Source organism: Nocardia bhagyanarayanae (assembly GCF_006716565.1).
GTDB classification, from domain to species: domain Bacteria; phylum Actinomycetota; class Actinomycetes; order Mycobacteriales; family Mycobacteriaceae; genus Nocardia; species Nocardia bhagyanarayanae.
Genome location: NZ_VFPG01000001.1, coordinates 3,619,355 through 3,675,792, shown reverse-complemented (window position 1 = coordinate 3,675,792; position 56,438 = coordinate 3,619,355). Strand labels below are relative to the sequence as shown.

At 69.8% G+C, this 56,438-nt stretch carries 57 protein-coding genes (2 of these 57 running past the window's edge); 27 read left to right on the top strand and 30 right to left on the bottom strand.

Translation table 11 applies throughout. The annotated features are described in order from the left end of the window. Positions 1-1,029, bottom strand: partial view of a DoxX family protein gene (locus FB390_RS15595; RefSeq protein ID WP_141809595.1) — the 5' portion only. 327 nt of this gene lie to the left of the window's left edge; only the first 1,029 of its 1,356 coding nucleotides appear in the window; its start codon is at positions 1,027-1,029; its stop codon lies off the left edge, out of view. A gap of 331 nt (positions 1,030-1,360) precedes the next feature. Here FB390_RS15595 and FB390_RS15590 point away from each other — a divergent pair, with 331 nt between their 5' ends. Together FB390_RS15590 and FB390_RS15585 are read left to right on the top strand one after the other, a co-directional pair. After that, positions 1,361-2,491 (top strand): phosphotransferase family protein, encoded by a 1,131-nt coding sequence (locus tag FB390_RS15590; protein ID WP_141811800.1) that lies wholly within the window; start codon positions 1,361-1,363, stop codon positions 2,489-2,491. Further along, complete coding sequence (locus tag FB390_RS15585; RefSeq protein ID WP_246124039.1) at positions 2,488-3,603, top strand: Rv3169 family protein; 1,116 nt, start codon at positions 2,488-2,490, stop codon at positions 3,601-3,603. The genes FB390_RS15590 and FB390_RS15585 overlap by 4 nt, the downstream gene beginning before the upstream one ends. 237 nt (positions 3,604-3,840) lie before the next feature. On the opposite strand, the gene FB390_RS15580 is transcribed toward FB390_RS15585, so the two are convergent. The 6 genes from FB390_RS15580 to mqo form a co-directional block, all read right to left on the bottom strand. Then, positions 3,841-4,221: a cobalamin biosynthesis protein gene (locus FB390_RS15580; RefSeq protein WP_141809594.1), complete on the bottom strand. Its 381-nt coding sequence runs from the start codon at positions 4,219-4,221 to the stop codon at positions 3,841-3,843. A gap of 334 nt (positions 4,222-4,555) precedes the next feature. Next, on the bottom strand, positions 4,556-6,328 hold the full coding sequence (locus FB390_RS15575; RefSeq protein ID WP_141809593.1) for a cobyrinic acid a,c-diamide synthase CobB: 1,773 nt from the start codon (positions 6,326-6,328) through the stop codon (positions 4,556-4,558). Positions 6,329-6,365: 37 nt separating this feature from the next. Beyond that, on the bottom strand, positions 6,366-6,980 hold the full coding sequence (gene cobO / locus FB390_RS15570) for a cob(I)yrinic acid a,c-diamide adenosyltransferase (protein WP_141809592.1): 615 nt from the start codon (positions 6,978-6,980) through the stop codon (positions 6,366-6,368). A 48-nt stretch (positions 6,981-7,028) separates the two neighbouring features. Then, entirely contained in the window at positions 7,029-8,990 is a 1,962-nt protein-coding gene (locus FB390_RS15565) for a magnesium chelatase subunit D family protein (RefSeq protein WP_141811798.1), read from the bottom strand. Positions 8,991-9,182: 192 nt separating this feature from the next. Continuing rightward, a complete protein-coding gene (locus tag FB390_RS15560) occupies positions 9,183-9,632 on the bottom strand; it encodes a GNAT family N-acetyltransferase (RefSeq protein WP_141809591.1) in 450 nt (149 codons plus the stop codon). Between the two features lie 18 nt (positions 9,633-9,650). Beyond that, entirely contained in the window at positions 9,651-11,159 is a 1,509-nt protein-coding gene (gene mqo / locus FB390_RS15555; protein WP_141809590.1) for a malate dehydrogenase (quinone), read from the bottom strand. Between the two features lie 297 nt (positions 11,160-11,456). Between mqo and FB390_RS15550 the strand changes: the two genes are divergently transcribed. Continuing rightward, positions 11,457-12,521 (top strand): alpha/beta hydrolase, encoded by a 1,065-nt coding sequence (locus FB390_RS15550; protein WP_141809589.1) that lies wholly within the window; start codon positions 11,457-11,459, stop codon positions 12,519-12,521. On the opposite strand, the gene FB390_RS15545 is transcribed toward FB390_RS15550, so the two are convergent. From FB390_RS15545 to FB390_RS15535, 3 genes are all read right to left on the bottom strand, one after another. After that, entirely contained in the window at positions 12,501-13,064 is a 564-nt protein-coding gene (locus FB390_RS15545; RefSeq protein ID WP_141809588.1) for an alpha/beta hydrolase, read from the bottom strand. The two genes, FB390_RS15550 and FB390_RS15545, sit on opposite strands and share 21 nt — an antisense overlap. Positions 13,065-13,120: 56 nt before the next feature. Continuing rightward, positions 13,121-13,396 (bottom strand): PIN domain-containing protein, encoded by a 276-nt coding sequence (locus FB390_RS15540; RefSeq protein WP_141809587.1) that lies wholly within the window; start codon positions 13,394-13,396, stop codon positions 13,121-13,123. A gap of 95 nt (positions 13,397-13,491) precedes the next feature. Further along, positions 13,492-14,724 (bottom strand): serine hydrolase, encoded by a 1,233-nt coding sequence (locus tag FB390_RS15535; RefSeq protein WP_141809586.1) that lies wholly within the window; start codon positions 14,722-14,724, stop codon positions 13,492-13,494. A gap of 109 nt (positions 14,725-14,833) precedes the next feature. Here FB390_RS15535 and FB390_RS15530 point away from each other — a divergent pair, with 109 nt between their 5' ends. Then, positions 14,834-15,532 (top strand): LppP/LprE family lipoprotein, encoded by a 699-nt coding sequence (locus FB390_RS15530; RefSeq protein ID WP_185757044.1) that lies wholly within the window; start codon positions 14,834-14,836, stop codon positions 15,530-15,532. A gap of 30 nt (positions 15,533-15,562) precedes the next feature. Here FB390_RS15530 and FB390_RS15525 read toward each other — a convergent pair whose 3' ends face one another. Further along, positions 15,563-17,128: a cobyric acid synthase gene (locus tag FB390_RS15525; protein ID WP_141809584.1), complete on the bottom strand. Its 1,566-nt coding sequence runs from the start codon at positions 17,126-17,128 to the stop codon at positions 15,563-15,565. A 43-nt stretch (positions 17,129-17,171) separates the two neighbouring features. Then, positions 17,172-18,035 (bottom strand): type I methionyl aminopeptidase, encoded by an 864-nt coding sequence (gene map / locus FB390_RS15520; protein ID WP_141809583.1) that lies wholly within the window; start codon positions 18,033-18,035, stop codon positions 17,172-17,174. Positions 18,036-18,149: 114 nt separating this feature from the next. Here map and FB390_RS15515 point away from each other — a divergent pair, with 114 nt between their 5' ends. Next, positions 18,150-19,160, top strand: coding sequence for an LLM class flavin-dependent oxidoreductase (locus FB390_RS15515; protein WP_141809582.1), 1,011 nt, complete (start codon positions 18,150-18,152; stop codon positions 19,158-19,160). Between the two features lie 4 nt (positions 19,161-19,164). On the opposite strand, the gene FB390_RS15510 is transcribed toward FB390_RS15515, so the two are convergent. Beyond that, a complete protein-coding gene (locus FB390_RS15510; RefSeq protein ID WP_141809581.1) occupies positions 19,165-19,932 on the bottom strand; it encodes a GntR family transcriptional regulator in 768 nt (255 codons plus the stop codon). A gap of 98 nt (positions 19,933-20,030) precedes the next feature. Between FB390_RS15510 and FB390_RS15505 the strand changes: the two genes are divergently transcribed. The 7 genes from FB390_RS15505 to FB390_RS15475 all read left to right on the top strand — a co-directional run bounded on the left by FB390_RS15505 (position 20,031) and on the right by FB390_RS15475 (position 26,635). Further along, positions 20,031-21,158: a TIGR03364 family FAD-dependent oxidoreductase gene (locus tag FB390_RS15505; RefSeq protein ID WP_141811797.1), complete on the top strand. Its 1,128-nt coding sequence runs from the start codon at positions 20,031-20,033 to the stop codon at positions 21,156-21,158. A gap of 10 nt (positions 21,159-21,168) precedes the next feature. Then, on the top strand, positions 21,169-21,858 hold the full coding sequence (locus FB390_RS15500; RefSeq protein WP_141809580.1) for a phosphonatase-like hydrolase: 690 nt from the start codon (positions 21,169-21,171) through the stop codon (positions 21,856-21,858). A 49-nt stretch (positions 21,859-21,907) separates the two neighbouring features. Beyond that, the gene (locus FB390_RS15495) at positions 21,908-22,975 is read left to right on the top strand and encodes a 2-aminoethylphosphonate ABC transporter substrate-binding protein (RefSeq protein ID WP_185757043.1); all 1,068 of its coding nucleotides are present in this window, start codon (positions 21,908-21,910) and stop codon (positions 22,973-22,975) included. Position 22,976: 1 nt separating this feature from the next. Further along, on the top strand, positions 22,977-24,197 hold the full coding sequence (locus tag FB390_RS15490) for an ABC transporter ATP-binding protein (RefSeq protein WP_141809579.1): 1,221 nt from the start codon (positions 22,977-22,979) through the stop codon (positions 24,195-24,197). Beyond that, positions 24,194-25,090: a 2-aminoethylphosphonate ABC transporter permease subunit gene (locus tag FB390_RS15485; RefSeq protein ID WP_141809578.1), complete on the top strand. Its 897-nt coding sequence runs from the start codon at positions 24,194-24,196 to the stop codon at positions 25,088-25,090. The genes FB390_RS15490 and FB390_RS15485 overlap by 4 nt, the downstream gene beginning before the upstream one ends. A gap of 2 nt (positions 25,091-25,092) precedes the next feature. Beyond that, positions 25,093-25,890: an ABC transporter permease gene (locus tag FB390_RS15480; RefSeq protein ID WP_141809577.1), complete on the top strand. Its 798-nt coding sequence runs from the start codon at positions 25,093-25,095 to the stop codon at positions 25,888-25,890. 136 nt (positions 25,891-26,026) lie between these two features. Further along, positions 26,027-26,635 (top strand): DUF4126 domain-containing protein, encoded by a 609-nt coding sequence (locus FB390_RS15475; RefSeq protein WP_141809576.1) that lies wholly within the window; start codon positions 26,027-26,029, stop codon positions 26,633-26,635. 239 nt (positions 26,636-26,874) lie between these two features. Here FB390_RS15475 and FB390_RS15470 read toward each other — a convergent pair whose 3' ends face one another. Beyond that, positions 26,875-27,234, bottom strand: coding sequence for a DUF4254 domain-containing protein (locus FB390_RS15470; RefSeq protein ID WP_141811795.1), 360 nt, complete (start codon positions 27,232-27,234; stop codon positions 26,875-26,877). 801 nt (positions 27,235-28,035) lie between these two features. Between FB390_RS15470 and FB390_RS15465 the strand changes: the two genes are divergently transcribed. Beyond that, positions 28,036-29,784 carry an N-acyl-D-amino-acid deacylase family protein gene (locus FB390_RS15465; RefSeq protein WP_141809575.1) on the top strand — a complete coding sequence of 583 codons (1,749 nt, stop codon included), beginning with the start codon at positions 28,036-28,038 and terminating at the stop codon, positions 29,782-29,784. A 62-nt stretch (positions 29,785-29,846) separates the two neighbouring features. On the opposite strand, the gene FB390_RS15460 is transcribed toward FB390_RS15465, so the two are convergent. The 4 genes from FB390_RS15460 to FB390_RS15450 all read right to left on the bottom strand — a co-directional run bounded on the left by FB390_RS15460 (position 29,847) and on the right by FB390_RS15450 (position 32,556). Next, a complete protein-coding gene (locus tag FB390_RS15460) occupies positions 29,847-30,152 on the bottom strand; it encodes a hypothetical protein (protein WP_141809574.1) in 306 nt (101 codons plus the stop codon). Positions 30,153-30,274: 122 nt separating this feature from the next. Next, positions 30,275-31,375, bottom strand: a complete 1,101-nt coding sequence (locus tag FB390_RS15455) for a mechanosensitive ion channel family protein (protein WP_141809573.1) — start codon at positions 31,373-31,375, stop codon at positions 30,275-30,277. A gap of 116 nt (positions 31,376-31,491) precedes the next feature. Continuing rightward, entirely contained in the window at positions 31,492-31,638 is a 147-nt protein-coding gene (locus FB390_RS33535; protein WP_185757042.1) for a hypothetical protein, read from the bottom strand. Between the two features lie 165 nt (positions 31,639-31,803). Then, positions 31,804-32,556, bottom strand: a complete 753-nt coding sequence (locus tag FB390_RS15450) for an SDR family NAD(P)-dependent oxidoreductase (RefSeq protein WP_141809572.1) — start codon at positions 32,554-32,556, stop codon at positions 31,804-31,806. Positions 32,557-32,745: 189 nt separating this feature from the next. Here FB390_RS15450 and FB390_RS15445 point away from each other — a divergent pair, with 189 nt between their 5' ends. Next, on the top strand, positions 32,746-33,342 hold the full coding sequence (locus FB390_RS15445; protein ID WP_141809571.1) for a TetR/AcrR family transcriptional regulator: 597 nt from the start codon (positions 32,746-32,748) through the stop codon (positions 33,340-33,342). A gap of 30 nt (positions 33,343-33,372) precedes the next feature. On the opposite strand, the gene FB390_RS15440 is transcribed toward FB390_RS15445, so the two are convergent. Together FB390_RS15440 and FB390_RS15435 are read right to left on the bottom strand one after the other, a co-directional pair. Then, positions 33,373-33,954 carry a TerD family protein gene (locus FB390_RS15440; RefSeq protein ID WP_141809570.1) on the bottom strand — a complete coding sequence of 194 codons (582 nt, stop codon included), beginning with the start codon at positions 33,952-33,954 and terminating at the stop codon, positions 33,373-33,375. A 152-nt stretch (positions 33,955-34,106) separates the two neighbouring features. Further along, positions 34,107-34,802: a type 1 glutamine amidotransferase domain-containing protein gene (locus FB390_RS15435; protein WP_141809569.1), complete on the bottom strand. Its 696-nt coding sequence runs from the start codon at positions 34,800-34,802 to the stop codon at positions 34,107-34,109. Positions 34,803-34,956: 154 nt separating this feature from the next. On the opposite strand from FB390_RS15435, the gene FB390_RS15430 reads away from it, so the two are divergent. Genes FB390_RS15430 through FB390_RS15405 form a run of 6 tightly spaced genes read left to right on the top strand, consistent with a single transcriptional unit; the run spans position 34,957 to position 41,628 of the window. Continuing rightward, positions 34,957-35,832 carry a metal-dependent hydrolase gene (locus FB390_RS15430; protein WP_141809568.1) on the top strand — a complete coding sequence of 292 codons (876 nt, stop codon included), beginning with the start codon at positions 34,957-34,959 and terminating at the stop codon, positions 35,830-35,832. Between the two features lie 47 nt (positions 35,833-35,879). After that, a complete protein-coding gene (locus FB390_RS15425; RefSeq protein WP_141811794.1) occupies positions 35,880-36,899 on the top strand; it encodes a PDR/VanB family oxidoreductase in 1,020 nt (339 codons plus the stop codon). A gap of 40 nt (positions 36,900-36,939) precedes the next feature. Next, positions 36,940-38,418, top strand: coding sequence for a flavin-containing monooxygenase (locus tag FB390_RS15420; protein WP_141809567.1), 1,479 nt, complete (start codon positions 36,940-36,942; stop codon positions 38,416-38,418). Beyond that, positions 38,415-39,344 (top strand): short-chain dehydrogenase/reductase, encoded by a 930-nt coding sequence (locus FB390_RS15415; RefSeq protein ID WP_141809566.1) that lies wholly within the window; start codon positions 38,415-38,417, stop codon positions 39,342-39,344. The genes FB390_RS15420 and FB390_RS15415 overlap by 4 nt, the downstream gene beginning before the upstream one ends. 50 nt (positions 39,345-39,394) lie before the next feature. Then, complete coding sequence (locus tag FB390_RS15410; RefSeq protein ID WP_141809565.1) at positions 39,395-41,014, top strand: FAD-binding oxidoreductase; 1,620 nt, start codon at positions 39,395-39,397, stop codon at positions 41,012-41,014. Next, a complete protein-coding gene (locus FB390_RS15405) occupies positions 41,011-41,628 on the top strand; it encodes a TetR/AcrR family transcriptional regulator (RefSeq protein ID WP_185757041.1) in 618 nt (205 codons plus the stop codon). The genes FB390_RS15410 and FB390_RS15405 overlap by 4 nt, the downstream gene beginning before the upstream one ends. A gap of 23 nt (positions 41,629-41,651) precedes the next feature. Here the strand turns inward: FB390_RS15405 and FB390_RS15400 are convergent, their stop codons facing one another. From FB390_RS15400 to FB390_RS15385, 4 genes are all read right to left on the bottom strand, one after another. Further along, positions 41,652-41,912 carry a DUF4235 domain-containing protein gene (locus tag FB390_RS15400; protein ID WP_141809564.1) on the bottom strand — a complete coding sequence of 87 codons (261 nt, stop codon included), beginning with the start codon at positions 41,910-41,912 and terminating at the stop codon, positions 41,652-41,654. Next, on the bottom strand, positions 41,909-42,349 hold the full coding sequence (locus FB390_RS15395) for a DUF3618 domain-containing protein (protein WP_141809563.1): 441 nt from the start codon (positions 42,347-42,349) through the stop codon (positions 41,909-41,911). Before FB390_RS15395 ends, FB390_RS15400 begins: the two co-directional genes overlap by 4 nt. Next, positions 42,346-42,783, bottom strand: a complete 438-nt coding sequence (locus FB390_RS15390) for a phage holin family protein (RefSeq protein WP_141809562.1) — start codon at positions 42,781-42,783, stop codon at positions 42,346-42,348. Before FB390_RS15390 ends, FB390_RS15395 begins: the two co-directional genes overlap by 4 nt. A 69-nt stretch (positions 42,784-42,852) precedes the next feature. Continuing rightward, the gene (locus tag FB390_RS15385; RefSeq protein ID WP_141809561.1) at positions 42,853-43,278 is read right to left on the bottom strand and encodes a DUF6010 family protein; all 426 of its coding nucleotides are present in this window, start codon (positions 43,276-43,278) and stop codon (positions 42,853-42,855) included. A 184-nt stretch (positions 43,279-43,462) separates the two neighbouring features. Between FB390_RS15385 and FB390_RS15380 the strand changes: the two genes are divergently transcribed. After that, on the top strand, positions 43,463-44,401 hold the full coding sequence (locus FB390_RS15380) for a GlxA family transcriptional regulator (RefSeq protein ID WP_141809560.1): 939 nt from the start codon (positions 43,463-43,465) through the stop codon (positions 44,399-44,401). Between the two features lie 51 nt (positions 44,402-44,452). On the opposite strand, the gene FB390_RS15375 is transcribed toward FB390_RS15380, so the two are convergent. After that, positions 44,453-44,995, bottom strand: coding sequence for an LppU/SCO3897 family protein (locus tag FB390_RS15375; RefSeq protein ID WP_141809559.1), 543 nt, complete (start codon positions 44,993-44,995; stop codon positions 44,453-44,455). A gap of 245 nt (positions 44,996-45,240) precedes the next feature. Between FB390_RS15375 and FB390_RS15370 the strand changes: the two genes are divergently transcribed. Beyond that, positions 45,241-47,943 carry an AAA family ATPase gene (locus FB390_RS15370; RefSeq protein WP_141809558.1) on the top strand — a complete coding sequence of 901 codons (2,703 nt, stop codon included), beginning with the start codon at positions 45,241-45,243 and terminating at the stop codon, positions 47,941-47,943. A gap of 32 nt (positions 47,944-47,975) precedes the next feature. Here FB390_RS15370 and FB390_RS15365 read toward each other — a convergent pair whose 3' ends face one another. Both FB390_RS15365 and FB390_RS15360 read right to left on the bottom strand, forming a co-directional pair. Further along, positions 47,976-49,151, bottom strand: coding sequence for an FAD-dependent oxidoreductase (locus tag FB390_RS15365; protein ID WP_141809557.1), 1,176 nt, complete (start codon positions 49,149-49,151; stop codon positions 47,976-47,978). After that, a complete protein-coding gene (locus FB390_RS15360) occupies positions 49,148-49,798 on the bottom strand; it encodes a TetR/AcrR family transcriptional regulator (protein ID WP_141811792.1) in 651 nt (216 codons plus the stop codon). Before FB390_RS15360 ends, FB390_RS15365 begins: the two co-directional genes overlap by 4 nt. Before the next feature lie 156 nt (positions 49,799-49,954). Here FB390_RS15360 and FB390_RS15355 point away from each other — a divergent pair, with 156 nt between their 5' ends. The 3 genes from FB390_RS15355 (at position 49,955) to FB390_RS15345 (ending at position 52,925) form a co-directional block, all read left to right on the top strand. Further along, the gene (locus FB390_RS15355; protein ID WP_141809556.1) at positions 49,955-50,815 is read left to right on the top strand and encodes a helix-turn-helix domain-containing protein; all 861 of its coding nucleotides are present in this window, start codon (positions 49,955-49,957) and stop codon (positions 50,813-50,815) included. Positions 50,816-50,898: 83 nt separating this feature from the next. After that, positions 50,899-52,290: an APC family permease gene (locus FB390_RS15350; protein WP_141809555.1), complete on the top strand. Its 1,392-nt coding sequence runs from the start codon at positions 50,899-50,901 to the stop codon at positions 52,288-52,290. A gap of 143 nt (positions 52,291-52,433) precedes the next feature. Then, positions 52,434-52,925 (top strand): ImmA/IrrE family metallo-endopeptidase, encoded by a 492-nt coding sequence (locus tag FB390_RS15345; protein WP_141809554.1) that lies wholly within the window; start codon positions 52,434-52,436, stop codon positions 52,923-52,925. 79 nt (positions 52,926-53,004) lie between these two features. Here FB390_RS15345 and FB390_RS15340 read toward each other — a convergent pair whose 3' ends face one another. Together FB390_RS15340 and FB390_RS15335 are read right to left on the bottom strand one after the other, a co-directional pair. Continuing rightward, positions 53,005-53,439, bottom strand: coding sequence for a DUF4254 domain-containing protein (locus tag FB390_RS15340; RefSeq protein ID WP_246124037.1), 435 nt, complete (start codon positions 53,437-53,439; stop codon positions 53,005-53,007). Between the two features lie 134 nt (positions 53,440-53,573). Beyond that, on the bottom strand, positions 53,574-54,170 hold the full coding sequence (locus FB390_RS15335) for a P-loop nucleotide/nucleoside kinase family protein (protein WP_246124036.1): 597 nt from the start codon (positions 54,168-54,170) through the stop codon (positions 53,574-53,576). Positions 54,171-54,311: 141 nt separating this feature from the next. Here FB390_RS15335 and FB390_RS15330 point away from each other — a divergent pair, with 141 nt between their 5' ends. Continuing rightward, positions 54,312-54,818, top strand: coding sequence for a peroxynitrite isomerase (locus FB390_RS15330; RefSeq protein WP_425465907.1), 507 nt, complete (start codon positions 54,312-54,314; stop codon positions 54,816-54,818). A gap of 3 nt (positions 54,819-54,821) precedes the next feature. Here FB390_RS15330 and FB390_RS15325 read toward each other — a convergent pair whose 3' ends face one another. Beyond that, positions 54,822-56,144: a serine/threonine-protein kinase gene (locus FB390_RS15325; RefSeq protein WP_141809552.1), complete on the bottom strand. Its 1,323-nt coding sequence runs from the start codon at positions 56,142-56,144 to the stop codon at positions 54,822-54,824. Positions 56,145-56,375: 231 nt separating this feature from the next. Here FB390_RS15325 and FB390_RS15320 point away from each other — a divergent pair, with 231 nt between their 5' ends. Next, positions 56,376-56,438 carry the 5' portion of a BTAD domain-containing putative transcriptional regulator gene (locus FB390_RS15320; protein ID WP_221639271.1) on the top strand. It continues 1,074 nt past the right edge of the window, so the window shows 63 of its 1,137 coding nt (coding positions 1-63); its start codon is at positions 56,376-56,378; its stop codon lies beyond the right edge, outside the window.

The window sequence follows — 56,438 nt, the reverse complement described above, 5'->3', positions numbered from 1 at the left end:
CGTCAACGGCGGAAGCGGGTGACCGTCGACGGTGAACTCGGTGACGTTCCAGATCCCGTAGAGTGCGGGTTTCGGTGCGCCGTAACCATATTCGTGCCACCCGTCCCAGGCCGTGTAGGCCGCGCCGGAGCACGTCCACAGGCCGAGTGCCACCTGCAACGCCGCGGCGATCCGGTTGGCGCGCACCGAGCGGAACAGCGACGGCTGCGTGGTCGGCTCCGAAGGACGTTCCAGCACAAGAACATTCGCCAAACGCCGAGCCTGCGGCGCCAGCACCACCAGCGAGATCAGCATCAGGTGGAAGGACAGGATCTTGACCGGCACGTCGTAGGTCATGTTCAGCACGAAGACCTGCGCCATGCTCACCAGGCTCAGCATCGCGCCGACGGTCGCGGTGCGCGGCCAGAACAGCAGCAGACCGCCGAGCACCTCCGCGATGCCGAGCAGCACCTGGTAGGTCGGCGAGGCGCCGACCTGGTTCCACAGGACGTCGGTCATGCTGAGGTTGCCGTAGGGCTGGAGCAGCGTGGTGAGCGAGGGATACGGCATCTGGTTCGGCACCGCTTTGGCGAAGCCGTACCACAGCATCTGCCCGCCGAGGCAGAGCCGAAGGAACACGACGAACCAGCGGCCGAGGACCACGTAGTCGGCGCGGCGGCGGTCGAGCACCGACCACACCGCGGCGACGACGGCCGCGGCGACCAGCATGCAGAAGATCAGCACCCAGATGATGGTCTGATCGCCGCTGCCGCTCTCGTGAATCACCGCGTCGACGCCGAAGACGTGCTCGCCCGTCCACCTGGCCACGGGCTCGACCATGTTCATCTGCCACGTGATCGCCGAGTCCGGCAGCCAGCGCATGGCGACGCCGGTGAAGACGAACAGGATTTGCGCGAACGTCAGGCAGAACAGCAGCAGATAGACGAAGCCGAACCGGAAGCCGATCCGCGCCGGTAGCGACCACCGGGGCGACGGGTCGACCGCGTCCACGCCGTCTCGTTCGAGCACCTGCGTGCCGATGGCGCTCACAGCGACACCCCGCCGAGGCTCAGCCCCACCGCGCAAGCGGACACCGAGTTCACGGATCCCTCCTCACTCCCCTGAACGACTTTCCGTGAGGACGGTATCCACGCGGACCGCCCGGCCGCTTCCGGCGGGATCCCGATTTCCGGCTCCGTCGCGCGGGGTAGCCGCCATACTCCGAAAGGATGACGCGAACCCGTGTCAACCCTGGAGTTCGGTCAGCGAACCAATCCCGCGATTCCCCGTGACACCCAATTAGAACGCGTTACAGTTCGCGTACCCCGGGAGGAAGTGCCGGGTGGTGGGCGGCCCGCCGCCCGACTACAGGAGGACGATGATGGCCGACGAGCCCGATCCCACCGAGCGGCGCCAGCTCACGATCAGCGAACGCGATCTCCAGGGCCTCGCCGACGACCTGTCGCGCTGGCTGGCGAGCAAGGTCGCGGCCGACGAGCGGCCGCGTGTGCACGAGCTGACGCTGCCGCAGGGTTCCGGGATGTCGAGCGCCTCCGTGCTCTTCGACGCGGAGTGGAGCGTGCGCGGTCAGGTCGAAGGCGGCTCGTTCGTCGCCCGGCTGGCCCCGAGCGACGCCGACTTCCCGGTCTTCGAAACCTACGATCTGGCAAAGCAATACCACGTGATGGAGGGTGTCGCGGCCGCGACGGACGTGCCGGTGCCGCCGCTGTGCTGGCTGGAGACCGACGAGAGTGCGCTCGGCACACCATTTTTCGTGATGCGCCGGATCGACGGTCGGGTTCCGGCCGACAACCCGCCCTACGTGTTCTACGGCTGGCTGTTCGACGCCGATCCCGCCGAACGCGCGCTGCTGACCGACAACACCCTCGCCGTGCTGGCCGAGATCCACGCCATCCCCGACCCCGCCGCCAGGTTCCCCATGCTCGACGGGCCGGGCCAGGCGTTGCGCAGGCACGTGGACTGGCATCGCGCCTGGTACCGCTGGGCGCTGGCCGACGACGGATATCCGATCCCGTTGATCGAGCGCGCCTTCGACTGGCTGGACGCGCACTGGCCCGCCGACCCCGGCCCGGACGTGTTGTCCTGGGGCGACTCCCGCCCCGGCAACATCATCTACGACGGGTTCGAGCCGGTCGCCGTATTGGATTGGGAGATGGCCGGTTTGGGTCCGCGCGAGCTGGACATCGCCTGGATCATCTTCATCCACCGGTTCTTCCAGGATCTCGCCACCCGCTTCGGGCAACCGGGTCTGCCGGACTTCCTGCGCCGCTCCGAAGTGGTGGCGAAATACGAAGAGCTGACCGGTTATACGGTGCGGGACCTGGATTTCTACCTCGTCTACGCCGCGCTGCGGCACGGGATCGTGATGGCCAGGGTCAAGCGCAGGATGATCCACTTCGGCGAGGACACCGACACTCCCGACCGGGACGACTACGTGATGCACCGGGCAAGCCTGGAGGCGTTGCTCGACGGAACCTACGACTGGACATGAGGAACACCATGGCCGCACCCGCGCCCCTCGACGAATACCCCATCCATCAGACGCCGCTCTCGCTGGCCAGGGTCGGCACCAGCGACCGAAACTTCTACGACCGCAGCTACTTCAACGCCCACGACCGCGACGGTGGCACGATGCTGATCACCGGCCTCGGCGTCTACCCGAACCTGGGCGTGACCGACGCCTACCTCGCGGTCCGCCGCAACGACGAGGTGCGCTCGGTACGGTTCTCCGACGCGCTGGGCGACCGCAGCCTGGACATGCGGGTCGGCGGCTATCGCATCGAGGTGCTCGAACCGCTGCAGCGGCTGCGCGTCGTCTGCGAGCACGACGAACTGAGCTGCGACATGACCTGGACCGGCGCCTTCCCCACCGTCCAGGAACAGCCGCACCTGATCCTCACCGGCAACCGGCCCATCATCGAGGCGTCGCGCTTCGCGCAGGTCGGTTCCTGGGCGGGAACGCTGAGCGTGGACGGCACCGACATCGCCGTCGACCCCGCGGTGTGGACCGGCACCCGCGACCGCTCCTGGGGCATCCGGCCGGTCGGTGAAACCGAGCCGGCGGGGCGCGCCGCCGCCGAGCCCTCGGGCGGTTTCTGGTGGTTGTACGTGCCGCTGCGTTTCGACGATTTCGCGATCGTGGTGATCGTGCAGGAGGAGCCGGACGGCAGGCGCACCCTCAACGACGCGGTGCGCGTCTGGCCGGACGGCCGGACCGAACAGCTCGGCTGGCCCCGCGTCAACATCCGCTACCGTTCGGGCACAAGGATTCCCGTCGCCGCCCGGCTCGATCTCACTACCCCGGACGGCAAGTCGCTGGAGGTCGAGATCACCCCCGGCACCGGCGTCCCACTGCACATCGGCTGCGGCTACGGCGGCGACCCGGACTGGCTGCACGGCCAGTGGAAGGGCCGCGACTGGTCCGAATTCCGCCGCTACGACCTCACCGACCCGGCCATCGCCCCCCGCATCCCGTACGGCGTCATCGACCACGTCGCCCACGCGCGCTGCGGTTCGGCCGAAGGTTGGGGCCTGTTCGAACACGCCTCCCTCGGCCGCCACGATCCCACGGGGTTCGCCGACTGGGCTGCGGTCGCGCCGTAGTCGGCCGATCCGCGATCTCCCGCATGCCAGCTCGAGCGGGTCCATCGAGCCGGTGGACGCCGGCGTGACACGACGCCCAATTCTCGGTCCAACCTGCCGACGACGAGAACGACTGCCGCCTCGACAACACCGGGCGCTCCGAGTGCGGCCACAGGAGTGGGTCCCTGTGACCGACGAGGGCCCCAGCACTGGGCGCGTACGGAACACCAAGCTCCGCGCTGGCGCCACGGTGCTCGATCAGTCGCTGAGACGCGCCACCGCGACCGTGACGTCGCCGTGCACCTCTTTGGTACGCACCAGTGGCCCCCCGGCCGCAGCGAGGACGGCGGCGGCCTCCGCGACACCGGCCGCGCCGACCGCCGCCTTGGTGCGGGCGGCCGGGTTGGGCACTGCGACCGCGTCCAACTCCGCAGCGGTGTAGGTGCGCACCGGAACACCGAGTTCCGCCGCCGCCGCGCGCAGGCCTGGCTCGTCGCCGCGCCGGTCGATGGTGGCGAGGCAGGCCGGGAACTCGTCGCCGACCGCGTGCCGCACCGCCCCGAGGATGGCGGCGGCCGCGGTCCCTGGCCGCATACCGACGCCGACCGCGACCGGGCGATGGAGCTCAGCGGGAGGCATCAGCGCAGGCCTGGTGGGCGGCGATGAAAGTGCACGGCCGGGTACGCGTTTCAGCCGACGTGCTCGGCCGCTCTCGGCGCAAGTGGCTGGGAGCAAGGCAGACGAACGGCTCGCCACCGACCGCGTGCCGCACCGCCCCGAGGATCGCGGCGGCCGCGGTCCCCGGCCGCATACCGACGCCGACCGCGACCGGGCGGTGGAGCTCAGCGGGAGACATCAGCGCAGGCCTGGTGGACGGCGGTGAGAATGCGCAACCGAATACCCTGATGCAGCCGCTGCGGGGCGGGCCTTGATCCTCTCCGCGCAAATCGCTGGTGGCGCTGACCGGTGGAGCTCAGCGAGCGACATCGGTGCGAGCGTAGTCGTCGGCGGCGGCGACGAACCGGGCTGTCGCCGCGGGATTCCCGGCAGGGTGGGTGTGCAGGTAGGAGGCGTGCACGCGCCCGACCAGCGCGCCCTCCCGGACGCGAGCCCCCGAGCCGTCGCGCCAGCCCCAGGCGGGAGCGTCCGGCCCTGCGGTGACCAGTCGGGTGCGGTGGAATTCGTGCCCGCGCACCCGCTCCCCCGCGCGCCAGAGCGCGGAATCGGCCAGCGCGACGGCGTCGCGGTAACCCAGGGTCAGACGCGGGCCGAATTCGGCGTCGGCGTCGACGACGCCCGCCATGGCGTGGCCGTCGAGGGATCGGGTGAGGTACAGCAGGCCAGCGCATTCGGCGTGGATCGGCAGCCCCGCGCGAGCGTGTGCGCGGACCGCGGCGAGCAGAGGTGTGTTCGCAGCGAGGTCGGCGGCATGTTCTTCGGGGAATCCACCGGGCAGCACGAGACCCGCTGTCCCCGAGGGAAGTTCGTCACGCAACGGATCGAAGACAACCACCCGCGCCCCGGCCGCGACCAGCAGTTCGCGATGCTCGGCGTAGCCGAAGGTGAACGCGGGCCCACCCGCCATGGCGATCACGGGACCGTCGCCACATCGTCCGGTTTCACCCACGCTGTCACGGCCGATGGTGTCCGAGACCGGCCCAGCCGATGTCGGCGTGGCAGGGGGTTCCTTCGCGACCGCGCCATCGACGTGCTCGCCGTAACCCACCGGCTCAGCGGAGACCCACCCCGAGGTAGCGGCCGGACCGACACCGACCGCGCGTGCGGTGCCGGCACCATGGTCGTTGGCGGCCCCCTCACCGTGCGCCGCGCTCGGCCACCGCGAAGTCGGATCGCCGCCGCCCGCGCGGCCAGGACCGGTCGTGGCACCGCCTTCGATCGGCCTGCCTGGTCCACCGAGCGCCGAGGATCCGGCAGCTCGCCGTGGCGCGCCGGTCGTGTACACACCGGCGCCTGGCACCGAATCGCTCTCGCTCGCCTCGCGAACGGCCGACACCGGATCCCACGCGGACCCGCCCGAAGTCGGCCGCGCCAGCGCCGCCACCGCCGCCAAATCCACATGGGCGGCAACGAGATCGGTCATCGCCTCCACCGCCGCCGACGCCGCCGCACCGTGCTCGACGGCCGGAATCAACCCGAGATGCCGGGACGGCACCTCGAGCGCGTCCATGCGCGGCAGCGACCCGAGCACCGGCAACCCGACCCGCGCGCAGGCGGCGCGCAGCACCTGGTCGTGGCGTTCACTGCCGACGCGGTTCAGAATCACGCCCCCGAGCCGCACACCGCTGTCGAAGGTGGCGAATCCGTGCAACAGGGCGGCCAGGCTCTGGCTGTGCCCGCGCGCGTCCACCACCAGCACCACGGGCGCGCCGAGCAGACCGGCGACCTGGGCGGTCGATCCCTCTGCGACAGGTCCGGTTTCGTGCTCGTCGATGCGTCCGTCGAACAGACCCATCACGCCCTCGATCACCGCGAGATCGCAGCCCGCGGCGCCGTGGTGGTACAGCGGCGCCACCCGGTCGGCGCCGACGAGCACCGGGTCGAGATTGCGTCCGGGGCGTCCCGCCGCGAGCCCGTGGTACCCGGGATCGATGTAGTCCGGTCCGACCTTGAACGGCGCGACCCGGTGCCCCGCTCGCCGCAGCGCGCCGATCAAACCCGTTGCGAGAGTGGTCTTTCCGCTTCCGGAAGCGGGAGCGGCGACGACAACCGCGGGCACCGTGCCCATCACGCCACCGACCGGCGCGGAATCGCCCTGCGCCGGTTCACCATTCGATCCCCCGCTGCCCCTTGCGTCCCGCGTCCATCGGGTGCTTGATCTTGGTCATCTCGGTCACGAGATCGGCCGCGTCCATCAACGCCTGCGGCGCGTCGCGGCCCGTGATGACGACGTGCTGGTTCCCCGGCCTGTCGACCAGCGTCCGGACCACCTCGTCCACGTCGACCCAGCCCCATTTGAGGGGGTAGGTGAACTCGTCGAGCACGTAGAAACGGTGCTGCTCGGCGGCCAGCCTGCGTGCGATCTCCCGCCAGCCCGCCAGCGCGGCGGACGCGTGGTCCTCCTCGGTGCCGTGCTTGCGGGTCCACGACCAGCCCTCACCCATCTTGTGCCACTCGACGGCGCCACCCGCGCCGGTCTCCTCGTGCAGCCGCCCGAGGGTGCGGAACGCCGCCTCCTCGCCGACCTTCCACTTCGCGCTCTTCACGAACTGGAAGACGGCGACGTCGAATCCCTGGTTCCAGGCCCGCAGCGCCATCCCGAACGCCGCGGTCGACTTCCCCTTGCCGGGACCCGTGTGCACCGCGAGCACCGGCTGGTTGCGCCGCTGCCGCGTGGTCAGTCCATCGTCCGGAACCGTCTCCGGCACACCCTTGGGCATCGAATCTCCTTGTGCCTCATGAACTCGATCGGAGCGGAGCCACGATCATCAGGCGGCGCGCGCCGAGCCGCCGCCGGATCCGGCGCGGACGATGTCCGCGACAGCCGAGCCGGTCAACTCGGCGAGCCGCACATAACCGCCGCGCAACGCGCCCGCCAACTCGGTCGCCAGGCCGAGCCGCACCATGCCGCGCTCGCAGTCCACCACCATCGCGGTGACCGCGTCCTTGGCGAGCAGCCCGGCGGCGGCGCGGGCCCGCGGCACCGGATCGACTCCGCCGGTGGCGCGTCCGTCGGTGAGCAGCACCAGCATCGGGCGGCGGCGCGGGTCGCGCACGCGCTCGCGCTGGATCACCTCGCGCGCCTTCAGCAGGCCCGCGGCGAGCGGGGTCTTGCCGCCGGTGCGCAGGCCGGCGAGGCGGCGGACCGCGATGTCGACCGAGGACGTCGGCGGCAGCACGAGTTCGGCGTCCTGCCCGCGCACGGTGATCACGGCGACCTTGTCACGGCGCTGGTACGCGTCGCGCAGCAGGCTGACCACCGCGCCGGTGACGGCGGAGAGCCGGTCCCTTGCCGCCATGGAGCCGGACGCGTCGACCACGAAGACGACCAGATTGCCTTCGCGCCCTTCGCGATACGCGCCGCGCAGGTCCTCGGCGGCGAGTGCGAGCGGACCGTCCACCCGGCCACGGTCGCGCTGGTGCGGCGCGGCGGCGAAGACGGTGCCGAGTAGATGCAGACCCGAACTGGTCTCGGTGGTGGAGCGGACGACCCGGCCGTGCCTCGTCTGCGCGCGGGACCGGCGGCCCGGCGCACCCTCGCCGACGCCGGGAACCTCCCAGCGCGGCGGCTTGGCCGCGCCGGGACTCGGTGTGCCGGTGCGTCCTTCGCGCGGCGCGGGTCCGCCGCCGGGGCCTTCGGGGGGCGCGTCGGGTCCGTCGTCCGGATCCTCGGGGCCGCGATCACCCTCGGAATCGTCCGAATCGAATTCCTTTGGCGGCGTGGGCTCCTCGGCACGGTCGGCCTCGGCGGCCGCTTCCTTCATGGCTTCGTCGAGTTGCTCTTCGCTGATGCCCGGCTCGTCGAACGGATCGCGCCGACGCCGGTGCGGCAGTGCGAGTTCCGCGGCGATCCGCACGTCCTCCTCGGTGACGGCGTCGCCGCCGCGCCAGGCCGCGTGCGCGGTCGCGGTGCGCGCCACCACGAGGTCGGCCCGCATGCCGTCGACGTCGAAGGACGCGCACAGGGCCGCGATCCGCCGCAGCTCCACGTCGTCGAGCGCGACCTCGGGGAGCCGGTCGCGCGCGGCGAGGATGCGCTCGGCGATCTCCCGGTCGGCGGCGGCGTAGCGGGCCGCGAATCCCGCCGGATCGGCCTCGTAGTCGAGCCTGCGGCGCACCACCGCCATCCGCACGTCGACATCGCGGGAGGCGGCCACGTCCACGGTGAGCCCGAACCGGTCCAGCAGCTGCGGGCGCAGCTCGCCCTCTTCCGGGTTCATGGTGCCGACCAGCACGAAGCGCGCGGGGTGCGAATGCGAGACGCCGTCGCGTTCGATGTGCACGCGACCCATGGCCGCGGCGTCGAGCAGCACGTCGACCAGGTGGTCGTGCAGCAGGTTCACCTCGTCGACGTAGAGCACGCCGTGGTGCGCGGCCGCCAGCAGACCGGGCCGGAACGCCTGCTCGCCGTCGCGCAGCACGCGCTCCAGATCCAGCGATCCGACCACGCGGTCCTCGGTGGCGCCGACCGGCAGCTCGACCAGCCGCGCGGGCCGCGCCCCCGTCTCGTCCACCACCGGCGGCAACAGGTGCGCCAGCGCGCGCACGACGGTCGACTTCGCGGTTCCCTTCTCACCGCGCACCAGCACGCCCCCGATGCCGGGATGCACCGCGCACAAGATCAACGCCAGCTGCAGGCGCTCCTGCCCGACCACCGCGGAGAACGGAAACCCTGCCTCGGCGTCTACCCGAGAGGAATGGGACGAGTGTGCAGTTTCTACACGGGACAAGGACACGCCAACAGACTAGGCGCGCCCGTCCGTTCGAGGACTACCGCCCCGCCCCGACCGGCACACGCGCCCAACCGTCCGACGGCTGTCCACCCGCCCCGGTCCGGACGCGTACGCGCGCGGACATCACTCCCATTCGCGCCTTCGAGCCACTCTCGGGCGCGATCTACGCGCCGCCGGCTTCTCCGCGATCTACCCGCGCCGCATCGGCATGTGCATGATGCCGTCGTCCTCGAACTCCTCGCCGTCCGGCTGGAAGCCGTGCTTGGCGTACATGTCGACGAGGTAGGTCTGCGCGTTCAGCCGCACGGTGGCCGAGCCGACCTCGGCGAGCGCGGCCTGCAACAGGCGGGTGGTGTAGCCGTGGCCACGGGCCGGGACGGCGGTACAGAGGCGGCCGATACGGAACGACTTGACGCCGTTCTCGTGCTCCTCCAGCAGACGCAGGGTGCAGATGACCTCACCTTCGTCGTCGAGCCAGAAGTGCCGCGTTTCCGGAAGCAGATCGAGTCCGTCCAACTCCGGATAGGCGCACTTCTGCTCGACCACGAAGACTTCGACGCGAAGTTTCAACAGCTGATACAGGGTCGCCGTGTCGAGATCCTGCGCCCATGACCGTTTGAGAGCAACCGTTGACATCATCGCGCCTTGCTATCACACCTACGGCGTCAGCGCGACCCCTGCATGCTTCGGCGTGTTCGCGTTGGTGAGGTTCAGCGCCTTGTTGGTCCAGTCCCACACCTCGTGGAACAGGGCCTTGTCCTCCGAGAGCTTCACGCCGAGCGACGGGATCATCTGGCGCAAGCGCGGGGTCCAGTCGGCGTACTCGCGCGGGAAGCAGCGCTGCAGGACGTCGAGCATGGCGGTGACGCAGGTGGACGCGCCCGGCGAGGCGCCGAGCAGGCCCGCGATGGAGCCGTCCTGGGCGGCGATGACGGCGGTGCCGAGCTCGAGCACGCCGCCGATGCCCTTGCGGCGGATGATCTGCACGCGCTGACCCGCGGTGATGAGTTCCCAGTCGCGGCCGTCGGCGCGCGGGATGAACTCCTCCATGGTGTAGACCTTGCCGGACTGCGACTTGAGCAGCTCCGAGACCAGGTACTTGACCAGCGACATCTCGGTCAGGCCGACGCCGAGCATGGGCGCGAGGTTACCGGGGCGGATGGACTTGAACAGGTCGGTGTTGCTGCCGTCCTTGAGGAACTTCGGGGTCCAGCCCGCGTACGGACCGAACAGCAGGCCCGGCTTGCCGTTGATGACGCGAGTGTCCAAGTGCGGCACGGACATCGGCGGGGCGCCGACCGCGGCCTTGCCGTACACCTTGGCCTCGTGCTTGTCGATCAGGGCCGGGTTGGTGCAGCGCAGGAACTGTCCGCTGACCGGGAAGCCCGCGAAGCCCTTGATCTCCTTGATGCCGGACTTCTGCAGCAGCGGCAGCGCGCCGCCGCCCGCGCCGACGAAGACGAACTTGGCCTCGACAGTGCGGGTCCGGCGGGTGCGCAGGTTGCGGACCCGGACCTTCCAGCTGCCGTCGGACTGCTTGCTCAGGTCGAGCACCTCGTGGCCGAAGGCCAGGTTCGCGCCGGTCGCGCCGAGGTAGGCGAGCAGCTCCTTGGTGAGCGAACCGAAGTCGATGTCGGTGCCGCCGTCGGTCCAGTTCAGCGCGATCGGATCGGAGAAGTCGCGGCCCTTGGCCATCAGCGGGAGCCTCCGCGAGAACTCGTCGGGGCTGTCGATGTACTCCATGCCCTCGAACAGCGGGTGCGGAGCCAGCGCCTCGTAGCGCTTGCGCAGGTACTGCACGTCGGCGGCGCCGTGCACGAAACTGACGTGCGGGATCGGGTTGATGAAGCGGGACGGGTCGCCGAGCACCCCGTTCTCCACCGCGTAGGCCCAGAACTGGCGCGAGACCTGGAAGCGCTCGTTGATGTCGATGGCCTTGGTCACGTCGACCGAGCCGTCGGCGTTCTGCGGGCTGTAGTTCAGCTCGCACAGCGCCGAGTGTCCGGTGCCCGCGTTGTTCCACGGATCGCTGCTCTCCGCCGCCGCGGCGTCCAACCGCTCGAACAACGAAATCGACCACTCCGGCTGCAGCTGACGAAGCAGCGCGCCGAGAGTGGCACTCATGATCCCGGCACCGATGAGAACTACATCGGTCTTTTCAGTCATGGCAGCGTTCGGCACGGGTAGATCGACTTCCTTGTCACTTCTGGCGCGGCCACCGGCACGGTGGTTTGCCTGGGCACGGGCGCTATGTGGTTGTTGCGACGGGGCGCATTGCAATTGTTGCGAGCCTGGCGTGACTCGGCGGTCGATAAGGTTACCCGCCGTTCACCTATCGCCAATTGTGCACCTCGAGGGATCGCATTCCGGCAACGAACCCGGCGAATGTGACGTAGATTCCTCCCTCCTTCCAGGTCGTGAGCGATCTTCATTCCGGGCCGGACCTCGCCTACATTGGGTCTCGTGACGAACGAAACCTCGCTAGACGTGTCCGAGATCACGGAGCAGACGGGGAGCAAGTGGCGGCCGGATGTCTTGGGAGCGGGGTACGAGCAGCGGTCGATCCCGCTGGGCCCGGACCCGGACGGTGAGGGCGACATCTCGGCAACCCTCGTGCGCTATCTCCCGGATTCCGGCGCGGCCGCCACCGAGTGCGCCGTGATCTACGTGCACGGCTTCACCGACTACTTCTTCCAGCAGCACCTCGCCGAGCATTTCGCCGCGCGCGGTCACCGCTTCTACGCGCTCGACCTGCGCAAGTGCGGCCGTTCGCTGCGCGACGGGCAGAGCCCGCACTACGTCACCGATCTCGCCTTCTACGACGAGGAGCTGAACGAGGCGCTGCGCATCGTCAAGGAGGAGGCCGGCGAGCAGGTGCTGCTGGTCGCGCACTCCACCGGTGGCCTGATCGTGCCGCTGTGGCTGGACCGGCTCAACCGGACCGCGGGCGTCGCCGCCTCGGGCATCGTCGGGCTGGTGCTGAACAGCCCCTGGTTCGACCTACAGGGCCCGTCGTACTACCGGACCATCGGCACGCCGATCATCGGCGCCCTCGGCCGGTTCCGCGCGATGCTGGAGATGCCGGGCGGCTCGATCAGCACCTACGGCGACAGCCTGCACAAGAGCGCCTCTGGCGAGTGGGACTACAACCTGGACTGGAAGCCGCTGGCCGGTGCGCCGGTGCGCTTCGGCTGGCTGCGCGCGATCCGCCGCGGCCACTTCCGGCTGCACCAGGGCCTGAACATCGGGGTCCCGGCACTCATCCTGCGCTCCCGGTTGACCAAGTTCATGCGCAAGTACGGCCCGGCCGCCGACGTGGCCGACACCGTGCTCGACGTGAAGCAGATTCAGCGCTGGTCCGGCTGCCTCGGCGATCGCACCAACATCGTGCCGATCGAGAACGCCCGCCACGACGTGTTCCTCTCCTCGGCCGAGCCGCGCGCCAAGGCGTTCGAGGAGATGGACAGCTGGCTGGACTGGCTGGCGGTGTACCGGCGCAAGGCCGAGTCACCAGAGGCTGGTGCGTAGCACGATCTCGGTGGCCAGTTCGTGGTCGGCCTCGGTGGCCACGTTGTCTACGTCGACCTGCACCACGCGGAACTCGCCGTAGACGAAGCGCCCCGAGGCATCGGCGACCGTGCGCGGCAACCGCTTGGTGACGAGCACGGTCACCGGAAGCTCCAGCGGGCGGCAGCCGGGGTCGACGACGACACCGTCGGCTCCGGCGGCCGCGGGATGGCCGCGATCGGCCACCACCAGGCTGATGAAACGTCCGAACGGGCCCGAACAGGTCTGCCAGGCCACCGTCGCGCCCGCGCCGCGCCCGGCGACATGCGCGTAGGGGACGTTCAGCTGGTCGAGAATGGCGTGCACCGCCGCGGGATCGAGCCCTTCGACGGACTCGACGACGAGGGTGCGCAGGTCGGAAGTGTGCAGCCGCGCGGCGACCTGGTCGTACACGTCCAACGGATCGCCCGCATCGGGCAAGAGCAATACCGTGTGCCGTGTTTCCGGGCCGTCGACCCGCACGGTCCAGGCCCGGTCACCGACCGTGATCCGCCGAGACTCCATGTCCGAGTACGCTACACCGCCGCTACCCGCTCCGACGGCGTGTCCGGACGACCGGGTCACACCAACAAGCGCATCCCGGTGGTGGTCGCGGCCGTCGGGTTCAGGGTCACGGTGAGATCGCAGCCCGCCTCCCGCCCCAACTGCTCCACGAGCGCGTCCTCGAAGTCGGCTCCCTCGGCGCAGCGCCGCAGGGCCTGCCGCACGGTGTCGGCCCGCTCGACCACGATCTCGGAGGTGAGCAGGCCCAGCATGATCTCGGTGACGGTCTCGGCGTCCAGCCCGTACCGGCGGCGCAGCACCCGGTGGATCTCGGTGAGCACGAGCATCGTCACGTAGCCGGGGCGGTTCTTGCTCAGCCCCTCGATGACCTGACCGGCCCGCTCGGACTGGTCGGGATCGTCCTGGGCGAGGTAGCGGGCGGACCGGATCAGGGCTCGTGGCGAGGGACCGCCGCCGAGATCTGGGCGACCAGTTGCCAGGGGCGGTTGGTGTCGCCGGTCGCCTTGCCGCTGGTGAGGATGGCGCCGGAGAGGCCGCGGGCGGGGTCGGCCCAGCCGTACTGCGTGGTGAGTCCGCTGCGGCCGAAATGGGTTTCGGTGTGGCGGCCGAACTTCGAACGGCTGCCGCCGAGCTCGTAGCCCGCTACGCTGACCCGGCCCGCCGCCCCCGGTATCCGGCTCGCCGGGCGCACCGCCGCACGCAGGGTCTCCGGTCGCATGATCCGGACACCGTCCAGTTCTCCTCCGCGCGCGAGGATTTCGTAGAAGCGGGACAGTTCGTAGGCGGTGGTGACCAGATTGCCGGACGGCAGTTCCGCGGTGAGGAAAGCGCGGGTCGCCTCGTCGTTCACGGCACCGCCCATGCCGCCGCCGAGCGCCTTGCGCGCCAAGAACTTCCACACCCGCGACGGACCGGGACCGACCGGCACGCTCGGCACCACCTGGTCGACCTCCTCGGGCCGCACGCCGAAGTTGGTCCAGCGGAAGCCGAGCGGTGCGAGCACCTGCTCGTGCAAGTGTTCCCGCATCCGCTTTCCCGTTGCCCGCTGGACCAGAAGCCGCTGGATCAAACCGCTGGTAAGCGCGTGGTAGACGCGGAAACGACCAGGCGGCCAGCTGGGCCGGAGATCGGCGAGCGCCCGCACCGCCAGCTCCTCGTCGACCACCAGTTGGTAGCCCCGGTACGGCGCGGTCACGAACGGCACGCCCGCCGAATGCGACAGCACGTCGCCGATCGTGATGCGCTCCTTGCCGTTGGCGGCGAATTCCGGAATGTATTCGCACACCGGGTCGTTCAGCGCGAACGCGCCCTGCTCGGCCAGCATCGCCATCAGCGCCGCCGAGACGCCCTTGGCGGTGGAGAAACCGCAGAACGGCAGATCCGGCGTCGCGAGCACCCGCGGCACGTCCGGCCCATCCCCCGGACCGTTGCCCCACCCGTGCCCGATCGCCCGGTTCAGCAGGATCTTCCCGTCGCGCCGCAGGCACACCTGAATCGCCGGTGTGGTCCCCAACCGGTACCACGCGCGCACCGACTCCCACACGGCATCGATCGCGGCGCGGCTCACCCCGGCATCGGCCGGATCGTCTTCCGGGCCGGTCGTCGTCACCGACTCCAGATCCGCGGCGACCGTCACCAACAAGCCAGCAGGCACATTCACTCTGTCAGCCTAACGATGCCCCGATTTCCTCTGCCTAACGTGCCGATAGGGCCCAGCGATGGAACAGGAGAGCGTGCGATGGCACGGTCTCGACAGAATCGAGGGGACGATGAACCACATGGTTCGCATGGCCGCGCTGATAGCCGCCGCGGCCGCACTGGCCGCAGGCTGTAGCAGCGACGACTCGGGGCAATCCACGCCGAGTACACAGCGGACGACGGTGGGGGCCGCGTCCACGCCCGGCGGAACGACCGCGCCCGCGGCGCCGAGTCCGCAGGCGCCCGGCGGAGCGGCCACGTCCGAGCCAGGGACGAACCCACCACCCGCCGCGACACAAGCGCCGCAGCAGCCCGACCCGTCCACCCCTGTCGTCACCACGCCCGCGCCGACCGACGACATCAGCGGCCCCGGACGCTGCGTCGACCCCGCCTCGGCGGGCGTGCGCACCGCGCTGGCCGGACTGGGCGAAGGCTGGGTTGCCACGCAGGTATCGACCGACCAGCCGGGTAGCTGCGGGCAGTTGCTGTGGGTGCGAGCCGTAGGCGGAAATTCGGCGGGCGCGCCGATCCACGTGATGTTCTTCCACGACGGAAAGTACTTGGGCACGGCGACTTCCGAGCCCTACGCGTTCACGCACGTGGCTGGCTCGAACGGCAACTCGGTCAGCGTCCAGTACAAGTGGCTGGTGGCCGACGAGCCGTTCGCCGCACCGCAGGGCGGTCCGGTCACGATCACCTACACGTGGACCGGTTCGGGTGTCGCCATGAGCGATCCCCTGCCGAAGGAGGTCACCCAGCCGCACCGGTAGCGGCCGAGCGGAGTTCCGCCTGCGCCGGGACTAGCGCGGGGAATCCACGTCCGGCACGACGAGACCCGAACGAAGCGTGGGCATGCCCGCTGGGGCGCCCGAGGTGATCAGCTTCTCGAGCAGGTTCGTGTCCAGATGGTTCTCCATCAGATCCGCGAGCAGATCCAGTTGGGCGGTCCGCACGGCGGCGACCGAAGTCGCTTCGGCGGCAACGAAACCCGTGCGGCCCGCCCGGTCGGCGACCTCGCGCAGCCAAGCGCGGCGGAAGTCGTCGGATTCCATGAGCCCGTGCAGATGCGTTCCCCAGATCGCGCCACGAACACTGCCCTCAGGTTCCCCGGCGGCCACGAGCCACGCCGGATCGCCGCTGCGCGTCACGCGGCCGTGGTGGATCTCGTAGCCGTGCAACGGAATACCTTCGGTGGACGTCATGGAGTTCGCGCTGCCGCGACCTTCGGTGCAACGCAGCACCTTCGGCTCGGCGAACTCGACGTCCAAGTCCAGCAAGCCCAGTCCGTCGACCGTGCCCGCCGCCGATTCGACGTCGTCGACGATGCGGCGGCCGAGCATCTGGTAACCGCCGCAGATGCCGAGAATGGGCCGCCCGGCCGCGGCGCGCTCGAGCAGGGCTGCGGCGATCCCGCTGCGGCGCAACCAGTCCAGGTCCGACACCGTCGACTTGCTGCCGGGCAACACCACCAGGTCGGCGTCGGCCAGTCGGGAGGGATCGCGCACCCAGCGCACCGCGACGCCGGGTTCGCAGGCCAGCGCCTCGACGTCGGTGGAGTTGGAGATGCGGGGCAGCCGGACGGCGGCGACCGTCAGCCATTCCGTTCCCGCGGGTGCGGCCGGACGACCGACCGGTGCGTCGGCGACGGTGCCGAGCGAGTCCTCGGCGTCGATCCACAGATCTTCGTCGAACGGGACGACACCGAGGGTTGGCCGCCCGGTCAGCTCGGTGAGCCGATCCAAGCCCGGCCGCAGCAACTCGACGTCACCGCGAAACTTGTTGATCACGAAACCCGCGATGAGCCGCTGATCCTCGGGTTCCAGGACGGCCAGCGTGCCGAACAGGTGCGCGAGCACCCCGCCGCGATCGATGTCGCCGACGACGAGCACCGGCAGCCCCGCCGCCTCGGCCAGCCCCATGTTCGCCAGATCGGTGGCGCGCAGGTTGATCTCGGCGGGCGATCCCGCGCCCTCGCAGATCACCACGTCGAATTCGGCTCGCAGTGCGTCGAGTTCGGCCGCGACGACCGCGCGCAAATCCTGCCGGTGCCGGAAATAGTCGGCCGCGCCGACGGTTCCGACGGCCTTGCCGCGCACCACGAGCTGCGAGCGACGATCACTGCCCGGTTTCAACAGCACGGGGTTGAACCGCACGCTCGGCTCCAGGCCGCAGGCCTGCGCCTGCAACGCCTGCGCGCGTCCGATCTCGCCGCCGTCCAGCGTGACGACCGAGTTGTTGGACATGTTCTGCGCCTTGAACGGCGCCACCCGCACGCCCTTCCTGGCCAGCATGCGGCAGATCCCCGCCACCACAACGCTTTTCCCGGCGTCGGAGGTGGTGCCCGCGACGAGCAGCGCGCCCTTCATCGCGTCCGCTCCCGGCCGAGGAGAGCAGGGCCGCGCCGGACGCTCACGGCAGGGTGAGGATTTCCGCGCCGGTCTCGGTGACGACCAGGGTGTGCTCGAACTGCGCGGTCCACTTGCGATCCTTGGTGACCACGGTCCAGCCGTCGTCCCAGATTTCGTAGTCGATGCCGCCGAGGTTGATCATCGGCTCGATGGTGAAGGTCATGCCCGGCTCGATGATCGACTCCACGGCGGGCTGGTCGTAGTGCAGGATCACCAGGCCGCTGTGGAAGGTGGGGCCGACGCCGTGGCCGGTGAAGTCACGCACCACGCCGTAGCCGAACCGGTTGGCGTAGGACTCGATGACGCGCCCGATCACGTTGAGCGCCCGGCCCGGACGAACCGCCTTGATGGCCCGCATGGTGGCCTCCTCGGTCCGTTCCACCAGCAGCCGGACCTCCTCGTCGACGTCACCGGCGAGGAAGGTCTTGTTGGTGTCGCCGTGCACGCCGTCGATGTAGGCGGTGACGTCGATGTTGACGATGTCGCCGTCCTCGATCACGGTGGAGTCCGGAATGCCGTGGCAGATCACCTCGTTCAGCGAGGTGCAGCAGGACTTCGGAAATCCCTTGTAGCCCAGCGTCGACGGATACGCGCCGTGGTCGCAGAGGAATTCGTGGGCGATACGGTCCAGTTCGTCGGTGGTGACGCCGGGCGCCACCGCCTTACCGGCCTCCTCGAGCGCCTGCGCCGCGATCTTGCCCGCGACGCGCATCTTCTCGATGGTCTCCGGCGTCTGCACCCAGGGCTCGCGCCCCTCGTTGACGGTCTTCTTCCAGGCGTACTCCGGTCGCTCGATGGAGCGCGGCACCTCCCGGGTGGGCGAGAGCGTGCCGGGAACGAGGGGCTTACGGGTACGCACGGACATGGGACAAGACTATCCGCACCCCGTCGGCGGCACCCGTCCGCCCGCGCCGGGACGGAATAGGACCGGACCGCAGTCCGTTTATCTGGGCAACTACTCAGGAAGAGGACTAGAGCTGTGGAACTGGGACTGACGACGTTCGCCGAGCTGTATCCGGCGGGCGACCGGCCCGCGCCGAGCGCCGCACAGCGGCTGCGCGAGGTGGTCGAGGAGGCGGTGACGACCGAGCGCGCCGGCCTGGACGTGTACGGCGTCGGCGAGCACCACCGCAAGGACTTCGCCGCATCGTCGCCCGCGGTCGTGCTCGCGGCGATCGCGGCGCGCACCGAGCGCATCCAGCTGACCAGCGCGGTCACCGTGCTCAGCTCCGACGACCCGGTCCGCGTGTACCAGGACTTCGCGACGCTGGACGGCCTGTCGGGCGGGCGCGCCGAGTTGATGGCGGGCCGCGGCTCGTTCACCGAGTCGTTCCCGCTGTTCGGCTACGACCTGGCCGATTACGACGAGCTGTTCGAGGAGAAGCTGGCGCTGCTGTTGCGCCTGCGCGAGGACGCGCCCGTCACCTGGTCCGGGAAGTTCCGCGCCCCGCTACGCGACGCGGTGGTCTATCCGCGCACCGAGGACCGGCCGCTTCCGGTGTGGATCGCGGTTGGTGGCAGTCCGGAATCGGTGATCCGCGCCGGGCTGCTCGGCCTGCCGCTGGCCATCGCGATCATCGGCGGCCAGCCCGCGCGCTTCCAGCCGCTGGTCGATCTGTATCACCGGGCGCTGGCCGAGGGCGGCCACGAGCGGCAGCCGGTGGCGGTGCACGCGCACGGTTACGTGGCCGACACCGACGAAGCGGCCGTCGCCGACTTCTATCAGCCGTACGCGCTGGCCATGAGCACCATCGGCCGCGAGCGCGGCTGGGGTCCGATGACACGCGCGCAGTTCGACGCGCTGCGTTCGCAGAGCGGCTCGCTGTTCGTCGGAACGCCGGACTACGTCGCCGAGAAGATCGCCGGCGTCCGCGACACCCTCGGCCTCGACCGATTCATGCTGCACACCAGCGTCGGCACGCTGCCCCACGAGAAGGTGCTGCGCACCATCGAACTACTCGGCGAGAAGGTGGCGCCCCAACTCCGCTGACCGGCTACTTCGACAGCCGGGCTTCGAAAGCGATTCGGTCGCCGCGGTAGAGGGCGCGTACTCGTTCGATGGGCGCGCCGTCGTCGTCGACGCTGCGCCGGTGCAGCAGCAGGAGCGGCAGCGCCGTCGTGCATTCGAGCAGGGCGGCCTCGCGCGGGGACGCGAGCACCGTCTCGATGCGTTCGGTGGCTGCGCCGAATTCCACGCCCGAGGCGCGCACGGCCGCGTAGAGGGAGGTGGTGGGGTCGTAGCTGTCGCGGAGTCCGGCGAAACGCGACAGCGGAAGGAAGGTGCTCTCCAATCCGATGCGCTCGCCGTCGGCGAGCAGTACTCGCTCCAGGTGCATGACCGACGTGCCCGGGGTCAGCCCGAGATCGCCCGCGGTGTCGGCGTCGGCGGGGACGTCCTCCCAGGTGACCAGGATGCGTCCAGGCACCCGGCCCAGACTCAGCGCGCCTTCGGTATAGGAACGCAGCGACAGCGGCTGCACCATCTTCGGCCGGGAGACCACCGTTCCGCGCCCCTGCCGCCGAATCCGCCCTTCCACCAAGAGGTCTCGAAGCGCCTGCCGGACGGTTTCCCTGGCGACCTCGAATCGCACGGCGAGTTCGCGCTCCGAGGGCACCGGATCACCCTCGGCCAGCTCGTCGATCATCCCCTCCAGTTCGGTGCGCACCCGATACGACTTCGGCAAGCGCTCCGGAAGGACCAATTCGGTGCTCGCGCCGGATGTCTCGCCGCGCCGACCGCGCGTCACCTCCGTTGCTTCCATGCCCGACAGCCTACCCGCAATTGGTCTATACCAATTGTTAACCCAGCGTTCGCACGGGCAATACCCATCGGTCTAGACCATTGCCCACCATGGGACCCATGCGAGTGGTCATCATCGGAGGTGGAATTCTCGGCACCGCCCACGCCCTTGCCGCGGTCCGCCGCGGACACGAGGTCGTACAGCTGGAGCGCGAGCCCGAGGCGCGTGGCGCGACGGTGCGCAACTTCGGGCTGGTGTGGGTGTCCGGGCGGTCGGCGACGGAGCTCGACCTGACCTTGCGGTCGCGCGAGCTCTGGGAGGAGCTCGGCGGCAAGGTCCCCGGCGTCGGTTTCCGGCCGGCCGGGTCCATCACGCTGGTGCGCACCCCCGAGGAACTGGCGGTGGCGAGCGCGGCGGCGGCGAGCGACAGCGCCGAGGCTCGCGGATTCGAACTGCTCGAGCCGGAGCGGGTGCGCGCGATCAACCCCGCGCTGCGCGGCAAGTATCTGGCCGGACTGCACTGCTCGACCGACGCCGCCGTGGAGTCGCGGCAGGCGCTGCCCGCGCTGCGCGCCTATCTCGCGGCCTCCGAACGCTATTCGTTCCACGCCGGTACCGAAGCCCGATCCGTCACCGACACCGGCTCCGGCGCAACAGTTCTCGATGACCAAGGCCGCGCCTTCACCGCCGACCTGGTGCTGGTCTGCCCCGGCGCCGCGCACACCGGGCTGACCAGGGAACTGGTCGGCGCGATCCCCGTGCGCCGGGTCCGGCTCCAGATGATGCAGACGGCGCCGCTCGGCGAGCCGCTGACCACCGCCGTCGCCGACGGCGACAGCTTCCGCTACTACCCCGGCTTCGCGGGCCCGGAGGTGGACGCGCTCGAACGCGAGCAGTCCCAGACCGCCACCGCGGCCGAGCACCGGATGCAGCTGCTGTGTGTGCAGCGCCTGCACGGCGGACTCACGATCGGCGACACCCACGAATACACCGAGCCGTTCGCCTTCGACGTGGACGAGGCGCCCTACGAGCACCTCACCTCCGTCACCGAGGAACTGCTCGGCCGCAAGCTGCCGCCGATCGTGCGTCGGTGGGCCGGGGTGTACAGCCAGAACGTCGACCCCGCCGCGATCGTCACCCGAGCCGAGGCCGACCAGCACGTCTGGGTGATCACCGGCCCCGGCGGCCGCGGCATGACCCTCGGCCCCGCCCTCGGCGAGGAAACCGCCGATCTGCTCGGCCTCTGAAGGAGACACGATGCCGGACAACACCATTCAGCTTGCGGTGCTCGACATGGCGGGAACCACCGTCGCCGACGGCGGCCTGGTGCTGCGCGCCTTCGAAGCGGCGGCGACGGCCGCGGGCATGGAAACCGAAGGGCCGCGGCGCGAACAGGCCCGCCGCTACGTGCTGGACACCATGGGACAGTCCAAGATCGCCGTGTTCCGTGCGCTGCTCGGCGACGAGGAACGCGCGCAGACCGCCAACCGCGCCTTCGAGGACCACTACGACGCCCTGATCGGCGAGGTCGACATCGCACCCATACCCGGTGCGGCCGAGGCGATCTCGACGCTCCGTGACGCCGGTGTGCGGGTCGCGCTGACCACCGGCTTCAGCCGGAGCACCCAGGACCGGCTGCTCGACGCGCTGGGCTGGCGGGACATCGCCGATCTGACCCTCGCGCCTTCCGACGCCGGTCGCGGCCGCCCCTACCCCGACATGGTGCTCACCGCGCTGCTGAGCCTGCGTGTCGATGCCGTCGACCGTGTCGCTGTGCTCGGCGACACCACCAGCGACATCGCCACCGGCCGGTCCGCGGGCGCGCGCATCGTCGCGGGCGCGTTGACCGGCGCGCACGACGAACGGCGGCTGCGTGCCGCGGGCGCCACCCACGTGCTGCCCTCGGTCGTCGAATTCGCCGAACTGATCCGCGCCGAGCACACCTGAGTCCCGTCCCTTCGACCATCGACACCACCAAGCGAAAGTTGCTCTCACCGTGCGTACTTCCCCCACGCGCCTGTCCCGCGTCCTGTCCAGGACCGCCCTGCTGGTCGTCACCGCCACCGCGGTCGCCCTGACCGCGGCCTGCGGCGGCACGGGTTCCGGCGGCTCCGACGGGCAGACGGTCACCGTCTACTCCGCCGACGGCCTCGACGCCTGGTACCAGACCCATTTCGAGAAGTTCCGCTCCGAGACCGGCATCGCGGTGAACGTCGTCGCGGCGGGCTCCGGCGAGGTGGTCAACCGCCTCGAGAAGGAGCAGTCCAACCCGCAGGCCGACGTGGTGGTCACGCTGCCGCCGTTCATCCAGAAAGCCGACGCCGCAGGGCTTTTGCAGCCGCTGGGCATCGACACCTCGGCCTACCCCGCCACGGAGAAGGACCCGAACGGCAGGTTCGTCAGCCTGGCGGGCAACTACCTGAACTTCATCGCCAACAGCTCCGTCGACGCTTCGAAGCTCACCTGGGACGACCTGCTGAAGCCGGAATACAAAGGCAAACTCCAGTATTCGACGCCGGGACAGGCCGGTGACGGCACCGCCGTGCTGATCCTGCTGCAACAGTTGCGCGGCAAGGACGGCGCGCTGGAGTACTTGAAGCGGTTGCAGGTCAACAATGTCGGCCCGTCGGCGTCCACCGGCAAGCTGCAACCGAAGGTCGACAAGGGCGAGCTGCTGATCGCCAACGGCGACATCCAGATGAACATGGAATCGATCACCTCGAAGGGCTCGAAGTTCGGCATCTTCTTCCCGGCCTCGGCCGACGGCGCCAAGCACACCGTCGCGCTGCCCTACTTCATGGGTCTTGCGAAGGGCGCCCCGCACGCGGAGGCCGCCAAGAAGTTGATGGACTACCTGCTCAGCAAGGAAGTGCAGCAGACGCTCGGCCCGGACGCGTTCGCCGTCTCGGCCCGCACCGATCTGGCCTACGCCCCCGCCATCGGCTCCGGACCGAGCCCGGCCGCGCTGTTGCAGGGCGTACAGATCGTGCGCCCGGACTGGACGAAGGTCCTCGCCGACCTGAACGACGACGTAGCCGCGTACGAGAAGGCCATCGGAGGCTGACATGACCCCCGGCGACACGCTCACCGAAACGTCCACCGCCACAACGACTGTCCGCCACGAAGCCGACAGCGAACCCGCCATCGTGTTCGACCGGGTCGGCGTCCGGTACGGAACCGGCCGCAAGTCCACCGTCGCACTGGCCGATTTCACCTTGCGCGTCGCCGCGGGCGAGACCGTCGCGCTGCTCGGACCCAGCGGCTCGGGCAAGTCGACCGCGCTCAAGGCGCTGGCCGGGTTCGTCCGGCCGACCTCGGGCGCGGTCCGGCTGGCCGGGCGCGACGTCACGAATCTGTCACCGGCCAAGCGCGGCATCGGCGTGGTGGTGCAGTCCTACGCGCTGTTCCCGCACATGACCGTGCACGGCAATGTGGCCTTCGGGCTGAAAGCGCATCGCGTGCCGCGCGACGTCATCGCGGAGCGGGTGACCGAGGCGCTGACCATGGTCGGCATGGCCGAGTACGGCAAGCGGCTGCCGCGCGAGCTGTCCGGCGGGCAGCAGCAGCGCGTGGCCATCGCCAGGGCGCTCGCCATCCGGCCCAAGGTGTTGCTGCTCGACGAGCCGCTCGCGGCGCTCGACGCCCAGCTGCGCCAGACGATGCTGGGTGAGTTGCGGCAGTTACGGGAAGCGTTGCCGGACACCGCGATGCTGTACGTCACCCACGATCAGGCCGAGGCGCTGGCACTCGCCGACCGGATCGCGGTCATGCGCGACGCCCGCCTGGTCGACGTGGACACCGCCGAGAATCTTTGGCAGCGGCCGCCCAGCGATTTCACCGCCGCGTTCCTCGGCGGGGCGAATCTCGTGCCGTGCACGGTGAATCGCGTTTCCGGCGGCACGGCGCTGGTCACCGCTGGGTCGCACACGCTGCGCGCCCGAGCGCCGGAGCCCGGCGTCGGCAGACTCGCGTTGGACCCGGATTCGGCTGCGCTGCTGTGTATTCGGCCGCATACCGTGACGATCGGCGAGTTGTCCGATCGCAACGCGCTGCGCGGCACGGTGGTGTCGAGTGTGTGGCGCGGGGCGTCGACGCGGCTCGAGGTCGATGTGGAGGGATTGCCCGATCCGATCGCGGTCGACGTGTCGGGCCACTTCGTGGCCGCCCCGGGCTCCGCGGTCGGCGCGCGGTTTCCCGATCCGGCGGGTGTGCTCATCCCCCGCCCGGTCGGCGCCGAATCGTCCACCGTCGCACCGAACGACCACGCGACGGACGTATCGGCATGAGCGCGGTGCTGCTCGAACGTCCGGTGGACAGCGTCGAACCACCGGCACCGGACGCCGCCAGGCGGCGGTGGCGCGCGGTGCTGTGGACGCTGCCGCCGGTGCTCCTGGTTCTCCTGGTCGCCGGATATCCGATCCTGCGGGTGCTCACCGAGTCGACGGTCACCTCGGACGGGCGCGGGACCGAGGTGTGGTCCTCGGTGCTGGGTTCGGAATCGTTCCGGAACGCGCTGTGGCGCACCGTTTCCATCGCGTTCGCCTCGACCGCGGGGTGCCTGATGCTCGGCGCGTTCCTCGCCATCGTGCTGGCGTTCGTACCGTTTCCTGGTTCGGCGGTGGTCGGCAGGCTGATCGACACCGTGCTCACGCTGCCGTCGTTCCTCGTGACGCTCGCGTTCACCTTCCTCTACGGCACCGCGGGCGCGGTCAACGCGCTGATCGCCGAGATCACCGGCCGCGACACTCCCCTGCTGAACTTCCTCGACACCCCGCTCGGCGTGATCGCCGCCGAGATCACCTTCTTCACGCCCTTCGTGGTACGTCCGCTGCTCGCCGCGTTCGCCCGGCTGCCGCGCGAACAGCTCGACGTGGCGGCCAGTCTCGGCGCTTCACCGTGGCGGGTGCTGCGCCAAGTCGTCCTCCCGGAGGCCTGGCCCGCCATGGCGGCGGGCGGCAGCCTCGTGCTCTTGTTGACGCTCAACGAGTTCGGCATCGTGCTGTTCACCGGCGCCAAAGGCGTGCTGACGCTGCCCGCGCTGATCTACACCCGCGGCATCGTCACCTTCGACCTGCCGGGCGCGGCGGTGCTGGCTTCGGTGCAGGTAGCGCTCTCGCTGACGCTGTACGCCGCCTACCGATTCGTCTTCGCGCGCGTCACGGCGCGGAAAGGACAGTGACCATGCTGGTGTGGAGCCGAACCGGCCGGGCGGTGCTGCTGACGGTGTTCGGTCTGGTCGTCACGATCGTGTTCGTCGCGCCGATCGCGACCGTCGTCGCCGCGGCGCTGGCCGGTAGCTGGACCGGTCCGCTCCCTTCGGATCTCGGCCTCGCCAACTTCCGGCAGGCGCTGTCGGGTGAGGAGGCGGCGAGCCTCTCGGTGAGCTTGCAGACCGCGCTGCTGGCCGGAGCCTTCGCCTTGATCGTCGGCACGTGGGCCGCGCTCGCCGCGCGCGAGGCGCCGACGTGGTGTCGCAGACTCACCGACGCCGTGTTCCACCTGCCGGTGGCGGTGCCGTCGGTCGCCATCGGCCTCGGCGTGCTGATCGCGTTCAACGAGCGGCCGTTGCTGCTGGGCGGTTCCAAGTGGATCGTCATCGTGGCGCACGCGGTGCTGGTGCTGGCCTACGCGTTCAGCGCGGTGTCGGCCGCGCTCGACCGCCTCGACCCGGATTATCGGCAGGCCGCCGAATCCCTTGGGGCCGGGCCTGTCCGGGTGCTGTGTCAGGTGACTCTTCCGCTCCTGCTGCCCGCGCTGGGCGCGGCGGCGGGACTGGCGATCGCGCTGTCGATGGGCGAATTGGGTGCGACCATCATGGTTTATCCCGCCACTTGGCGCACCCTGCCGGTCACCATTTTCGGGCAGACCGATCGAGGGGACGTGTTCGACGCGGCGGCGGGGACGACGGTATTGGCGGTGGTCACGCTGGTGGCGCTGGTACTGCTCGGCAAGGTCCGAGGACGCGCGGCCCTGCGGTGAGTGCGGGGCACCGCGAAGGCGTCTGGCATCGGGCGCTGCTGTCGAGGAGAGGCGGCTGCGATCAGTTGGGTGGCGCGGCGGCGGCCGAGGCCGCGCGGCCAAGAAGGAGTGCGCCGCCCACGCCTAGGATCGAAGTGTGTCCCTGCTCCCCTTGATCTTCACCGCGGGCTGGGCCAGCGGTATCAACGCCTACGCCGTGGTGCTCTTGTTCGGCTTGTTCGGCGTCACAGGGCTTTCCGACGAGGTGCCGGAGGGCCTGCAGCGCACCGACGTTCTGATCGCGGCCGCGGTGCTGTTCCTCATCGAGGCGGTGGCCGACAAGGTCCCGTACCTCGACACGTTCTGGGACACGCTGCACACCGTGGTGCGCCCGGCCGCGGGCGCCGTGGTCGCGGCGCTCATCGCGGGCTCCGACGACTCGCTGACGCAACTGGCCGCGGCGGCGGTGGGCGGAACCACCGCGCTGGTCAGCCATCTCGTCAAGGCCGGGCTGCGGATGGCGATCAACACCTCACCGGAACCGGCCAGCAATATCGTGACCAGTGCCGTGGAGGATATCGCCGTCGCGGGCGTCGTCACGCTCGCGATCTTCCATCCGGTGACCGCGGCGTTCGTGGCGGGATCGTTCCTGCTGATCGGCCTGGTCTCGGTCGTGTTGCTGGCGAGCCGGATTCGCCGCTACCGCCGTCGGCGTCGGGAACGTCGCCGAGCCGGGCGAGTGGCCGCGGCCGGAAATCGAGCGTAGTCGTATGGTGGCTGGTCGATCTCAGATCGCCACCATTCGACTACCGTCGATTCGCGGCAAACAGCGGGCGTGCCGCGCCAGTCGACCACGCGGCACGCCGGGCGGGGCGCCCCGTTGCGCCCGCCGTCACTACGGGCGGCGACGTTCGCATCCGGGCGGACGCACTGGTCGGATGACATTCCACCCGGGACGTCGCCGTCGTGGCGGTGGCGCGGTAGCCCGTCGGCCGGCGTGAGCAGCTACTGCTCGGGCAGTCGACGGCGGCCTCCGGCCACGTCGGTTACCAGATCAGTGTAGCCGTCGACGAGTTCGGCCAAGTGATACCAGTGTTTATGGGTATTGTCACTGCGCGGCCCGTCGACATCGATGGCCTGGTTCGCGTTCACCCAGCTGCGCGCCATGCGGTCCACCACGGCGCCGAGGCTCTCGGTGTGCAGCGAGGCGCCGTTGCGATGCTGCGGCATCTCCTGCGCGATCCAGTCGTTGATGTCGTCGACGAGTTCCCCACGCCGACAATCTATTTCGGCGACCAGGTGGGCGTCGCGCACCTCGGCGCGCCGAGCGTGCAGCTCGGCGAGCGCGTGCGCGGACCGCAACAACTCGCGGTCCTGGAAGCGCCGTCCCTGAAACGCACACAAAATCTGCGGAGCCGTCGGCAGTACCCCCACCGTCGGCGCGCTCATCGCCACACCCCTGATTCACCCGACACCAACGCGCTATGTACCAACATGATTGGCTCTCGATTCGGTCATCCCGGTCATCGGATCGGTTGTTCGCAACTAGGCTAGCTGGATCATGCTCTTACAGATGCAAGAACACAACAGAAAACGCAATATTGCGTTCCCTCTGCGGCGACTTGCTTTCGCACGCCCTCGGCACACCCCCAGCCATGCAGGTAGGACATGTTCCGAGCTATCCGATGACGCCAATGCCGATGCGTAAGGGGACTTTCCACCCCCGGCCGCGTTAGCGGACACTTCGCCCGAACCGACCCGAATCCCCCACATGTCTGGGCATGGGATCTAACCGAGGCCGCCGCACACACGATGCCGCGGTGTCCTTCGTTCGTGCGGCGATGAGCGCCGCACCGATCGCACTTCACGCGTCGACCGAAAGCAGGTGACGGCGCCGCGCCGACTCGGCGGGGTCGTGTTCACCCGCGCCCTGAATCTCTTCCTTCACCGACGACATCGGCCACAACGCAGCCGATCCCGCCTGCGCGCAAGCCCTGCCGATCACGATCGAGTGGTTCCGGCGAAGAACTCGATAAACATCGCGTCAGTCACTAGACGCACTGTCTACCGAGTGCTAGCGTGTTGCCTACGTCACTCCGGCGCAGACAACGCATCGGACGGTCCGGTCGCCGACGACGACGGCCCCCCAGCACAAGGTGTAATCCCATGTACGACACGATCATTGCCAACGGCCGCTGGTTCGACGGGACCGGCGCACCCTCGGCGATCCGGCACCTCGGCATCCGGGACGGGCGGATCGCGAACGTCTCGGCCCACCCGATCGACGACCCGGACTGCCCGAATGTCGTGGACGCCACCGGGAAATGGGTGATCCCCGGCATCATCGACATCCACACCCACTACGACGTCGAAGTGCTCCAGAATCCGGCACTGCCCGAATCGGTCCGGCACGGCGTCACCACGGTGCTGCTCGGCTCGTGTTCGCTGTCGACCGTGCACGTCGGCGCCTCCGACGCGGGTGACCTGTTCGCCAGGGTCGAAGCGATTCCGCGCAAACACGTCGTCAAGGCGGTCGACGAGCACAAGACCTGGAACTCCGCGCACGAATACGCGGCGGCGCTGGAACGACTGCCGTTGGGCCCGAATGTCGCCGCGTTCATCGGGCACTCGGACATCCGCGCCGCCGAGCTGGGTTTGCAGCGCGCGACCAGCAAAGACGTGCGACCCGACGCCGCCGAACTGGCCGCGATGGAGGCGAAGCTGGCCGAGGCGCTGGACGCGGGGTTCGTCGGAATGTCCTCCCAGCAGCTGATGTTCGACAAGCTCGACGGCGAAGTGTGCCGGTCGCGCACGCTGCCTTCCACCTATGCGACGACCCGGGAACGGCGCAGGCTCAACGCCATCCTGCGGCGGCGCGGGCGGGCGTTGCAGGGTGGACCCGACGTGGCACGGCCGCACAGCCTCGTCACGATGGCGGCCTCCAGCCTCGGCCTGTTCCGCAAGCCGTTGAAAGTCAGCCTGCTGTCGGCCGCCGACATCAAGGCCATTCCCGGCGTAGTGCACGTCTTCCCGCTGATCGCGCGAGTGCTGAACGCGCTGGGCGGCGACTTCCGTTGGCAGCACCTTCCGGTGCCCTTCGAGGTCTACGCCGACGGCATCGACCTGGTGGTGTTCGAGGAGTTCGGGTCCGGCGCCGAGGCGTTGCATCTGGCCGACCAGGTGGACAAGCGCCGGGAACTGCTCCGCGACGAGCAGTACCGGCGGCGCTTCCGCAAGGACTACGACAAGAAATACGGTCCACGCGTCTGGCACCGCGACCTGTTCGACGCGGTGATCGTCGAATGCCCCGACTCGACGGTGATCGGCAAGTCCTTCGGCGAGGTGGGCGTGGAGCGCGGCGGCGTGCATCCCGTGGACGCGTTCTTGGACCTCGTCGTGGAGTACGGCGGCAAGGTGCGCTGGCGCACAACGATTTCCAATCATCGGCCGGAAGTCCTCGATCGGCTCGCCGCCGACCCCGGCGTACAGCTGGGCTTCTCCGATGCGGGAGCGCACCTGCGCAACATGGCTTTCTACAACTACGGCCTGCGCTTCCTCCGCCGAGTGCGCGACGCGGCGGAAGCGGGCCGCCCGTTCCTGTCCGTGGAACGTGCGGTACACCGGCTCACCGGTGAACTCGCGGACTGGTACGGCCTGGATGCCGGACACCTGCGGGTGGGCGATCGAGCCGATGTCGTCGTCCTGGATCCGGCTCGGTTGGACGATGCGCTCGACGGCTATCACGAGTCCCCCGTCGCCCCGTTCGACAATCTATCGCGCATGGTGAACCGCAACGACCAGACAGTCTCCGCGGTGTTCGTCGGCGGCGTGCCCGTCTTCCGCGAGGGCACACCCGATCGAGCGCTCGGCACCCGCCGGACCGGCCAGTTCCTCCGCGCAGCCACCACTCGGTAGCCCCAAGGCCCGTCGGCAGCCACCACCATCACCGCCGTGCAAGCATCCGGGGCGGACTCGTCCTACCGCCCCTGTTCGGAACGCTGATGCTCGCGCCACGCCTTCTGAGTCGCGGTCAGCTTCTGGCGAGGAGTTCGGTTTCGGAAGAAGTCCACCGCCAGTAGCACCGGCACGATGAACGCCTGGAAGAAGATGAGATACGAGCCGCCCTCGAAGAGGAAAGCCAGGTAGAGCGCATAGCCCAGGTAGAGGGGCCCGAGAATGCCGTTGATCAGGCGCGAGACATTGCTCTGCCGGTTCTCCGCCATGGCCATGGCGATCATGACGACGCCGCTGACCGCGAGCAGACCTACATACCAATTGAACACATTGCCCCCCAGAGAAATCGGCCGCACCGGTCGGTATGGCCGCGCGGCGTCACGATAGCACCGACCCCGGCAAGACGGCCATCGGCTTTCAGCACCGGGAAAACCGGGGCGTCATGGAGAAGTCATGTCGAGAGATCGTTCGCCGCGCCGGAGCCGTTGGTGGACAACGCCATCTCACGATCCGGCTCGCCCTGGTTGGTGATGGCGGTGGGGATCTTGGGGAGGGCGTGGGGGTGGTGGCGGCCGAGCCAGTTCAGCAGTTCCTCGCGGACGGCGCAGCGCAAGGTCCAGGCGTCGTCGGCGTCCGCGGCCGACATCGTCGCGCGCACAACGATATTGGTCGGCGTGCTGTCGGTGACGAGCAGGTTCCAGTTGCGGCCGTCCCAGTCCGGGCGGTCGCGAAGGTAGTCGTGCAGGTGCTCGCGCAGCAACGGCACCGGAGTGCTGTGGTCGAGGTGCAGGAACACGGTGCCGGTGATCTGCGGGCCGCCGCGCGACCAGTTCTCGTACGGCTTGCTGTTGAAGTAGGAGACCGGCATGGTCAGGCGGCGGTCGTCCCAGATCCGCACGGTGAGGAAGGCGAGGGTGATTTCCTCGACGGTCCCCCACTCCCCCTCCACCACAACGGTGTCGCCGATCTTCACCGAATCACCGAAGGCGATCTGCAATCCGGCGATCAGATTGCTCAGCGTCGACTGCGCCGCGACGCCCGCGATGATGCCGATGACGCCCGCCGACGCCAGCAGCGAGGTGCCCAGCGTGCGCAGGCTCGGGAACAGCAGCAGGATCGCCACCGCCGCGGTCGTCACCACCAGCACCGAGGTGATGATGCGGCGCACCAGTCCGAGCTGGGTGCGCAACTGGCGCACCCGCGAAATCTCGCTGGTGTGCTCGGCATAACGGCGCAGCAAGTTCTCGGCGACCGCGTCGGCCACCCGGATGACCAACCACGCCGCGGCCATGATGGCCGCCGCGGCAAGGATGTTCCTGATCATCCCGTCTTGGCGTAAGTCCAACTCCGCCAAGGGATATGTCGCGTGCAGTGCCACCGCGCCGAGCAGCGCTTGCAGGGGAAGCTGCACGCGGCGCAGCAGCATCGGCAGGTGCGTACCGGGCCGACGGCGCGCGCTGTAGCGCAGCAGCCAATCGACGAGCAGTCCCGTCGACACGGTGATCGCGACCGTGCCGAGCAACACGATCAGCGGCCGTAGTACGTCTTCCACGAGATCGAACTCCTCTCGTCGGCACCTCGGCCGGAGTGCGCCGCCGCGTGTTTCGACGAACGCACCCCGGCCAAGGCGCTTCGATCACTGCTCCGGTGCGCCACTCGGGCGTCCGCTCACAGCAGGACCAGGGTGAAACTCAGCACGGAGAGCACGAGAATCCATGCCGCGATGGTCAGGTGAATGGAACCCGCTTCGTCGGTCGAGCCGGAACGGTGTCGGCGGTCGGCACGATACTGCGGGTGCGAAGCCGGAACGGCCACGTCGTCCTCCTTCAGTCGGCTTTCCTCAGCCAGTCGCATACCCGCTTTCGCGGAAGATCGACATGACGACTCTGTGGCGAATCCCACCGCCGAATTCCGCCGCGAAGCATGCCTTTTCGCTATCGCACCAGCACCGCCGCACTGGTAAGGGGCCGGTCGGCGTTCTTACGGTCCGCCGAGCCGAGCCGCGGCGTCGACCCGGATCGTCTCGCCGTTGAGCATCGGGTTGTGCATCACGTGCGCCACCAGCTCGGCGAACTCCGCGGGTCCGCCGACGCGGGCCGGGTGCACAGCGCGCGCCAGCGACGCTCGCTGCGCGAATTCGGGCAGCCGACGGAACATCGGCGTATCGAACATCCCGGGCGCGACGGTGACGACGCGAATCAGCACGCCCGCGAGATCGCGCGCCACCGCCAAGGTCATTCCGGCCAGGCCCGCCTTGGACGCCACGTAGGACACCAGCCCGGCCGGAGCGTCGAATCCGGCGATCGACCCCGTGTTGACGATGACACCGCGCTCCCCCGCCACGGGCTCGAGCCGCGCCATGCGTTCGGCGGCGAGGCGAATCACGTTGAAAGCGCCGATCAAATTGACCTGTACCACCTGCGTGAACTGCTCCAGCGGGAGCGGACCGGAAGCGTCCAGCGTCAATCCGGTGCGATCGATTCCGGCGCAATTGACCACGGCCCGTAGCGAACCGAGCTCGGCGGCACGGTCCAAGGCAGCGGCTACGTCGCGCTCCTCGCACACGTCACCGACGACCTCGTGCACCGAATCGCCCTGGAGCGCTCCGGATTCGGCGGGCCGGGTATCGAGCACGACCGCTGTCGCGCCCGCCTCTGTCAGCCGCCGCACCACGGCGAGCCCGAGCCCCGACGCACCACCCGTGACGAGAACGACCGAACCTGCGATATCCACGGATTCACCTCACTTGTCGACCGGATCGGCGTGCCGGACACGGGCCGCACCTGGCAGATCGGCGCTGTAGGTCATCCTTCGCATGGCCGGCACGCTTCTGTGTCAGCCAACATAGAATGTGCTCGGTGGTTAGTCAATGGTCGATGGCTTAGGCTCGACGCACCGGAAATGGAGACAGGAAGGACTGCAGTGGCCGATCGACGCGCCGAGACCACCCGCGAGAGCAGGCGGATGCTGATCGACGCCGCCTCCGCACTGTTCGTCGAGAAGGGCTACCAGCAAACGACTTTCGCCGACGTGGCGCAGCGGTCCGGGATCAGCCGCGGCTCGATACCGTGGCATTTCGGGAACAAGGAGGGCTTGCTCGCCGCGGTGCTCGACCAAGCCTCGGAGGCGCTGCTCGAGGCGTCCGACGACGCCGACGCGGCGGAGTCACCGCAGGCCTACGACCTCGTGGCGCAGGCCAAGCGATTCACGATGGCGCGCACGTCGCTGCTGTTCGTCACCCTGTACGTCGAAGCGGTGAATCCGGCGTCCCCGATTCACGACAAGTACGTGGCGCTGCACGAACGGCTACGGCAGTCGACGAAGCGGTGGATCGAGCGCTTCGTCCGCCTCCCCGAGACCATGACCGCCGACGGCCTCGCGACCGTCCTCGTCGGCGCGGCCATCGGCATCCATGTGCAGAGCGCGATGGCGCCCGACCGGATCGACATCGACCGAGCCATCGATCAACTCGGTGAGCTGCTGAAACCTCTTGTCGTCGAGCCGGAAACGGACCGCTGACGGCCGGTCAGGCGTGGTCGCGCACGCGTCCTACTGCATGGCGAAGCGAAGCAGGGCCTGCTTGTCACCCTGCTTGATCTTGCCCTTGCGGTTGAGAACTTCCAGCTGCCAGGCGTTGCCGTTGCGGAAGGCGCGTGCCACCGCGTTGGCGTTGTCGGCGCCGAGCAGGGAGGGCCAGATGTCGGCGACCTGCTGGCTGCTGCCGCCCGAAGCGTCGTAGATCTTGAACGAGATGTTGTTCGCCTTCTCGAAGGAGCTGCCCTTCTTGAAGGCCGCCGCCACGAAGACGATGGCGTCGATGCCGCCGGGGACGTCGGCGAAGGTGACGTGCACCGTCTCGTCGTCGCCGGCAGCGGCACCGGTCTGCGCGTCGCCGGTGTGCAGCACCGCGCCGTTGCCGAGCGGGTCGAGCGAATCGAGACCCGCGAAACGGACCGGCTCGGCGCCCTGCATGAGGATGGCGATCAGGTCCAGATCGACGCCGCGCTTGCGGCGCGCCCAGCCGAGCGCCCCGCCGCTGGTACCCGCCGAGGGGTCCCAGCTCACGCCGACGCTCAGCTTGGTGATGCCTGCGAGATCCGCGGCGCCGTCTTCTTTCCGGAGCGTATGCATGACCCGGTTCCCCTCCTGCCGCGCCGGAGCATCGGCGGCGGCTCGCGTTCGGGCACAACGCCCCTGGTGTCGACCACGACCCTACCCACGACTTCCGACCTCGACAACACGAAAACAGGCCGGTTACCGCCGCGGCGACGGCGTTCGATGAATCAGGACAGTCGCCGCAGCAATTCCTGGGCGACGCCCGCCGATGAGGCGGGGTTCTGGCCGGTGATCAGGGTGCGGTCGGTGACCACGTTCGGTGACCAGGGGTCGGCTTCGCGGAAGTCGGCGCCGATCTGCACGAGGCGATCCTGGAGCAGCCACTTCGCCTTGTCGGCGAAACCCGCTTGTGTCTCTTCGGCATTGGTGAAACCGGTCAGCGCGTAACCGGCGAAAGCGTTGGTTCCGTCGGGCTTGGTGGCGGCGAGCAGCGCGGCGGGCGCGTGGCACACCACGGCAAGCGGCTTGCCGGAATCCAGTGCGGCGGTGAGCAATGCGCCGGAGGTTGGGTCGACGGCGAGGTCTTCCATCGGCCCGTGCCCGCCGGGATAGAACACGGCGTCGTAGTCGGCGAGATCGACGTTCGCCAGCGCGACCGGATCGGCGAGCTCGGGAGTCGTGGACACCACCCGCGCACGATGTTCCGCGGTCTCCTCGCCGCCGTTGACCTCGGGCGCGAGACTGCCCTGGTCCACAGTGGGCACCACGCCGCCCGGAGTGGCCACCACGATCTCGTGGCCCGCGTCCTTCAGCGCCTCGAAGGGCACGACGAACTCCTCGGCCCAGTATCCGGTCGGGTGCTTGGTGCCGTCGGCCAACGTCCAGTGGTCGACACCGGTCATTACGAAAAGAATCTTCGCCATACCGCGACGGTAGGCCCGACCGGCCGGGACTCACCAATAGGAATCGGCATAGGAGATATCGAGATTTCGATACCGGCCCAGTGTTGACATCATGTGATGTCAACAATACCGTCGAGGGGTGCCTGTTTCAACGGTGAGACGCGAGGACGGCGACATGAGCACATCGGCGTACGAGGACCAAGCACACGCGATTCACGCGCGCGACGTGCGGTTCGATTTCGATTCGGTCCCCATGCACTACATCCCCGGCGAGGTGATGGCGACCCACATCATCAACGTCATGCACCTGGTGCTGCCGGAGGGCGAGCGGGCCATGGCGCAGGCGCTGGCCGAGGCCCTGCCGCTCATCGACGACGAACGCTTGCGCGAGGAGGTGCAGGGGTTCATCGGCCAGGAGAACATGCACGCCAGCTCGCACGAGAAGGCGCGCAAGCACCTGGAGTCGATCGGACTGGACGTCGCCCCGATGGTCGACACCGTCTCCTGGCTGGTCGACCGGGTGCTCGGCGACCACGGCCTCACCGGGCGCGCCAAGCACCAGTGGCTGTGCGAGCGGCTCGCCCTGTTCGCGGGGATGGAGCACTACACCGCCGTCATCGGGGAATGGCTGCTGACCAACGACAAGCTCGAGGCCAAGAACATGCATCCGGCGATGCTGGATCTGATCCGCTGGCACGGCGCGGAAGAGGTGGAGCACCGCAGCGTGGTCTACGACGCGTACATGCACGTCGACGGCGGCTATTTCCGCAAAGCGCGGACCGGCGTCGTGGCCAGCCTGTCGCTGCTCGCGTTGTTCGTCGTCTCCGGCGGCTATTTGTTCGGCAAGGATCCGGAACCGAGCAAGGGACGGTACTGGCCGCTGCAACTGCTGAGCGCCTCGGCGCGCGGGGTGGTGCCGCGCTTCACCACGTTCTTCACCGAGATCCCCCGCTACTTGCGGCCGGGCTTCCATCCGTCCCAGCTCGGTCCCATGGATAACGCGATTCGCTACCTGGCGCAGTCGCCCGCGGCTCGCGCGGGTGAGGCGTGAGCGCCGTCGTGACCGGGAGCTACCGCCCGCCGCTTCCGGCCCGCGCCATGGCCGGGCTACTCGACGCCTACAAACGCGCCTTCACCGCCGAAGCGACAGCCGGGCTGCTGTCGCGACCGAAGCCGGTGCGGCGCACGGGTTTCGACATGCGGCTGCGGATCGACGCCCGTGTCGTCGAGGCCGAGGACGTGGTGAGCCTGACGCTGCGGTCGCCCACCGGGGCCGAGCTGCCGACCTGGATTCCCGGCGCGCACATCGATGTGTTCCTGCCGTCCGGACGGCAGCGCCAGTACTCGCTCACCGGCGACCCCGCGAGCCGGGTGCAGTACCGAATCGCGGTGCGCCGCATCGCCGATGGCGACGGCGGTTCGCGCGAGCTGCACGAGCTCCGGGAAGGCGACCTGCTGCGGATCCGTGGGCCGCGCAACGCCTTCACCTTCGTCACCGCACCCGCGTACCTCTTCGTCGCCGGCGGGATCGGCATCACCCCGATCCTGCCGATGGTCACCGAGTGCGCGCACCGCGGTCTGCCGTGGCGGCTGATCTACCTCGGGCGATCGCGGGCGAGCATGCCGTTTCTCGGCGAACTCGAACGCTGCCGCGGCGGCCACCTCGAAGTGCGGCCGGACGACGAGTTCGGCGTCCCCCATCTCGACGCCCTGATGACCGAGGCGCCGCGCGGCGCCGCCGTGTACGTCTGCGGGCCACCGCCGCTGATGGAATCCGCGCGGCGCGTGCTCTCCGCCACCGACCCGACCGCCTCGGTGCACACCGAGCGGTTCTCTCCGCTGCCCGTCCAGGACGGCCATCCGTTCCGAATCACGTTGCGGCGCATGGGGGCAACGGTCGAGGTCGGCGCCGACGAATCCGCGCTGTCCGCCATCCGGCGGGTCCTGCCTGGTACGGCGTTCTCGTGCCGCCAGGGCTTCTGCGGCACCTGCAAGACGCGGGTGCTCGACGGCGAGATCGACCACCGTGACCGGCTGCTCACGGAGTCCGAGCGGGATTCCACCATGCTGACCTGCGTTTCGCGCGCACTCGGGGACGAACTCGTCCTCGATCTCTGACCACGGGCAACGGCGCCCGTTCCGGAAAGGAAGACCCTTCATGGCCGCACCCAGCGGAACAGGCCCCCAGCACCTCGCGATCGTCGTGATCGGCGCGGGCATCGCGGGCATCGGCCTCGCCGTCAAGCTGCGCGAAGCGGGCTTCGACGACTTCGTCCTGCTCGAGCGCGCGAGCGACCTGGGCGGCACCTGGCAGGCCAACACCTATCCGGGCTGCGCGTGCGACGTGCCCTCGCACCTGTACTCGTATTCGTTCGCGCCGAACCCGGATTGGTCGCGCACCTACGGAACCCAGCCGGAGATCCTCGCCTACTTGCGCTCGGTGGCCGAGCGGCACGATGTGGTGCGGCACATGCGATTCGACACCCCGCTGGTCCGCGCGCGGTGGGACGAGGACGCGCTGCGCTGGCGTATCGAGACGGAGCGGGGCGAGCTCACGGCCGACGTGCTGATCTCGGCGGTCGGCCCGTTCAGCGAGGCCAAGATTCCGGACTTCCCCGGGCTCGGCGATTTCGAGGGCACGCAGTTCCATTCGCTGCACTGGGATCACGAGCACGACCTCACCGGCGAGCGCGTCGCCGTGATCGGGACGGGCGCGTCCGCGGTGCAGTTCATCCCGGAGATCCAGCCGATCGTGGGGCGGCTCACGGTGTTCCAGCGCTCCGCGCCGTGGATCGTCTCCCGGATGGACCGGCGCACGCACGCCGTCGAGCGGGCGCTGCTGCGGCGAATGCCGGTGCTCGGCAAGGCGATCCGCGGCGCGTACTTCGCCGGAATCGAGAGCTTCGGGCTGGTCGGGTTCGTGGATCGGCGGTTCCGGCACCCGTTCCAGGCGCTGTCGCGGTGGCAGCTGCACCGGCAGGTCGACGATCCCGCGCTGCGCGAGAAGCTGACCCCCGACTACATGATCGGCTGCAAGCGCGCCATCTTCTCCGACGCGTACTATCCGGCGCTCACCAGGGACAACGTCGAGGTGGTGACCGAGCGCATCGCGGAGATCCGGCCGCGGTCGATCGTCACCGACACGGGCGCGGAGTACCCGGTCGACACCATCGTGTGGGGCACCGGTTTCGGTCCGCTGCCGCAGTTGTACGAGCGGATCGTCGGCAAGGACGGCCGCTCGATCGCCGAGGCGTACCGGGAACGTCCCGGCAGCTATCTCGGGGCGGCCGCCGCCGGATTCCCGAACATGTTCTGCACGCTGGGTCCGTTCGGCGCGGCGGGCAACCAGTCGGCCATCTACATGATCGAGGGGCAGATCGGCTACATCGTGGACGCCCTGAAGACGATGCGCGCCAAGGGTATCCGGCGCGTCGAGGTGCGTCCCGGCGTGCAGCGGTCTTTCCTGAACGAGATGGAGGAACGCAGCAGGGAGACCGTCTGGCTGAAAGGCGGCTGCGATAGCTACTACACCACCGCCGACGGCCGTAACGCCGGTCTGTATCCGGATTGGAGCTTCCAATATCGGCGCCGGGTCGCCGAATTCGACGCCGAGTCCTACGAATCGAGTCCGCGATGAGCGCGAACACCTTCCACACCGTGCGACAGCTGTTGCGAGCGGTTCCCGCCGCGCTGGCCCGCAGCCCGGAACAGTACGACGTGGCGGGCAAGGTCGTGGTGATCACCGGCGGGGCGACCGGCATCGGGTTCGCCCTCGCCCGGCTGCTGCGCGAGCGAGGCGCGCGGGTCGCGCTGGTCGACATCGACGGCGCGGCGGCCGACGCCGCCGCGGCACGGCTCGGCGGTCGGGCGATCGGCATGCGAGCCGATGTGGCGGATCGCGCGGACACGCGGGACGCGATCGCCCGGGTGCGCGAGCACTTCGGCGGCATCGACGTCGTCGTGGCCAACGCGGGCATCGTGCCGAAACCATCGAGCATCCGGCTGATGGATCCGGCGGATTTCGACCGCGTCCTGGCCGTGAACCTGACGGGCGTCTTCAACACCATCCACCCGGCTCTCGACGACATCGTCGCCGCGCGCGGGCACGTGGTCGTCGTGTCGTCCTGCGCGGCGTTTGCGCCGGGGATGGGCGGCTCGCCGTACATGGTGAGCAAGGCGGGCGTCGAGCAGTTCGGCAGGGCGCTGCGCGTCGAGCTCGCCGCCTCGGGCGCGACCGCGGGCGTCGCCTATTTCGGCGTCGTCGATACCGAGATGACGCACGGCACCCTCGATGACGACGACATGGGCGCGGAATTCGGCGACCTGCTGCCGTGGCCGCTGAACAAGCGGATCAGCGCCGCCGAGGCCGCCGCGTCCATCGCCGACGGCATCGCCCGGCGCGCACCGCGCACGATCGCGCCCGCGGGCTGGGAGCCGTACGCCATGCTGCGCGGCGCGCTGAACGTGGTTCTCGACCAGCAGCTCAGCACCGACGAGCGGGTGCGCTCGCTGACGAACCGCCTGGAACAGCGCATCAGGGCGGACCGGACGGTTGTGAACTGACTCAGAGTTAATTTACCATCGAGTCAATTCGAATCGTGGAGAGGACGCGGATGGCGACGCGATCGTGGTGGGGCTGGGGAACCGTGGCGGACGCCGTGACCGGCGCGGAGCGCGCGGCGTTGACCCGCCGGGTGGCGGCCCTGCTGCCCGACGCGGACCTCACCGTGCACGAGGCGCCCGATCCGTCGTCGCTGGAACTACCGGCGCCACGGGTCCGGGTGCCGGATACGTTGGCGCCGTTGGCATCCGAGGGTCCGGTCGATCGCGTGGCGCACTCGCACGGGCAGGCCTTCCGCGACGTGGTGCGCAGCCTGCTCGGCCGCGTCGACCACGTGGTCGATCAGGTCGTGCGCCCACGCACCGAGCGGGACGTGATCGACATTCTCGACTGGTGCACCGGCGCCGGGGTGGCGGCGATTCCGTTCGGCGGCGGCACGTCGGTGGTCGGTGGCGTCGAACCTCGTTGCGCCGCCGAATATCCCGCGACGGTGGCGGTGGATCTGAGCGGCCTGAACCAGGTGCTCGAGATCGACCGCACGAGCCGAGCCGCGCGCATCCAGGCGGGCATCCTGGGGCCCGCGTTGGAGGACGCGCTGCGCCGGCACGATCTGTCGCTGCGCCACTTTCCGCAGTCGTTCGAGTTCTCCAGTCTCGGCGGCTGGCTGGCCACGCGCGCGGGCGGCCACTACGCAACCGTCTACACCCACATCGACGACCTGGTCGAGTCCATGCGGGTCGTCACACCGATCGGCGTCAGCGAATCGCGCAGGCTGCCGGGGTCGGGCGCGGGGCCATCGCCGGACCGGATGTTCCTTGGCTCCGAGGGCACGCTCGGCGTGATCACCGAGGCGTGGATGCGGTTGCAGGACCGGCCGCGCTGGCGGGCGGGCGCGTCGGTGGTCTTCGACGACTACGCCGAGGCCGTCGCCGCGACGAGGACCATCGCGCAATCCGGCTTGTTCCCGGCCAATTGCCGGTTGCTCGATCCGGTGGAGGCGTTCCTCAACGCCGGAACCAGTTCCGCGGGCGGCGTTCTGGTTCTCGGCTTCGAGTCCGCGGATCACCCCGTCGACGAGCCGATGCGGTGGGCGGTGCGGATCTGCCGCGACCACGGCGGCCGCTTCCCCGACGGGGTGCGCAGCACCGACGCGGCCGAGCGGAAGGCGAGCGGCGGCGCGGCGGACACCTGGCGTTCGGCGTTCCTGCGGATGCCCTATCAGCGCGACGCGCTCGCGGCGCAGTCCATGATCGTGGAGACCTTCGAAACGGCTTGTACCTGGGACCGTTTCGACGACCTGCGCGCGGCCGTGCTGCGAGCGGCGACCTCCGCCTTCGAGACGCTCGGCGTGACGGGGGTGGTCACCTGCCGGTTCACCCACGTCTATCCCGACGGTCCCGCACCGTATTTCGGCATCTACGCCGCGGGGCACTGGGGGCGGACCGTGGAGCAGTGGGACGAGATCAAAGCGGCGGTCTCCGAAGCGCTGGCGGCATCGGGCGGCACCATCACCCACCATCACGCGGTCGGCCGCGACCATCGGCCGTGGTACGACCGGCAGCGCCCGGAGCCGTTCGCCGCCGCACTGCGCTCGGCGAAGTCGACACTCGACCCGGCCGGGATTCTCAACCCAGGCGTGCTGATCGATCCGATCGGGCGGGACGGCGCATGACGCTGAGCAAGGCGGGCACCAAAGGCGTGCCGCGGGAACGGCGCGAGCAGCAGATCCTCGACATTGCCACCGTGGAATTCGGTGACCGCGGCTACGCGAAGGCCTCGGTCGCCGATATCGCGGCCGCGGCCGGTGTGTCGAAACCGTTGATCTACAACTACTTCGGCTCCAGGGACGGTCTGCACGCCGCCTGCGTACGCCGCGCGGGCGACGGGCTGGTCGCGGCGGTCTCCGCGGCCCAGGCCGTTTCGGGAGCGGAGGGTAAGGCCCTGGCCACGCTGGCCGCGATCTTCACCGCCATCGATGGGCGGGTGCAGAACTGGAAGATCGTCTACGACAGCACGTTGCCAGCCGGTGGTCCGGCGGCCGAGCTGGCGCGCGGCTATCAGAAAGCCTTGAACGCGATGGGCGCCGAGGGTTCGGCTCAGGTGCTCGCCGATGCCGCGGTGACCGACGCGGAGGATCACTCGCTGCTGGTCGCGATCTGGTTCAGCATCGTGTCCACCGTCGTCTCGTGGTGGGGCGAGCACCCGCAGCACTCCCCCGACGAGATGACGGCGCGCTGCGTGCGCCTGTTCGAAGCCCTTCGCGCATCGGCGAATCCGCGCGGCTGACCCGCCCGGATTCGCCGGATCCGCTATTTGTCGGGCCAGGTGCCCGTCAGGCGCTGGTATCCCGTCGCGCCCGCGCGATCGACGGCGGCCTTCACCAAGCCGAAGATGGCGCCCTGCAACGCGGCGGCGACGAGCACTTCGCGCCAGCCGTATTCGCGCGCCGTGGCGCTCGGCGCCTCCTCCTCGCCGCTGACCCGGCGCCACACCTGGGTGAACACCGCGTTGGCCGCGACGCCGCCGAGCACGCCCACGATCATGCCGAGGGGTTTGTAGAGAGCCGTCATGCCCGCCTCCGCCGCATCCACCAGAACAACACCACCGCGCCGACAGCGGCCGCCGCGATCGGCGCGGGCCGCATGCGGGCCGCGCCCACCAACTGCTTGCCCTTGTGGATCACCGGTTCCTGCGCTTTGGAGGCGCGGTCGACCAGGTGCTCTACCTGGGCGCGCGCCTGTTCCGCGGTGTCGTGCGCGTGCTGCTTCGCGTCGGCGACCCGGTGACGCGCCGCGTCCGCGGTGTCGCGCGCGTGCTGCTTGGCGTCCGCGACCCGGTGACGCGCCGCGTCCGCGGTCTCGTGCGCCTTGTCCTCGACGCGGCCCGGGATGTCGAACTTGCCGGTCAGCTCCTCGACCGTCTCGCCGAGTCGCTGCCGCGCTTGGTCTCGATCCTTCCGCAGGGCGTCGGATCCGTTGGGAATGTTCGGTCGTCCGCCACCGCTCATCGTCGGCTCCTCTTCTTGACGGCGTCGACATCGTCGCGGACGCCTTCCATTGCCTCGCTCGGCACCGGCGGCGCGGCCTCGGTCACCGTCTTCTTGCCGACCAGCGCCAGCACACCGCCGGCGGCCAGCAGGACCACGCCGACGATCAGCGCCGCCGCCCAATCCGGCAGCGGGATCGCCAACGCCAGCACCGCGGCCGCGATCAAGGCCGCGCCACCGTAGAACGCCAGCAGGCTGCCCGCCCCCGCGAGGCCGGCGCCCTTGGCGATGCCTTTCGTCTTGTCCTGCATCTCCAGCCGGGCCAATTGCATTTCGTCGCGAACCAGCCGCGTGAGCTGCGTGGTCGCATCGTCGACGAGTTCGGCGACCGAACGCGTATCCGGTGCGGGTCGCGCTTGCGATGCCACGGGCCGCGCGTCTGTCGTATGGGTCATGTGCCTCTCACCTCCCGTTCGGTGGCCGGTTACCCGGCGAAACCCAGGTGAAACGGGGTCGAGCGCACGCTATGACGCGCGCACCGGCTCCCGCGAGACGAGCGCGCGGATCCGGCTGCGGCCCCAGGCGATTACATCGGGCCCGCCGCGCAGACACCACAGGGCGATGACGGGGTCGCAGAGCGCGCAGCCGAGGGACGAGTCGTGCAGGAAGGGGACGATCGGACTCCCCTGGAGGTGGTGCAGGAAGTCCCACGCGGTGTGCAGCAACCAGGCGATGCCGATGAACGTCCACGACCGCAGACCGCGGTAGGCGCAGTAGGTCACGACCGCCGTGAACGCGAACTCCCACGCGGCGAACCCGCCGCCGCTGAGATACGCCGCGCCCGCGCCCGCCACCATGATGGCGTTGAAGTGGCGGCGATGGGGTTCGCGGATCAGGGACATCAGCGTGATGTAGACGACGCCGACGAGCAGCGGGGCGAGGTAGGTCATTGGACGACTCCTGGGAAAGCGAACGAGATCGCCACCGAAGTTAGGCAACCGTCGCCGCGCCGCCCAGTGGCATTCATGCCACACACCAACGGAAAATCGCCACCAGCCCCTCAGCCCGTTCGTTGCCGCATTCGGCCATGTCGGAACCGGTGGCGTGAACCCGTTGCTCGGATAGGTTGTAGCCATGCATGTGGTCGCCGTCCTCGCCCTGGACCGGGTGATCCCCTTCGACCTGTCCACCCCGATCGAGGTCTTCACCAGGACGCGCCTGCCGGACGGGCGCCCCGCGTATCAGGTCCGCGTCTGCGCCGAGCGGCCCGAGGTCGACGCGGGCGCGTTCACCCTGCGGGCGCCGTGGGGGCTGGAGGGGTTGTCCGGGGCCGACACCGTGATCGTTCCCGGCGTCGCCGATCCCACCGCGCCGCTGTCGCCCGCGATCGCCGACGCCGTGCGGACGGCCGCCGCCGCGGGCACCCGGATCGCTTCCATCTGCACGGGCACTTTCCCGCTCGCCGCCACCGGAGTGCTGCGCGGACTGCGGGCGACCACGCATTGGCTGGCCGCCGACGCGCTCGCGGCGAGCCACCCCGACATCGCCGTCGATCCCGATGTCCTCTATGTCGACAACGGCCAGTTCCTCACCTCCGCGGGCGCGGCCGCCGGGCTCGACCTGTGCCTGCACCTGATCCGGCGCGACTACGGTTCGGCCGTCGCCGCCGACGCGGCACGGCTGTCGGTCATGCCGCTGGAGCGCGAAGGCGGGCAAGCCCAGTTCATCATCCAGTCGTTCCCCCCGACACCGCGCGGCTCGACGCTGGAGCCGCTGCTGACGTGGTTGCAGGACAACCTCTCTCGCAACCTCACCCTCACCGACATCGCCGCCGAGGCCGGAACGAGCACCCGCACGCTGCTGCGGCAGTTCCGCGAGCAGACCGGGACGACGCCGCTGCAATGGCTGCACCGAGCCCGCGTGCATCAGGCCCAGCACCTGCTGGAGACCACCGACCACACCGTCGAACGCATCGGCGCCCAAGTCGGTTTCGGCTCGCCGACCGCTTTCCGCGAACGCTTCAAGCGCACCGCGGGCGTGAGTCCGGACGCCTACCGGCGCACCTTTCGCTGACGAAAGACGAACGGCCGCACCGAAAGTGGTGCGGCCGATCGGGTCGCCGGGTCAGCTCTTCGGGCTGCCGAGGCAGAAGGTGGTCTTGGGCTCGGACAAGGTGAGGAACTTGTCGGCGTCCTCGCCGCACAGGTTCTCGTCGGCCTGGCCGTCGATGCGCTGAACGACCTTGAAGCTGGCCTCCGCCGCGGTGCAGGCCACGAACTTGTAGCCGGTCAGCATGCTCTCGTTGTAGCAGAGGCCCTGCTTGAAGTTCGGCGCGAGGCACAGGAACGCGGTGGTGCCGCCGTTGAGGGTCTCCTCGTAGGAGGTGTAGTCCTCGTGGCATTCGGTCTTGTCGTCGAAGACCTGCACGACCTTGTACACGGCCCGGTCCGAGGAGCAGTCCACCGGCTCGGTCTCGGAGTCGATCATCGATCCCTCGATGACGTTGATGCAGTCGCCCACGTTCGCGCGGGCGGTGTCGGATTTCCCGGCATCCTGGACCATGTCGGCGCCCTTCTCGACCGCCGAACAGCCGAGCGCGCCCAACGCGGCCACGGTGGCGAGCGCCAGCGGCAGCCGCGTGAGGATGCCAGAACCAACGAATCTCATTCGTGTCACTTTCTCGTCGATGCGAAGGCGGCCGACCGGAGTACCCCTCGTGACGCCGAACTCCGGCCGTCGCCGTTGCCCTTCGGCGCATCCCCCGGAGGGTCGCGATCGGCCTCGAACACCCAATCGCACAATCGCGCGGGCAGCATCCGGGAAAACACGGGATTCCCCCGTAGCGGCACAGCACCGGTTAAGCTCGCCCGGGGTTGTTTCGCGGCAGGTTTGCCGGAAGACGGCGGAGGGTCATGGTCGAGCGCGCATTCGTGGGACGCCGCGCCGAGCTCGCCGCACTCGGCGACGCCCTGGAATCGCCCGATGGACCGTGGGTTCTGCTGGTCGACGGCCAGGCCGGTATCGGCAAATCCCGGTTGCTCGCGGCGCTGGCCCCGGCCGCCGCCCGCCGTGGCCTGCGGGTCCTTTCGGTGACCGCCACCGAGGACGAGCAGCAGCAACCGTCGCACGTGATCCACGACGTGCTGGAACGGCTCGCCGACGCGGGTGCGGACGTGACCGACGTGCCGTCCGACGGCGATGTCAACCGGCTGGGCCGCGCGTTGCGCAGGCACCTCGCGGCGACCGGCACACTGCTCGTCGTCGACGACGCGCACTGGCTGGACGCCGAATCCGTCCGCACATTGACCTACCTCGTCCGCAACCGCCCGGCGCCGACCTTCCGCCTTTTGCTCGCCTATCGCTCCGGCCAGTGCCCGGTGGCGCTCACCCGGGTGCTGACCGCGACCGGCGCCGCGACCCGCTCGGTGCGGGTGCCGCCGTTCACCGGCGCCGACGTCGCCGCCCTGCTGCCGGACGCGACCGTCGCGCGCCGTGATCGGCTGCTCACGGTCTCCCGAGGCAACCCGCTCTACCTGCTGTTGCTCGCCGACCTGCCGGACCACGAAGTGGAGCGGGCGGTCAGCGGCGAGGACCCGGCCGAGTGCGACCACCCCGGCCTGGATCGCACGCTACGCGCCGAACTCGCGCAGCTGCCGGATCGGGAACGGCTCGTCGCGCAGGCGATTGCCTTGTGCGGCGCGCACGCCGATCTCGAGATGCTCTGCACCACAGCCGAGTTGCCGATCGACGCGGTCACCGCCGCGCTCGACGAACTGAGCAGGCGGGCACTGGTGGAGGTCGCCGGATCGTCGGTGACGTTCGGCCATCCGCTCATCCGCACGGCCGCGCATCGGCTGGCGGGCGCGGGATGGCGGGCCGCCGCACACCGCAGGGCGGCCACGCTGCTCCGGCAACGGGGCGCGGCGCTGCCCGCGCTGGCCCGCCACCTCGAACTCGGCCTGCTCGGCACCGATCCGGTCGCGGCCGGCGAGCTGAAAGGCGCGGCGGCGCAGGTGTTGCCGAGTGCGCCCGCCGCCAGCGCGCGGTGGATCGCCGCGGCACTGCGCGCGGCCCCGGGCGGACAGCCAGAACCCCCGGAGGACAGGCTGCTGCTCGGACGCGCGCTCCTGCTGTCGGGCGCCGGCGCGCGGGCCCGCGAGGCGCTCGAACCGCTGATCGCGCGGCCGGGCGCGTATCGCCTGGAGGCACTGCTGCTTTCGGCGCGCTGCGAACGCATGCTCGGCCGGGTCGATCGCGCGCGGACGCTGCTCGCCGCGGCCGCCGACCTGCCGCTGCTGCCCGGCGACGGACCCGTGCAGCTGGAGCTGGCCATCCTGGAGTTGCAGGATGGCCAGGACGCCGAGGGCCACGCGCGGCTGGACGCGCTGTTCGCCTCCGACGCCATCGCCGACCCCGCCGTACGCGCGTCCGCGACCGCGTTGCGCTGCCTCGGCGCGGTGGCCGAGTCGCGCATCGAGTCCGCGCGAACCGGTTTCGAGCAAGCCGACCTGGAATTCGAGCGTCTCGACGACGACCGGCTGCGCGAAGTGGTGCACGCGACGCCCGCGCTGGGCTGGGCAGCGTACTTCCTCGACAGGCACGCGAGGGGTTTGACCCATCTGGACCGCGCGGTGCGGGTCAGCCGTCGCTTCGGGCGCAGCTACGCGCTGGCCGAATTGCACACGGTGCGCGCCTACTGCTTGATGAAGCTGGGTCGCGTCGGCGAGGCGCTGGCAGCCGCCGAGGACGCCGACGACATGGCGCGACAGTTCGGCTACGGCGATCTGATCCCGTTCGCCGGTGCGCTGAAACTCCGTGCGCTGCAATCGGTCGCAGCGCGCGAGGATGTGCTCCGGCAGTGGACGGCGCTGAACGAACAGCCGCGACCGGTGATGCGCTGGTGGCGGCAGGTGGTGGAGACGGCGGTGCACGAGGTGGGGGTTCGGCTCGGCGTGCTCGAACCCGCTGTCCCACCCCTGATCGACGACCGGCCCGGCCCGATGCAGCCGACCCAGCTGGCGCGATACGCGAATCTGGCTTTGGGCGGTGGGGACCGGGCAGCGGCGGACGAGCTCGTCACCCGGGCCGAGGTGGCGGCAGCCCACCTCGGCCTGCCGAGCCAGCTGGCGGCCGCTTCGTCGGCTCGCGCCGAATACTGCTGCGCGACAGACGATCTCGACGCGGCGGAAGCCGCGGTCACCGCCTGCCTCACCTGGTTCGATCGGGCCGATATGCCGGTCGACCGCGCGCAAGCGGTGCTGCTGGCCGCGCGGATCGCCGGTCGGCGCGGCGATTTCGCGCTCGCCACCCAGCGGCTGGTCGCCGCCCGCGAGACGTTCGCAGCCGCGGGCGCGACCCAGCTCGTCGCCGCCACGACCTCGCTGCAGCGCCGCCTGGCCGGTGGCCGCACCTCCGGCGGTGCGACGACGCTGACGGCGCGCGAACGCGAAGTCGCCGAGCTGGCCGCGCGCGGCCACCCGAACAAGGAGATCGCCCACCGGCTGTATCTCAGCCCGCGCACCGTCGAGGACCACATCGGCCGCATCCTGCGCAAGCTCGAACTGAGCGGCCGGGCGGGCATTTCGCACAAGCTCGGCGAGCTGGACAAGGGCTAGCGGATGGAGGTGATCCCCACGGCTGCGGGCACTTACGGCCGGACTACGGCCGAGGCGCCGGAGCGCAACGCGGCGGTCGCCCCGCGCGCGGCGAGCAAGGCGCTGTTGATCGAGATCTCACCGCGCATCCCAGGGGCCGCCACCATGTCGCCCGCGAGATAGACGTCGCCACCTCGATCGACGGCGGGTCGGTCGCGCCAGGTGTAGCCGGGCAGGTCCACCGCGCCCGTGCGGTTCTTGGCGGTGGCGGTGCGCTGGAAGGTGACGCGGTCGCGCCAACCCGGCACGCACAGGTCGGCGAAGTCCTGCAACCGCTGGTGCGCGCCGCGCGGGGATTCGCCCTCGCGCACCGGCATCTGGAGCTGGAACAGCGACTCCCCCGCGGGTGCGATGGTGTCGTCCTGCATGGTGTAACTCTCGTGGAAGCCGCCCTCGTCGAGGTCGAACACGAGCGAGCGGTCGCGGCCGTCGGCGGTGACGGCGATGTCGAGCAGGGCGCAGTAGCCGCTGGGCCAGGTCAGGCTGTCGTCACCGAGCAGGACGCGGGCCGCGTGCACGTCGGTGGCCACGATCACCGGTCCGTCGGTCGGCAATTCGTCCACCCGCGAACCGGTTTCGACGACGACGCCGAGTTCCGTCGCGCGCGCCGCCATCCGGTCGACCACGCGCTGCCAGCCGCCGCGCACCCAGCGCACGGCCGGGATGGGCGCGCTGAACACCCTTTGGAACAGCTCCCATACGAACGCGGCCGAGAGACGGCCGGTGTCGGCGTCGTAGGTGACCACGCTGATCGCGTTCGCCATCCGCTCCGCCGTCGCCTCGCCCCAGCGGCCCGCCGCCCAGGTACGGAAGTCGACGTCCACGGGTGCGGTGAGCCGCAGCCGCGCTTGGGCGCGCAGCATCCGGACGGGCGGCAGTCGCCGGAGGCGGCCGTCGAGGCGGAACCCCAGCTTCGTCGCGTCCGCGGGCGAGGGCCAGCCGAGGTCGGCGACGAAACCGCGCTTCTTCAACCAGGTGTAGTGCGGTCCGTCGGCGTAGAAGACGTGCGCGCCCTCGTGCGCGACGTACGGGGCGGCCGTCGCCCGTGCGCGGCCGCCGAGCGTCTGGTGCGCCTCGTGCAGCCGGACCGGCACGCCTGCCTCGGCGCAGGCGATGGCCGCGGTGAGACCGGCCAAGCCGCCGCCGATGACGGTGATGTGTGTGTTCACGGTGCTTCCTCTCCTCGGTGGCCCGCCCGGTCCAGCCGGGCGGCGACCAGCTCCGCAGTGGCACGCAGGTATTCGTCCGCGTCGACGGACGCCGGATGGTCGCCGTCGAAGATGTCGGTGATCAGCCAGAAGTGCGCGAGTGCGCCGACCAGTACGGCGGCGGTGGGCGTCCAGTCCTGCTCGCCGCCGCCCGGTCCGGCCAGTTGCGCCAGCGCCCGCGTCACCACCGACATCACCACGCCGTACTCCTCGCGCTGGAACACTTCCAGCACTCCGGGGTCGATCGAGTTGTCGCGCAACAGGATCCGGGTCACGTCCCGATCGTGGTCCAGCCGCTCCAGACCGACGCGGCACAGCGCGACGAGCCGGTCGACGACCGTCCCGCCAGGCATCGCCGCGTCGAGCAGCGCGACGAACGAGAACTCCGGATCGAGGAACGCCTCCCATTCCGCGCGCTCGGTCAGCCGGGTGCGGACCGCCTCGACAAGCAGCGCGTCTTTGGACCGGAAATGCCGGTACAGCGCCCCCGATCCGCCGGAAAGCCCTGCCGCCTGCTCGATTTGGGCCACGGACGTCCGCGCGAAACCCTGCTCGCCGAACAGCCGCAGCGCCTCGGCGATGATCCGTTCCCGCGATGTCCCGCTCACTGCTCTCCACTTCTCGAACCAGGCTGTAAGTAACCACTTACTTACATTGAAGGCGACAAGCGACCGATACGCAACCTCGATCGCGCCGAAAACGGCCGAAAACACGAAGAACACGACGGTAGGCTGAGGCGCTGTCACCACGAAAGGAATTGCGGTATGGCGGGTAAGCGCACGGTTCTCACCGCCGGCCTGCGCCGACTCGCGGCGCTGCTGACCGAGATGCGCGACAAAGTCGGACTCAGCAAAGAGGAAGTCAGCACCCGCACCGGGATCAATGTGACGACGCTGTACCGGATCGAACAGGCCCAGGCCCGTCCGCAGCGCCGGACGTTGAACACGCTGCTCGACATCTACGAGGTCGATCCCGACCGGCGCAGGTACGCGTTGGAGCTCCTATCGGACGCGCAGAAACCCGGCATGTCCCGGCCGTGGGAGGCCAATCTCACCGAGGTCTACGCGGCCTACATCAACTTCGAATCCGAGGCGCTTTCCGCGCGCCACTACCAAACCTCCTACATCCCAGGCCTTTTGCAGACGGAGCAGTACGCGGCCGCGGTGATCGACACGTCCATGCCGAAGGTCGAGACCGCGATCATGGAAAGCCGCGTCCATGCCCGGTTGAACCGGGCGGCGGTGCTCGACAAGGACAAGCCGCTCGAACTGTGGGTGGTGCTGGACGAGGCGGCGATCAGCCGGGAGGTCGGCGGCCCGCAGACCATGCGCGGGCAGCTGGAGAAGCTGTTGCTCGAAAGCAAGCGCAAGAACGTGATCCTGCAGATCCTTCCGTTCAACGCGGGCGCGCATCCCGGCATGGCGGGCTCGTTCACCTTGCTCGACTTCGAGAACCCCGACGACAACGAACTCGTGTACGTGGAGGGCATCGCGGGCGACACACTCGTGGAGGGCCACAACGAGGTCCGCCGCTTCGGGGTGATCTTCGATCAGCTCCGGGCCATGGCGCTGAGCCCGCGCGATTCCGTCGCGTTGATCGAGGAGATCGCCGCAAGGATGAGCTAGCGTTCTCCGGTGTTCCGGCGACTGTCGCGCCGGAAGAATGGGTACTCCAGGATCCCATCCGCAACCGCGCACAGGAGTCTCCGATGGCCGACGTGTCCGCCGAACCCGCCACGCCCGAACCCAGTCTGCACCGGGTGATGGGGCCGGGACTGCTGCTGTTGTTCGTCGTCGGCGATATTCTCGGCACCGGCATCTACGCGCTCACCGGGCGGGTCGCCGCCGAGGTGGGCGGCGCGGTGTGGGTGCCGTTCGTCGTCGCGTTCCTCGTCGCGCTGGTCACCGGGTTCAGCTATCTGGAGCTCGTCACCAAGTACCCGCACGCCGCGGGTGCGGCGCTGTACACGCACAAGGCGTTCGGCATCCACTTCTTCACCTTCATGGTCGCGTTCGCGGTGCTGAGTTCCGGCATCACCTCGGCGGCCACCGCCTCGCGCGCGTTCGCCGCGAACTTCGCCGAGGCCTTCGACTTCGAAGTCGGCACCGGCATCGCGATCACCGCCGTCGCGCTGGCGTTCATGGCCGTGATCGCGGCCATCAACCTGCGCGGCGTCAGCGAGGGCGTCAAACTGAACGTGCTGCTCACCTGCGTCGAGCTGACCGGCCTGCTGATCGTCATCGCGATCGGGCTGTGGGCGCTCGGCTTCGGCAACGGCGATTTCGGACGCATCACCGAATTCGAGACCGGCGACCGCAGCGCGCTCGGCGGCGTGATCGTCGCGACGACGCTCGCCTTCTACGCGATGGTCGGTTTCGAGGACTCGGTGAACATGGCCGAGGAGTGCAAGGAACCGAATCGGATCTTCCCCAAGGTGCTGCTGACCGGATTGCTCATCACCGGAACGATCTACGTGCTCGTCTCGATCACCTCCGTCGCGCTGGTGCCCACCGAGCAACTCGGTGAAGGCGACACCCCGCTGCTGAAGGTGGTCGAGGTCGGCGCGCCCGGATTCCCGACGCACGTGTTCGCGTTCATCACCATGTTCGCGGTGGCCAATTCGGCGCTGATCAACATGCTGATGGCGAGCAGACTGCTCTACGGCATGGCGCGGCAAGCCGTCGTGCCGCAAGCGTTCGGCCGGGTGCACGTCCGGCGGCGGACGCCGCAGGTCGCGATCGTCTTCACCACACTGCTGGCGCTCGGCCTGATCGCGTTCGTCGGCGAGGTGCCCGAACTCGGCGGCACCACCGCGCTGTTGCTGCTCGCGGTGTTCACGGTGGTGAACGTCGCGGTGCTGGTGCTGCGCCGGGATCCCGTCGAGCACAAGCATTTCCGCACGCCGACCGTGCTGCCCGTGGTGGGGGCGCTGTCCTGCGGGTTCCTCGTCACGCCGTTCACCGAACGCAACCCCGATCAGTACCTGATCGCCGGCGTGCTGCTCGCCATCGGCGTCGCGCTGTGGCTGCTGAACCAGCTGGCGATCCGCTCCCAGCGGGGCACGCCGCCGAGGACCGCGGCGCCGACTCCGGAGGCCTGATCCTGGACCGAGTACGCCGACGTTCGCGCAGGTAGGCGCGCCGACCGGGTGTGCGGAACGCGGTCGGCCACAATCGATCACGGCCGCCGTGTGACCGATCACCGGGATGACGCGGCGCGGCGGTGTCGGTAGAGTGAGCGCCGATGACCAGCATGGAAGCCCGTTTCGGCGACGCTAACCGGACGGTGCCGCTGCCCAGTCCGTGGAACCTCAACGCCTACCTGGCCGAGGTGGCCGCGCACCGGGGGCGCTCCATCTCGCTGCGACCGGTGCCCGCCGAGATGCTCGCCGAAAACGGTTGTCGCGGCAAAGGTCTGTGGGTCGCCCGCAAATACGACGACATCATCGTCTACGACGCCGAGGCCACCGAGCGCAACGCCGATCACATCATCCTGCACGAGATCGGGCACATGCTGCTCGGACACGGCAAGGACGACTCCGAGGCCGCCGCGCCGATGTCACCGAAGCTGGCCGCGCTGCTGCCCTCGATGGCGGCGCAGCATGTGCTGGGGCGCAACGAGTTCGGCGCGGAGCGTGAGCAGGAGGCGGAGGTGTTCGCCGATATGACGATGGTGTACGCGACGCTGCCGCAGCGGCGCGGGCGCGGGTTCCGGCTCTTCGGACGCGGGCGCTGAAATCTGTCGGGCGCGGGGCACTGAATCCGTAGAGCGCTGAGTCCTGCGGGGCGGCCATCGGTTCGTCGAGCACGGGCGCTCAAACACCATCCGGCACCCGGCGCGTTCCGGCTCGCAGCGCGTCCACCAGATCCTGGTAGACGTCGGCGAGTTCGACGACCTGCGTCCACGCGTCGTAGAACACCGGGTCCGGCGCCGCCGCCAGCGGCACCCACGCCTGCGTGGTGAGCTGGGCGAGCCGGTCCACGATCCTCCCGACCGTCTCGCTGTGCGCGTGCGCGGCGCCGCCGGGCACCGGCGTCGCCAGCGTCATCCACCGGTCGATGGCGCGGACCAGCTGGACGCGACGCCGGTCCAGCTTCGCCACCTCGCGGGCCGGCGTGCGCTCTCGCAGCGCGTGCAGCTGCGCCAGCTCGCCCGCCGCGTCCAGCATCGGGTGGTCGTCGTGCGGAAACCCGCGGCAGGCCGCGACCAGCTGCTCCTTGCCCGGCACCATCCAGTTGTCGGTCGTCACATCGCACCGCCTCCCCGCGCCACCATGATTCCGGAGCCGCGCCGCGGCGGGAAGCGGACAAGCGGTCCGCCCGCCCTGCCCGCGTGCCAGGCACATCAGAGGTGTACCACCCCGCGGCCGAATCCCGCGGCGGTTCACCGGATATCGATGATCCGCGCATTCTTCGCGAAAGCGGCGATCTCGCCCAGCCCCGGTCGGTACTCGACCGTCGTGTCCACCTCGAGGGCGGGCCCCTCCAGCCGCACCCGCTGGAACGCGTCGTGCCGGGCGGCGAGCGCCGCCGGATCCGGTTCGCCGGGCGCGGAATGCACGCGCCGCAGCGGCTCCTCGCGCCTGCGGCGGGCGATGCGATCCACCGCGACGTCCCGGTCCACGACGCAGTGCAGAAACCGGAAATCGGCAAGCGCCGCCAGCGGCTCGAGCCCCGGCCGCCACAGACGATCTTGGAAAGCCGCCTCCGCCACCGTGTCGACGCCCGCGCGCGCCAGCACGGCGAGCACCTCGAAGAAGGTGTCGAGGGTCCGCAGCGCGAGCTCGTCCTCCGGCGCAGGCTCGAACGCGGGATCGGCGTGCGCCATCCCCTGCTTGATCTCGTCACGACTGATCACCGGCCACCCGACGGCGCGGCCCAGCGCGTGCGCCAAGGTCGTCTTCCCCGAGCCGGGCGGGCCGCTGACGACGACCAGTCGCGGTCGTCGGACGGCGTGGCCGAGCATGTCTGCCTTCCCCACACGGTCCGAGGTTACGCATCGCGTTCGGATCCGGTGTGGCGAGCGCACGCGGCCGTCGCGCGTCTTTCGGCTCGCCGTCCGGAAGGCCAGGTCGGTGCAATTTCGGGACTCGGGGAGCGAGGCGGCGGACACGGGTCTAGGCTGTCCGCCGTGGTCGATCCCCTACCGTCCGTCGCTCCCCATCCCGATATCGCACCGCTCGCCTCGTTGCTCGGCACCTGGCGCGGCGGCGGGCACGGTGAGTACCCGACCATCGAACCGTTCGATTACCTGGAGGAGATACGGTTAGGCCACCTGGGCCGCCCGTTCCTCACCTATCGCCAGCGCACCCGCGCGGCCGACGGCAGCAGGTCGATGCACGCCGAGACCGGCTACCTGCGCTGCCCGCGGCCCGACCACGTCGAGCTGATCCTCGCCCACCCGACCGGTATCACCGAGATCTGCGAGGGCGGGCTCACCATCACCGACGGTGAGGTGCGCATGGAGTTCGACTCCACCAGCATCGGCCGCAGCAGCACGGCGAAGATGGTGACGGCGCTCGGCCGGTCGTTCCGTATCGCGGGCGACACCATCGACTACACGCTGCGGATGGCCGCGGTCGGCGAACCGCTGACCCACCACTTGGCCGCGACCCTGCACCGCGCCTGACCGTCACGGCGGGCCGACCGCCACACAGGACTCGAACTCGCCACCCGCGTCGCGGTAGCGCGGCCAGCGCATCGCGCCCGAGGTCTGCGGCCCGAACACGCCGTCCTTGTCGATGCCGTGCAGATCCTGCGCGTACAGCACGGCCAGGCCCGTCGCGGTGCCGTAGAAGCCGTCGGCGTCCGACAGTTCCCGCTGATAGCACCGGCGCAGCGCGTCCTGGAGCGCCCGCACGCCCTCGATCGGCGCGGCCCGCTGCGCGTTGGGGCCGCCGGGATGGGAGTCGACGTAGGACAGGATGCAGCGGCGTCCGCCATCGTTCGTGGTCGGCAGCACGACGTGGTATCCCGCGCCACTCGGCGCCTCGGTGGTGAAGTAGCAGCGCGGCGAGACGCCGGCCGCGCCCGTCGGCTCGGACAGCGCTCCGGAGCCGGAATCCGCACGCACCGACAAGAACACGGCCGCGCCGACGAGTGCCACCGCCACGCCCGCGGCCGCCGCCACCCGCCCGCGCGTACCGAAGCCACGCTTGGGCTCGGCCCGCACCGCCCCGGCCAGCGCCGCGGCCAACTCGCCGCACGACTCGTACCGTTCGTCCGGATCGTCCTTCGTGGCTTTGGCCAGCACCGCGCCGACGCTCTCGGGCAGCGGTTCCCGATCGGCGATCATCGCGGCGGGCAGTCGGCCGGTCAGCAGTTCGTAGCAGGTGACGGCCAACGCGTAGACGTCCGCGCGCCGGTCGACGCGCCCGCCGGTGCGCTGTTCCGGCGGCGCGTAGGACTCGGTGAACGCCCGGACACCCGTCTCGGTCTGGGTGGCGGCGGGGTCCGTCCGGCGCGCGATGCCGAAATCTCCGACCAGTACCCGGTCCGCACCCCCGTCACCGGGGGTGACGAAGATGTTGGCTGGCTTCACGTCCCGGTGCACGACGTGGTGTTCGTGCGCGTAGTCGAGGGCCCTGGCCGCCTCGGTCACGATGCGCACCGCGCGGCCGGGTTCGACGCCCGAGCGATGGGCGCGAATCAGTGCGGCGAGGTCACCGCCGGGCACGTAGCGCATGGACATCCACAGCCTGCCGTCTTCCTCGCCGAAGTCCTTGACGTCCACGATGTTCGGATGATCGAGACCGGCCGCCAGCCGCGCCTCGCGACGGAACAGCGCGGCGTACTCGGGATCGTCGCGGTCCGCGCCGACCACTTTCAGCGCCACCCGCATCGGCAGCGTCGGATGCTTGGCGAGATACACCGTGCCCATTCCGCCGGAACCGAGCCGTCGTTCGATCAGATGACCCGCGAACACCGAGCCCGGCATCAACTCCGAAGCGACCACCCTCCGCGCACCTCCCTGTGCCACCGCGTCCGTGCGATCGGCGCTCCGCCCGTACAGCCCCGCACCCGTGCCGCTCCGCCCGGCATCCGTGCGGAAGCCCGCCGCCCACGAAGCTGTTTCGACCCGCGAGAGCCAGCCGCCGACGGTGGGCGATGCGTATGCTGAACCCACTCACCGTCGGCTTCCTTCGCGAGACGACTTGGCGCGCAGTGTAGTTGGGAGGGATGTGCCGTGGCCACCGCCGGTCCCGATCGGCCCTCGGTCGACGTGCGAATACTCGGGCCGGTCCGGCTG

Bases quoted from the DNA above. Each gene is read 5' to 3' on its own strand.
- FB390_RS15590 (WP_141811800.1), top strand. From the start codon at position 1,361: ATGGCCGACGAGCCCGATCCCACCGAGCGGCGCCAGCTCACGATCAGC.
- FB390_RS15585 (WP_246124039.1), top strand. From the start codon at position 2,488: ATGAGGAACACCATGGCCGCACCCGCGCCCCTCGACGAATACCCCATC.
- FB390_RS15580 (WP_141809594.1), bottom strand. From the start codon at position 4,221: ATGCCTCCCGCTGAGCTCCATCGCCCGGTCGCGGTCGGCGTCGGTATG.
- FB390_RS15575 (WP_141809593.1), bottom strand. From the start codon at position 6,328: ATGGGCACGGTGCCCGCGGTTGTCGTCGCCGCTCCCGCTTCCGGAAGC.
- cobO (WP_141809592.1), bottom strand. From the start codon at position 6,980: ATGCCCAAGGGTGTGCCGGAGACGGTTCCGGACGATGGACTGACCACG.
- FB390_RS15560 (WP_141809591.1), bottom strand. From the start codon at position 9,632: ATGATGTCAACGGTTGCTCTCAAACGGTCATGGGCGCAGGATCTCGAC.
- mqo (WP_141809590.1), bottom strand. From the start codon at position 11,159: ATGACTGAAAAGACCGATGTAGTTCTCATCGGTGCCGGGATCATGAGT.
- FB390_RS15545 (WP_141809588.1), bottom strand. From the start codon at position 13,064: ATGGAGTCTCGGCGGATCACGGTCGGTGACCGGGCCTGGACCGTGCGG.
- FB390_RS15530 (WP_185757044.1), top strand. From the start codon at position 14,834: ATGAACCACATGGTTCGCATGGCCGCGCTGATAGCCGCCGCGGCCGCA.
- FB390_RS15525 (WP_141809584.1), bottom strand. From the start codon at position 17,128: ATGAAGGGCGCGCTGCTCGTCGCGGGCACCACCTCCGACGCCGGGAAA.
- map (WP_141809583.1), bottom strand. From the start codon at position 18,035: ATGTCCGTGCGTACCCGTAAGCCCCTCGTTCCCGGCACGCTCTCGCCC.
- FB390_RS15510 (WP_141809581.1), bottom strand. From the start codon at position 19,932: ATGGAAGCAACGGAGGTGACGCGCGGTCGGCGCGGCGAGACATCCGGC.
- FB390_RS15505 (WP_141811797.1), top strand. From the start codon at position 20,031: ATGCGAGTGGTCATCATCGGAGGTGGAATTCTCGGCACCGCCCACGCC.
- FB390_RS15500 (WP_141809580.1), top strand. From the start codon at position 21,169: ATGCCGGACAACACCATTCAGCTTGCGGTGCTCGACATGGCGGGAACC.
- FB390_RS15490 (WP_141809579.1), top strand. From the start codon at position 22,977: ATGACCCCCGGCGACACGCTCACCGAAACGTCCACCGCCACAACGACT.
- FB390_RS15485 (WP_141809578.1), top strand. From the start codon at position 24,194: ATGAGCGCGGTGCTGCTCGAACGTCCGGTGGACAGCGTCGAACCACCG.
- FB390_RS15480 (WP_141809577.1), top strand. From the start codon at position 25,093: ATGCTGGTGTGGAGCCGAACCGGCCGGGCGGTGCTGCTGACGGTGTTC.
- FB390_RS15465 (WP_141809575.1), top strand. From the start codon at position 28,036: ATGTACGACACGATCATTGCCAACGGCCGCTGGTTCGACGGGACCGGC.
- FB390_RS15440 (WP_141809570.1), bottom strand. From the start codon at position 33,954: ATGCATACGCTCCGGAAAGAAGACGGCGCCGCGGATCTCGCAGGCATC.
- FB390_RS15435 (WP_141809569.1), bottom strand. From the start codon at position 34,802: ATGGCGAAGATTCTTTTCGTAATGACCGGTGTCGACCACTGGACGTTG.
- FB390_RS15430 (WP_141809568.1), top strand. From the start codon at position 34,957: ATGAGCACATCGGCGTACGAGGACCAAGCACACGCGATTCACGCGCGC.
- FB390_RS15425 (WP_141811794.1), top strand. From the start codon at position 35,880: ATGGCCGGGCTACTCGACGCCTACAAACGCGCCTTCACCGCCGAAGCG.
- FB390_RS15420 (WP_141809567.1), top strand. From the start codon at position 36,940: ATGGCCGCACCCAGCGGAACAGGCCCCCAGCACCTCGCGATCGTCGTG.
- FB390_RS15415 (WP_141809566.1), top strand. From the start codon at position 38,415: ATGAGCGCGAACACCTTCCACACCGTGCGACAGCTGTTGCGAGCGGTT.
- FB390_RS15410 (WP_141809565.1), top strand. From the start codon at position 39,395: ATGGCGACGCGATCGTGGTGGGGCTGGGGAACCGTGGCGGACGCCGTG.
- FB390_RS15405 (WP_185757041.1), top strand. From the start codon at position 41,011: ATGACGCTGAGCAAGGCGGGCACCAAAGGCGTGCCGCGGGAACGGCGC.
- FB390_RS15400 (WP_141809564.1), bottom strand. From the start codon at position 41,912: ATGACGGCTCTCTACAAACCCCTCGGCATGATCGTGGGCGTGCTCGGC.
- FB390_RS15395 (WP_141809563.1), bottom strand. From the start codon at position 42,349: ATGAGCGGTGGCGGACGACCGAACATTCCCAACGGATCCGACGCCCTG.
- FB390_RS15390 (WP_141809562.1), bottom strand. From the start codon at position 42,783: ATGACCCATACGACAGACGCGCGGCCCGTGGCATCGCAAGCGCGACCC.
- FB390_RS15385 (WP_141809561.1), bottom strand. From the start codon at position 43,278: ATGACCTACCTCGCCCCGCTGCTCGTCGGCGTCGTCTACATCACGCTG.
- FB390_RS15380 (WP_141809560.1), top strand. From the start codon at position 43,463: ATGCATGTGGTCGCCGTCCTCGCCCTGGACCGGGTGATCCCCTTCGAC.
- FB390_RS15375 (WP_141809559.1), bottom strand. From the start codon at position 44,995: ATGAGATTCGTTGGTTCTGGCATCCTCACGCGGCTGCCGCTGGCGCTC.
- FB390_RS15370 (WP_141809558.1), top strand. From the start codon at position 45,241: ATGGTCGAGCGCGCATTCGTGGGACGCCGCGCCGAGCTCGCCGCACTC.
- FB390_RS15355 (WP_141809556.1), top strand. From the start codon at position 49,955: ATGGCGGGTAAGCGCACGGTTCTCACCGCCGGCCTGCGCCGACTCGCG.
- FB390_RS15350 (WP_141809555.1), top strand. From the start codon at position 50,899: ATGGCCGACGTGTCCGCCGAACCCGCCACGCCCGAACCCAGTCTGCAC.
- FB390_RS15345 (WP_141809554.1), top strand. From the start codon at position 52,434: ATGACCAGCATGGAAGCCCGTTTCGGCGACGCTAACCGGACGGTGCCG.